The 57,671-nt window shown below is 45.3% G+C and carries 57 protein-coding genes and 1 other annotated feature (1 of these 58 only partly in view); of the genes, 42 read left to right on the forward strand and 15 right to left on the reverse strand.

Going from position 1 to position 57,671, the window contains the following annotated elements; all coding sequences use genetic code 11:
- Nucleotides 1-1,087 carry the 5' portion of a S8 family peptidase gene (locus tag HNR77_RS20560; protein ID WP_184188466.1) on the reverse strand. 74 nt of this gene lie to the left of the window's left edge, so only the first 1,087 of its 1,161 coding nucleotides appear in the window; the start codon lies at nucleotides 1,085-1,087; the stop codon falls past the left edge of the window.
- Between the two features lie 199 nt (nucleotides 1,088-1,286).
- Between HNR77_RS20560 and HNR77_RS20565 the strand changes: the two genes are divergently transcribed.
- The 5 genes from HNR77_RS20565 (at nucleotide 1,287) to HNR77_RS20585 (ending at nucleotide 3,909) form a co-directional block, all read left to right on the forward strand.
- Nucleotides 1,287-1,811: a GNAT family N-acetyltransferase gene (locus HNR77_RS20565; RefSeq protein WP_260410732.1), complete on the forward strand. Its 525-nt coding sequence runs from the start codon at nucleotides 1,287-1,289 to the stop codon at nucleotides 1,809-1,811.
- A 142-nt stretch (nucleotides 1,812-1,953) separates the two neighbouring features.
- Nucleotides 1,954-2,808 carry a Cof-type HAD-IIB family hydrolase gene (locus tag HNR77_RS20570; protein WP_184188651.1) on the forward strand — a complete coding sequence of 285 codons (855 nt, stop codon included), beginning with the start codon at nucleotides 1,954-1,956 and terminating at the stop codon, nucleotides 2,806-2,808.
- 176 nt (nucleotides 2,809-2,984) lie between these two features.
- Entirely contained in the window at nucleotides 2,985-3,134 is a 150-nt protein-coding gene (locus HNR77_RS20575) for a hypothetical protein (RefSeq protein ID WP_184188472.1), read from the forward strand.
- Between the two features lie 189 nt (nucleotides 3,135-3,323).
- Complete coding sequence (locus HNR77_RS20580) at nucleotides 3,324-3,545, forward strand: condensation domain-containing protein (protein ID WP_184188654.1); 222 nt, start codon at nucleotides 3,324-3,326, stop codon at nucleotides 3,543-3,545.
- A 181-nt stretch (nucleotides 3,546-3,726) separates the two neighbouring features.
- Nucleotides 3,727-3,909 (forward strand): YjfB family protein, encoded by a 183-nt coding sequence (locus HNR77_RS20585; protein ID WP_145401356.1) that lies wholly within the window; start codon nucleotides 3,727-3,729, stop codon nucleotides 3,907-3,909.
- Between the two features lie 170 nt (nucleotides 3,910-4,079).
- Here the strand turns inward: HNR77_RS20585 and HNR77_RS20590 are convergent, their stop codons facing one another.
- The 4 genes from HNR77_RS20590 to HNR77_RS20605 form a co-directional block, all read right to left on the reverse strand.
- Entirely contained in the window at nucleotides 4,080-4,832 is a 753-nt protein-coding gene (locus HNR77_RS20590; protein WP_184188475.1) for an HAD family hydrolase, read from the reverse strand.
- 99 nt (nucleotides 4,833-4,931) lie between these two features.
- Entirely contained in the window at nucleotides 4,932-5,969 is a 1,038-nt protein-coding gene (locus HNR77_RS20595) for a zinc-dependent alcohol dehydrogenase (RefSeq protein WP_184188478.1), read from the reverse strand.
- Between the two features lie 65 nt (nucleotides 5,970-6,034).
- Nucleotides 6,035-7,273, reverse strand: coding sequence for an aspartate aminotransferase family protein (locus HNR77_RS20600; RefSeq protein WP_184188496.1), 1,239 nt, complete (start codon nucleotides 7,271-7,273; stop codon nucleotides 6,035-6,037).
- A 118-nt stretch (nucleotides 7,274-7,391) separates the two neighbouring features.
- Nucleotides 7,392-8,603: an MFS transporter gene (locus HNR77_RS20605; protein WP_184188499.1), complete on the reverse strand. Its 1,212-nt coding sequence runs from the start codon at nucleotides 8,601-8,603 to the stop codon at nucleotides 7,392-7,394.
- Between the two features lie 288 nt (nucleotides 8,604-8,891).
- Between HNR77_RS20605 and HNR77_RS20610 the strand changes: the two genes are divergently transcribed.
- Nucleotides 8,892-9,605, forward strand: coding sequence for a pseudouridine synthase (locus HNR77_RS20610; protein ID WP_184188502.1), 714 nt, complete (start codon nucleotides 8,892-8,894; stop codon nucleotides 9,603-9,605).
- A gap of 157 nt (nucleotides 9,606-9,762) precedes the next feature.
- Here the strand turns inward: HNR77_RS20610 and HNR77_RS20615 are convergent, their stop codons facing one another.
- Both HNR77_RS20615 and HNR77_RS20620 read right to left on the reverse strand, forming a co-directional pair.
- A complete protein-coding gene (locus HNR77_RS20615; RefSeq protein WP_184188504.1) occupies nucleotides 9,763-10,704 on the reverse strand; it encodes a DMT family transporter in 942 nt (313 codons plus the stop codon).
- Nucleotides 10,701-11,552: an AraC family ligand binding domain-containing protein gene (locus HNR77_RS20620; RefSeq protein WP_184188507.1), complete on the reverse strand. Its 852-nt coding sequence runs from the start codon at nucleotides 11,550-11,552 to the stop codon at nucleotides 10,701-10,703. Before HNR77_RS20620 ends, HNR77_RS20615 begins: the two co-directional genes overlap by 4 nt.
- A gap of 186 nt (nucleotides 11,553-11,738) precedes the next feature.
- Between HNR77_RS20620 and HNR77_RS20625 the strand changes: the two genes are divergently transcribed.
- The 5 genes from HNR77_RS20625 to tyrS all read left to right on the forward strand — a co-directional run bounded on the left by HNR77_RS20625 (nucleotide 11,739) and on the right by tyrS (nucleotide 16,669).
- Nucleotides 11,739-12,047 (forward strand): Dabb family protein, encoded by a 309-nt coding sequence (locus HNR77_RS20625; RefSeq protein WP_184188510.1) that lies wholly within the window; start codon nucleotides 11,739-11,741, stop codon nucleotides 12,045-12,047.
- Between the two features lie 155 nt (nucleotides 12,048-12,202).
- The gene (locus HNR77_RS20630; RefSeq protein WP_184188513.1) at nucleotides 12,203-13,672 is read left to right on the forward strand and encodes a protein adenylyltransferase SelO; all 1,470 of its coding nucleotides are present in this window, start codon (nucleotides 12,203-12,205) and stop codon (nucleotides 13,670-13,672) included.
- 144 nt (nucleotides 13,673-13,816) lie between these two features.
- Nucleotides 13,817-14,242: an Imm63 family immunity protein gene (locus HNR77_RS20635; RefSeq protein WP_184188516.1), complete on the forward strand. Its 426-nt coding sequence runs from the start codon at nucleotides 13,817-13,819 to the stop codon at nucleotides 14,240-14,242.
- Complete coding sequence (locus HNR77_RS20640) at nucleotides 14,235-14,681, forward strand: DMP19 family protein (RefSeq protein ID WP_184188519.1); 447 nt, start codon at nucleotides 14,235-14,237, stop codon at nucleotides 14,679-14,681. Before HNR77_RS20635 ends, HNR77_RS20640 begins: the two co-directional genes overlap by 8 nt.
- A 147-nt stretch (nucleotides 14,682-14,828) precedes the next feature.
- Nucleotides 14,829-15,070 (forward strand) — a binding site (T-box leader).
- A gap of 336 nt (nucleotides 15,071-15,406) precedes the next feature.
- Nucleotides 15,407-16,669 (forward strand): tyrosine--tRNA ligase, encoded by a 1,263-nt coding sequence (tyrS, locus tag HNR77_RS20645; RefSeq protein WP_184188521.1) that lies wholly within the window; start codon nucleotides 15,407-15,409, stop codon nucleotides 16,667-16,669.
- Between the two features lie 207 nt (nucleotides 16,670-16,876).
- Here the strand turns inward: tyrS and HNR77_RS20650 are convergent, their stop codons facing one another.
- From HNR77_RS20650 to HNR77_RS20665, 4 genes are all read right to left on the reverse strand, one after another.
- Nucleotides 16,877-17,161 (reverse strand): YxcD family protein, encoded by a 285-nt coding sequence (locus HNR77_RS20650; protein WP_111273688.1) that lies wholly within the window; start codon nucleotides 17,159-17,161, stop codon nucleotides 16,877-16,879.
- Nucleotides 17,162-17,166: 5 nt separating this feature from the next.
- The gene (locus tag HNR77_RS20655) at nucleotides 17,167-17,667 is read right to left on the reverse strand and encodes a hypothetical protein (protein ID WP_184188524.1); all 501 of its coding nucleotides are present in this window, start codon (nucleotides 17,665-17,667) and stop codon (nucleotides 17,167-17,169) included.
- A 102-nt stretch (nucleotides 17,668-17,769) separates the two neighbouring features.
- Nucleotides 17,770-18,336, reverse strand: a complete 567-nt coding sequence (locus tag HNR77_RS20660; RefSeq protein ID WP_184188526.1) for a PadR family transcriptional regulator — start codon at nucleotides 18,334-18,336, stop codon at nucleotides 17,770-17,772.
- A 175-nt stretch (nucleotides 18,337-18,511) separates the two neighbouring features.
- Entirely contained in the window at nucleotides 18,512-19,087 is a 576-nt protein-coding gene (locus HNR77_RS20665) for a beta-class carbonic anhydrase (RefSeq protein WP_184188529.1), read from the reverse strand.
- A gap of 223 nt (nucleotides 19,088-19,310) precedes the next feature.
- Between HNR77_RS20665 and HNR77_RS20670 the strand changes: the two genes are divergently transcribed.
- From HNR77_RS20670 to glnA, 19 genes are all read left to right on the forward strand, one after another.
- Nucleotides 19,311-20,825: a carboxypeptidase M32 gene (locus HNR77_RS20670; protein ID WP_184188532.1), complete on the forward strand. Its 1,515-nt coding sequence runs from the start codon at nucleotides 19,311-19,313 to the stop codon at nucleotides 20,823-20,825.
- 135 nt (nucleotides 20,826-20,960) lie between these two features.
- Nucleotides 20,961-21,968, forward strand: coding sequence for an ABC transporter substrate-binding protein (locus HNR77_RS20675; RefSeq protein ID WP_184188534.1), 1,008 nt, complete (start codon nucleotides 20,961-20,963; stop codon nucleotides 21,966-21,968).
- Between the two features lie 118 nt (nucleotides 21,969-22,086).
- Nucleotides 22,087-22,881 (forward strand): ABC transporter ATP-binding protein, encoded by a 795-nt coding sequence (locus HNR77_RS20680; protein WP_184188536.1) that lies wholly within the window; start codon nucleotides 22,087-22,089, stop codon nucleotides 22,879-22,881.
- Between the two features lie 71 nt (nucleotides 22,882-22,952).
- Entirely contained in the window at nucleotides 22,953-23,720 is a 768-nt protein-coding gene (locus tag HNR77_RS20685; RefSeq protein WP_260410740.1) for an ABC transporter permease, read from the forward strand.
- A gap of 423 nt (nucleotides 23,721-24,143) precedes the next feature.
- A complete protein-coding gene (locus HNR77_RS20690; protein WP_184188542.1) occupies nucleotides 24,144-25,124 on the forward strand; it encodes an aromatic acid exporter family protein in 981 nt (326 codons plus the stop codon).
- A gap of 72 nt (nucleotides 25,125-25,196) precedes the next feature.
- Nucleotides 25,197-25,757, forward strand: a complete 561-nt coding sequence (locus HNR77_RS20695; RefSeq protein ID WP_111273679.1) for an outer spore coat protein CotE — start codon at nucleotides 25,197-25,199, stop codon at nucleotides 25,755-25,757.
- A 232-nt stretch (nucleotides 25,758-25,989) separates the two neighbouring features.
- Nucleotides 25,990-27,240: a putative amidoligase domain-containing protein gene (locus tag HNR77_RS20700; RefSeq protein WP_260410733.1), complete on the forward strand. Its 1,251-nt coding sequence runs from the start codon at nucleotides 25,990-25,992 to the stop codon at nucleotides 27,238-27,240.
- A 403-nt stretch (nucleotides 27,241-27,643) separates the two neighbouring features.
- Entirely contained in the window at nucleotides 27,644-30,520 is a 2,877-nt protein-coding gene (gene mutS / locus HNR77_RS20705) for a DNA mismatch repair protein MutS (RefSeq protein ID WP_184188545.1), read from the forward strand.
- 22 nt (nucleotides 30,521-30,542) lie between these two features.
- A complete protein-coding gene (gene mutL, locus HNR77_RS20710; protein WP_184188548.1) occupies nucleotides 30,543-32,756 on the forward strand; it encodes a DNA mismatch repair endonuclease MutL in 2,214 nt (737 codons plus the stop codon).
- 17 nt (nucleotides 32,757-32,773) lie between these two features.
- Complete coding sequence (locus HNR77_RS20715) at nucleotides 32,774-33,559, forward strand: class I SAM-dependent methyltransferase (protein WP_184188551.1); 786 nt, start codon at nucleotides 32,774-32,776, stop codon at nucleotides 33,557-33,559.
- On the forward strand, nucleotides 33,540-34,496 hold the full coding sequence (gene miaA / locus HNR77_RS20720; RefSeq protein ID WP_184188553.1) for a tRNA (adenosine(37)-N6)-dimethylallyltransferase MiaA: 957 nt from the start codon (nucleotides 33,540-33,542) through the stop codon (nucleotides 34,494-34,496). Before HNR77_RS20715 ends, miaA begins: the two co-directional genes overlap by 20 nt.
- A gap of 416 nt (nucleotides 34,497-34,912) precedes the next feature.
- Complete coding sequence (hfq, locus tag HNR77_RS20725; protein ID WP_090916826.1) at nucleotides 34,913-35,155, forward strand: RNA chaperone Hfq; 243 nt, start codon at nucleotides 34,913-34,915, stop codon at nucleotides 35,153-35,155.
- Nucleotides 35,156-35,320: 165 nt separating this feature from the next.
- The gene (locus HNR77_RS20730) at nucleotides 35,321-37,984 is read left to right on the forward strand and encodes a transglycosylase domain-containing protein (RefSeq protein ID WP_184188556.1); all 2,664 of its coding nucleotides are present in this window, start codon (nucleotides 35,321-35,323) and stop codon (nucleotides 37,982-37,984) included.
- A 297-nt stretch (nucleotides 37,985-38,281) separates the two neighbouring features.
- Nucleotides 38,282-38,845, forward strand: coding sequence for a ribonuclease FAU-1 family protein (locus HNR77_RS20735; RefSeq protein ID WP_111273673.1), 564 nt, complete (start codon nucleotides 38,282-38,284; stop codon nucleotides 38,843-38,845).
- A 114-nt stretch (nucleotides 38,846-38,959) separates the two neighbouring features.
- Nucleotides 38,960-39,931 (forward strand): AAA family ATPase, encoded by a 972-nt coding sequence (locus HNR77_RS20740; RefSeq protein ID WP_184188559.1) that lies wholly within the window; start codon nucleotides 38,960-38,962, stop codon nucleotides 39,929-39,931.
- 114 nt (nucleotides 39,932-40,045) lie between these two features.
- Nucleotides 40,046-41,332 carry a GTPase HflX gene (gene hflX, locus HNR77_RS20745; protein WP_184188562.1) on the forward strand — a complete coding sequence of 429 codons (1,287 nt, stop codon included), beginning with the start codon at nucleotides 40,046-40,048 and terminating at the stop codon, nucleotides 41,330-41,332.
- An 86-nt stretch (nucleotides 41,333-41,418) separates the two neighbouring features.
- Complete coding sequence (locus tag HNR77_RS20750) at nucleotides 41,419-42,672, forward strand: methionine gamma-lyase family protein (protein WP_184188565.1); 1,254 nt, start codon at nucleotides 41,419-41,421, stop codon at nucleotides 42,670-42,672.
- A gap of 82 nt (nucleotides 42,673-42,754) precedes the next feature.
- Nucleotides 42,755-43,165: a MerR family transcriptional regulator gene (locus HNR77_RS20755; RefSeq protein WP_111273725.1), complete on the forward strand. Its 411-nt coding sequence runs from the start codon at nucleotides 42,755-42,757 to the stop codon at nucleotides 43,163-43,165.
- A 127-nt stretch (nucleotides 43,166-43,292) separates the two neighbouring features.
- On the forward strand, nucleotides 43,293-44,621 hold the full coding sequence (glnA, locus tag HNR77_RS20760) for a type I glutamate--ammonia ligase (protein WP_111273758.1): 1,329 nt from the start codon (nucleotides 43,293-43,295) through the stop codon (nucleotides 44,619-44,621).
- A gap of 106 nt (nucleotides 44,622-44,727) precedes the next feature.
- Here glnA and HNR77_RS20765 read toward each other — a convergent pair whose 3' ends face one another.
- Nucleotides 44,728-45,864 carry a site-specific integrase gene (locus tag HNR77_RS20765; RefSeq protein ID WP_184188568.1) on the reverse strand — a complete coding sequence of 379 codons (1,137 nt, stop codon included), beginning with the start codon at nucleotides 45,862-45,864 and terminating at the stop codon, nucleotides 44,728-44,730.
- A gap of 792 nt (nucleotides 45,865-46,656) precedes the next feature.
- Here HNR77_RS20765 and HNR77_RS20770 point away from each other — a divergent pair.
- The 7 genes from HNR77_RS20770 to HNR77_RS20800 all read left to right on the forward strand — a co-directional run bounded on the left by HNR77_RS20770 (nucleotide 46,657) and on the right by HNR77_RS20800 (nucleotide 52,239).
- Entirely contained in the window at nucleotides 46,657-47,289 is a 633-nt protein-coding gene (locus tag HNR77_RS20770) for a DUF6338 family protein (protein ID WP_184188570.1), read from the forward strand.
- The gene (locus HNR77_RS20775; protein WP_184188573.1) at nucleotides 47,270-47,416 is read left to right on the forward strand and encodes a hypothetical protein; all 147 of its coding nucleotides are present in this window, start codon (nucleotides 47,270-47,272) and stop codon (nucleotides 47,414-47,416) included. Before HNR77_RS20770 ends, HNR77_RS20775 begins: the two co-directional genes overlap by 20 nt.
- A 721-nt stretch (nucleotides 47,417-48,137) precedes the next feature.
- The gene (locus HNR77_RS20780; RefSeq protein WP_184188576.1) at nucleotides 48,138-48,914 is read left to right on the forward strand and encodes a hypothetical protein; all 777 of its coding nucleotides are present in this window, start codon (nucleotides 48,138-48,140) and stop codon (nucleotides 48,912-48,914) included.
- A gap of 23 nt (nucleotides 48,915-48,937) precedes the next feature.
- Complete coding sequence (locus HNR77_RS20785; RefSeq protein ID WP_184188579.1) at nucleotides 48,938-49,315, forward strand: TIR domain-containing protein; 378 nt, start codon at nucleotides 48,938-48,940, stop codon at nucleotides 49,313-49,315.
- A gap of 10 nt (nucleotides 49,316-49,325) precedes the next feature.
- Nucleotides 49,326-50,291: a caspase family protein gene (locus tag HNR77_RS20790; protein WP_184188582.1), complete on the forward strand. Its 966-nt coding sequence runs from the start codon at nucleotides 49,326-49,328 to the stop codon at nucleotides 50,289-50,291.
- Nucleotides 50,292-50,309: 18 nt separating this feature from the next.
- Nucleotides 50,310-50,852, forward strand: coding sequence for a hypothetical protein (locus HNR77_RS20795; RefSeq protein ID WP_184188585.1), 543 nt, complete (start codon nucleotides 50,310-50,312; stop codon nucleotides 50,850-50,852).
- 835 nt (nucleotides 50,853-51,687) lie between these two features.
- A complete protein-coding gene (locus HNR77_RS20800; protein WP_184188588.1) occupies nucleotides 51,688-52,239 on the forward strand; it encodes a hypothetical protein in 552 nt (183 codons plus the stop codon).
- A gap of 685 nt (nucleotides 52,240-52,924) precedes the next feature.
- Here the strand turns inward: HNR77_RS20800 and HNR77_RS20805 are convergent.
- On the reverse strand, nucleotides 52,925-53,527 hold the full coding sequence (locus HNR77_RS20805; protein WP_184188591.1) for a hypothetical protein: 603 nt from the start codon (nucleotides 53,525-53,527) through the stop codon (nucleotides 52,925-52,927).
- A 196-nt stretch (nucleotides 53,528-53,723) separates the two neighbouring features.
- Here HNR77_RS20805 and HNR77_RS20810 point away from each other — a divergent pair, with 196 nt between their 5' ends.
- The 3 genes from HNR77_RS20810 (at nucleotide 53,724) to HNR77_RS20815 (ending at nucleotide 55,118) form a co-directional block, all read left to right on the forward strand.
- The gene (locus HNR77_RS20810) at nucleotides 53,724-54,032 is read left to right on the forward strand and encodes a hypothetical protein (protein ID WP_184188594.1); all 309 of its coding nucleotides are present in this window, start codon (nucleotides 53,724-53,726) and stop codon (nucleotides 54,030-54,032) included.
- Entirely contained in the window at nucleotides 54,025-54,156 is a 132-nt protein-coding gene (locus HNR77_RS30390) for a hypothetical protein (protein WP_260410737.1), read from the forward strand. The genes HNR77_RS20810 and HNR77_RS30390 overlap by 8 nt, the downstream gene beginning before the upstream one ends.
- A 329-nt stretch (nucleotides 54,157-54,485) precedes the next feature.
- Nucleotides 54,486-55,118 carry a copper amine oxidase N-terminal domain-containing protein gene (locus tag HNR77_RS20815; protein ID WP_184188596.1) on the forward strand — a complete coding sequence of 211 codons (633 nt, stop codon included), beginning with the start codon at nucleotides 54,486-54,488 and terminating at the stop codon, nucleotides 55,116-55,118.
- A 440-nt stretch (nucleotides 55,119-55,558) separates the two neighbouring features.
- On the opposite strand, the gene HNR77_RS30395 is transcribed toward HNR77_RS20815, so the two are convergent.
- A complete protein-coding gene (locus tag HNR77_RS30395; RefSeq protein ID WP_260410738.1) occupies nucleotides 55,559-55,723 on the reverse strand; it encodes a hypothetical protein in 165 nt (54 codons plus the stop codon).
- Between the two features lie 29 nt (nucleotides 55,724-55,752).
- On the opposite strand from HNR77_RS30395, the gene HNR77_RS30400 reads away from it, so the two are divergent.
- Nucleotides 55,753-56,163, forward strand: coding sequence for a syntaxin family protein (locus tag HNR77_RS30400; RefSeq protein WP_260410739.1), 411 nt, complete (start codon nucleotides 55,753-55,755; stop codon nucleotides 56,161-56,163).
- A 111-nt stretch (nucleotides 56,164-56,274) separates the two neighbouring features.
- Nucleotides 56,275-56,658 (forward strand): tyrosine-type recombinase/integrase, encoded by a 384-nt coding sequence (locus HNR77_RS30820; RefSeq protein ID WP_397367250.1) that lies wholly within the window; start codon nucleotides 56,275-56,277, stop codon nucleotides 56,656-56,658.
- 158 nt (nucleotides 56,659-56,816) lie between these two features.
- Here the strand turns inward: HNR77_RS30820 and HNR77_RS20830 are convergent, their stop codons facing one another.
- The gene (locus HNR77_RS20830; RefSeq protein WP_184188602.1) at nucleotides 56,817-57,575 is read right to left on the reverse strand and encodes a hypothetical protein; all 759 of its coding nucleotides are present in this window, start codon (nucleotides 57,573-57,575) and stop codon (nucleotides 56,817-56,819) included.
- Nucleotides 57,576-57,671: the final 96 nt, after the last annotated feature.

The raw sequence follows: 57,671 nt of genomic DNA on the forward strand, positions 1-57,671 counted from the left end.
CTGAGGCGAAGCATAATGCATCTCGAATCTGGGCATTGTTTTTCCCCCTTGCAGCGAGCAGTGCTGCTGCACCCGCAACTTGCGGAGCTGCCATGGACGTTCCGCTAAGATAGGCATATGAGTTGCCCAGATACGTGGAGAGGATCGCATCCCCCGGTGCAGCCATATCGACCCAGGAGCCATAATTGGAAAAGTTGGATTTCAGGTCATACGAATTGGTGGAAGCAACCGCAATGACGTTAGGATATGAAGCAGGAACGATGGGGTATGATGTGTTATCATTGCCTGCCGCCGCAATAATCACGGCTCCGCGATCCCATGCATACTGAACAGCAGCTTGAAGGAACGCATCTCCCGCTGGTCCGCCCAGGCTGAGATTCACGACTTGAACTCCGTTGTTGGCTGCAAACACTAGCCCGTTGCCCACGTTGCCAATGGTACCTTGGCCGTTGTTATCCAGCACTCGAATCGGCACGATGGAAGCAAGCGGTGCTGTACCCGCGATGCCAACGCCATTGTTGGTTATGGAAGCAGCGATGCCAGCAACATGTGTACCATGACCGTTTCCGTCCTCAGGGATGTTATCGTAATCGACATAATCGTAGCCGGGCAGGAGCTTGCTGGCCAGCTCAGGATGATTTAATTGCACGCCTGTATCAATGATGGCGATTTTAATCGAGCTGCTGCTTTGAGTGATATCCCATGCGGCTGGAGCGTTGATCTTGTTCAGATTGTACTGGTAAGGAAAGAATGGATCATTCGGTATAAATGAGGCTTCAACGAGATAGTTGGGATGCGCATGTTCAATGAGAGCATGCTCCTTGTATTGTTTGAGCATACGATGCATTTTTTTGCGAGATTCGATCCGGTACCACCCCAGATCTTCATAGGTTTCGGCCACTTTGCATTTGTTCTTCCGATGAAGGGTGTGCATCTGATCGGCGGTTGTACCTTCCTTGAACTTGAGCAGCAGCTGGTGAGGAGCATGAGGATGGAACTTACTTGCAGCTTTCTGATCTGCATATCGAAGGGTGAACCAGATGGAGATCAAAAGGATAACTGCTGTGATGCCAAACGATAACCACATGGTTGGTTTACCCCTTTCAGATTTGGATGATGATACGCCTTATCGTATGCGGAGTCTATCAAAGTGCGCGGGCTTTCTTCCAAATTGGTCGGGAGTACAGGTAGATTCATAGGGTTGCCTGGTGTCAGTTCATTGATAGGTTTGCTAGAATTCGTTAAAATGAGGAGAAGCATCTCATAACAAAAATAAGGAATGTGATATGTTGACAGAACAACAGCTAAAACCGGAAGTAAAACCTGTTCAATCCCATGAGATACAGGAAGCAATTGATTTTGCTATGCGTGTGCGTAGTGAGGTTTTTTCCATGATAGATCCGAGCGTATTACCTAAAGATTTTCAACAGTTTACAGAACATTATCTGGATCGTAACGATGCCATTTTTCTTGTTGCCCGGTTGGGCGAAGCAGGCATTGTCGGTTCCATCGGCATTATGCCATATGACGGACGTATTCAGGCTATTGAAGGCCGTTACTCGGCTTCTACCGCAGCTGAGATTGTAAAATGTTACGTTGATCCTGCCTACCGCAGGCATGGCATCGGTTCACTGCTAGTACAAGAATTGGAGCAAATTGTAACCCGAATGCGATATACAACGTTATATCTGCATACCCATCGTTTTCTGCCTGGAGCAGTGGATTTCTGGGAACGTCAAGGATTTGCGTTTATTGCGGAAGAAGAAAATGAATGGCAAATCGTGCATATGGATAAACCCATCCATTTTTAGATCGGAGAGATGTATGAATGTATACAAGTCTGATTGAAAAACTGGCTCACACAAAGGCGGTAAAATGGTTTCCGAATCTTCAAGATCAGGAGGAAAATGGTTGATCAACGAACATAGAGAATGCAATTGGGGGAAAACACAGATGAACAGCATAACACGAAAAATTGTATTTATTGATATTGATGGAACTTTGGTCGATGATGACGGCAGCATTCCTGTGTCTGCACAAGAAGCGTGTAAACAAGCGCGCAAGAACGGACATCTGCTGTATTTGTGCACGGGGCGCTCCAAGGCCGAAATTTATGATTCAATCTGGGAGATTGGTTTTGATGGATTAATTGGTGCAGGCGGAGGGTATGTAGAATACGGCTCTGACATTTTATATCACAAAAAAGTAACAGCTGAAGATGTGCGGCATATGGTCGATTTCTTCAATGAACACGGCATTGATTTCTATCTTGAATCCAACTCGGCCCTGTATGCCAGCAGTAATCTTCAAGCTCATCTGGAGCGCCGAATCTATGGTGATGTCGAGAATGATCCGGCTGCACGGGAGAAAAAAGAAACGAAGCCACATCCGTTCATTGCCGGGTTAACATATGGTGAAGCCGATCTGTATAAGGATGACGTCAACAAGGTATGTTTTCTGGAAAGTCCTATCATTCCGTTTGAGCGGATCAAGCAGGAGTTTGAGGGCAAGTTTGAAGTCATTCAGTGTACGGTACCTGTCTTTGGCGAGGGCAGCGGGGAGCTGATGATCCCGGGTATTCACAAAGCCATTGCGATTGCCGACCTGCTGGAGCATCTGGGCATGTCCTGGGAAGATACACTGGCGATTGGTGATGGCATGAATGATGCCGAGATGCTGGAATTCTGTGCGGTAGGTATTGCAATGGGCAACGCCAAACCGGGTCTGAAAGCCATCGCTGACGACATCACAGCCTCTGTGGAAGAAGACGGATTGTATCATAGCTTTGTAAAGTATGGCTTGATCTGACTTGTCCAGAATCAAGAAGAAACAGGCATCTCCGCTTTGGAGATGTCTATTTTTTTTATGTCTATGTGTATTGCATATCTTACCATGAAAGTTTAATATAAATTTTGAAAACAAGGTATTTATTGGTATTTATTTGACTTGAAGAAAAATTAAATTGAATACATGGAGGATGCCGCATGAGTAATGTTGCTCTTTTGTTTCCTGGACAGGGCTCTCAGATCATCGGGATGGGAAGAGACTTTTCAAACCTTCCGATCCATACGCTTCAAAAAATATGCGAAGAAGTCTCTACAAAAGTGAACATCCTGTCTGTGTTGCTTGTATAAACACGGATCAGCAGTTTGTTATTTCCGGCCATCGCCAAGCCATACAGAAGGTGTTAAAAAGAGCCGAATTTATGGGAATAAAACATGCTTACCTGCAGGTATCCGGTCCATATCATTCTCCCATGATGCAAAGTGCCGCGGAACAATTCAAAATACAATTGAGGCCGAAAAGGTGAAAATCCGCTTGAAATTACGAATGTCGGGGGAACGGAACACAATAGTTTTGATTTTACTTTGATTGTTAAACCCCAGGAGCAAATGAAAATCATATTAAAGTACAATGCCAAGGTGTATGATATCACCACGGTTGAACAGATTCAAAAACACTTTATTGCTATGATTCAACAAGTGGTAATGAACCCGGAAGTGCACATCAACGAACTTGATTTGATAACATCGAAAAGTTATTAATGTATGTAACAACCCAAACCAGCACTGTTTTCAGTGCAACAGCTGTTTGGGTTGTTCTTTTGTTGAAATTTTCAATCCTGGAAGGGAGGATATTTTGATCGGGCTTTAAACAAAGGCTTCCTTCTAACCGATATATATTAAGTACGACTGTATGCGATAAGAAGGAAAGGAGAGGATTACATTGGATATTGCAGCACTGTCAATGGGAATGAGCCAGGCTTCGGTGGCACAGACGGCGAGTCTTCAAGTCATGTCAATGGCCAAAGATATGGCCCAGCAGCAAGGTGAGCAGATGGCGGAGATGTTAAAATCAGTGCCCGCTCCTCACCCCAATCTGGGTGGAAGCTTGGATATTTCCGTATAACCAGGCTCAGATTGCAGTACCATGCAAGCGTTTCGGTTGTTATTAAATATGCAGCAAGCAAAAACCCCGTCCAGCTTCAATTCACAAGAATTGGGGCTGTTCAGGGTTTGTTTTGTCACCGATGAGGTTGGTTTAATTGGTTAAATACATGTTCCGATCTGGTCCGGCAATTAAAGTGAGCTGGATAAGTTCGGCGCAGGGCTCTCAAAAGGCAGCGTATCCTTCATAGTCCACAACTCATCATAACTGGAAACTTGCAGATCGGCGCGGGACAGATTCTGATTTCCTGAGCCTGGATTAAGATAGCCGATACAGCGCATGCCCGCACTTTTTGCAGCCTGAACGCCGTTACGTGAATCTTCTATAACAATACACCGCGCCGGCGATATACCGATCTGTTCGGCTGCCGCAAGAAAAATATCCGGAGCCGGTTTGCCATGCTCAACCTCTTCACCCGTCATGCGTATTTCAAAGTACGGCGCCAATCCTGTTTTGTCCATAATCAGATCAATCAGCGCGCGCGGGGATGAGGAAGCTACAGCAATGGGAATGCGCTGCTCATGCAGCCATTTTACCCATCGTTCCACGCCAGGCATGGCAACAAGTTCAGCGTGAGCAAGCATCTTCTCCATCACATTGTGCTGATGATATGCAACAATTTCTTCCAGCGGTGCCTTGACCTGATATTTGTCAATGACTTGCTCCCACATGGATTCAAGCGTTACCCCGACAAATGAATGATGCTCCTGAACGGTAACGTCTGCACCGAAATAATCAAATGAACTCCGCTCAATCTCGAAATAGATCGGTTCACTGTCAATCAATACGCCATCCATATCAAAAATGACCGCCTGAATGGGCTCATGTCCATCCTCATTGATCAAGTTATCCCGCTGACGTCCACTCTCATGGTTTGCTGTCATGCTGCTTCCTCCTTCTGAATGATGTTCACCTGTATCCTATAATTCTAGTGTATCTGCTTTTAATTCAGCATTCCAGCCTTAAGTCAGAGGATGGGGAGGTTAATTCGATTGCAGCACAACCTTGATGGCGCTGGAAGAAGCCTGCAGCGTGCGCCCTTGTATATCACATCCAAGTGTGCGGAACGCTTCTTCATAATCTTCCAGAGGGAATGAATGTGTAATAATTTTTTTGGCAGGTATAATCTGCTGTTCGATCATGTAATGTGCTGTTGCAAATGTTCCAAGTGAATCGATGGAGCCGATGATTTTCAGACTGCGGTCCACCACTTCCTTCGGATTAAAGGAGGTCGTTCCATCTCGCAAACCAACCAGCATCAAATAGCCGCCGCTCGCGAGCTGGGATAACACCTGGGTGCCTACAACGCCAGTTGTATCCACAATCATATCCACTTGCCCGGTTGAGGGAGCGATGTCTGCAATCGCCTGTTCGAAGGAGGAATGAACCTGCCAGCGGTCTGGTGCTATGGAGCCTGCAATGGCAAGACGTTCTTCCGAGATATCGACAAGACTACCGGTTACCCCTTTGGAAGCAAGCGCATAGCTGTACAAAATGCCAATCGGCCCGGCCCCGAGAATAATGGTTCGGAAATTCGGTAACAGATGAATCTGGTTGATGCCTGTCAGCATACAGCTCAGCGGCTCGGTTAACGTAGCTTCTTCATAACTTACATGGTCTTTTAATTTGTATAAAAAACGATCTTCCGTCACGTAATAATCCGTAAACGTCCCATCTGCACTTACGCCCGTTTCTGTAACGGATTTATGCGTGCAGTGGTTCTGTCTGCCTGTTCTGCACATCTCGCATTGACCACAATAATACGTAGGATCAATGACGACGCGATCTCCTGGCTGCAGGTTGGTAACGGCAGAACCGACAGTGATTACTTCACCTGCGGATTCATGGCCCAGAATGACGGAAGGGGCTGCATGATATTTTCCGCTCACAATGCCCAGATCAGTACCACATACACCGGTTGCTTTGATGCGAACAAGCACCTGGTTATCTCTGGTGATTTCGGGAACAGGCCGTTCCTCCAGCGCAACTTCCCATGCAGATTTATATACTAATGCAAGCATGATCAGACCTCCTAATAATTAATAATTGCTCGGTTCTACTGATGTGTTCAATATGATAAAAATGTTTAATGCACGCTTGCCAGAACCTTGTCCAACCGGTCAACAATCTCTACCAGCTCGTCTTCCGTTGTGGTCAGGGACGGCCGGACTTTAACAACGTTACCAAAGCCATAGCGTGAACTGCGCAGGATCAGGTGCTGGTCTGTAAAAGCGCGGTCAATAATGGCATTGGTCTTTGGCGTATCCGGTTCGTTCTGATCACCGACAATTTCCAGCCCCCACATCAGCCCGACACCGCGGGCTTCACCAATGCTCGGGTATTTCTGTGCAAGCTCTTGCAGCAATCCTCCGAGTAACATGCCTTTGCGTTTCACTGCATCCAGGAAACCGGGTTCAGATACAACTTCCAGCGTGGATTTGGCTGCAGTAACCGAAATGAGATTGCTTCCCGAGGTGAAGGAGTGCTCGTGCTTCTCCAGCACGTTCAACCGGGATTGCATCAGCACAGCAGCCACGGGTACTCCGATGCCGCCCAAACCTTTGGCAAGGGTAATCATGTCGGGACGAATATCAAACAGCTCGCTGGCAAACATGGTGCCTGTCCGACCGATCCCGGTCTGGACTTCATCGGCAATCAGCAGCATGTTGTTCTCATCACATAACTTGCGAAGACGTTGGAAATATCCGAGCGGAGGCATGATGTTGCCGCCATTTCCGAGGATCGGTTCAATGATCATGCAGGCAACGGAGCCTGAACTTGCGTAATCTATCGCATCTGATATCGCTTCAACACATTGATAGCCACATTCTCTGCTCTCGCTTTTGAACGGACAACGGTAACAATACGGGGCGGGTACATGAACCGCATTGGCGGCAGAAGAGTTGGGGAAACGTTTACGTCTGAAGGCATTACCTGAGATGCCTGTTGCAAATTGGGTCTGTCCGTGGTGAGAGAGATACAGGCTGATAATATCCGTTGAGCCAGTATACTTTTGAGCTATTTTCGTTGCGCATTCATTGGCTGTGGACCCGGTAATATCCCGCATCCATCCGGTATTGATATCGTTAGGAGCGTATTCGATCAAGTGATCCAGCACCTCATTGACATAAGGTTCGGTGAAGGAGGAGGACATATGCGTAAGATTGCCGACCTGTTCCTGAATTTTACGGACTACATGCGGGTGATTATAACCCAGTGACAGATTAAACGTGCCCGAGACGCCGTCAAGGTATTCCACACCTGAATCGTCAATCAACTTAATCCCGTTTCCGACGATAAAGCGGTTATTGGTTAAAGTCTGCATGCAATTTCCTCCAATATTTTGGTGTACAAGCTGGGTTAAACTATACGAATTTTTTCCGGATGGGCTGCATCACCCCTTTCAAGGCTTCAAGTGAATGTATTTTGTGATGCGCTGGAATTTATATTTCCTTGGTTTGCTGTGTGAAGGTTGAGCCGAGCATATCCTGTCGAGTGTTCCAGAGATGGGAAAGCAGGAGGGTCAGTAATAAAAGAACGCAGAATCCTGTCAAAATCCAGATGGTGCCAACGACAGGCCATGCACTCATGCTCCACCCGGTTAGATATTGCAAGACTGCACCACCGATGCCGCCGGAAGCGATTAGAATGCTGGTCGTTCTTTCCGTCATACCAGGGATCAGTACGTTGGCATAGACCAGCGCAATACAGAATAGCCCGGACATAAACAGACCTGTACCAAAAATCAGCACGTATGTGACCCATTGACCAGATACAAAAACCATGGACATGGTAAACAGTAAGGTTCCGACCGTGCTCCAGATCAGGAACGGCATATATTGCACGGCTTCAGCAATTTTACCGGAGAAGAGACGGCCCACAATCATCGCGATCCACAGAATAGAAACACTTAGCGAAGCGATGGATTCCGACAGATCCAGACGCTCCACAAGAATGGAGGGCAGGAAATTCATCAGCCCAAGCTCAAGCCCCATATACACAAAGAAAAACACAACAAAGATGGTGAGCAGCCCCAGCTGTTTTTTGGAATAACGGGATTTCTTTTCTGTTCGTTGGTCAGACGTATTCTCTCCGGCTTGTTCCAGATATTGTGCGGCAGAACGCGGCATGCTTACCCACAGCAGCATGAGCATCAAAGCCAGAATCGCAACGGTAAAGAAGGTGAGGTGCCACTGTTCCAGCCAAATAAACAAGGCCGCAGCGGCGGGAATAAGAAGTGCACCCAGTGCGAAGAACACATCGAGCTTGGACATGGCGACGGCTTTCTGGTTCTCTGTAAATTCAATCGTGAAGGCTCCTACGGAAGGTTCGATAATCCCTGAGCCAAAGCCTACGATAACGGTTAACAGCAGCACGATCTCCCATGATGGCAACCAGCCAAGCAGAAGATAAGCTGCCACGATGCAGATCAATGCCAGCGTGAGCATCCATTTGCGACCCATTTTGGCAGTCATGGAGGGAGACAGCAGAACACCGACAAGAAAGCCGAGAAACTGCAAAAACAGCAAAAATCCTCCGTCACTGTAGCCGCGCTCGTAATGTGGCAGTAAAACAGGCAGAAGTGCACCCAGAACTACGCTGGTTATGCCGATTAACAGATAGAAACCGCAGCTTAAAGCGAAGATCGTTCTCAAATGTGTACCTCCTAAATGGATATAAAATTTATAAATTGAAATATATGTTTATTTTCACATCTAATTTATACCATAAATTTGAAAATGTACAAGCTCTTTTTTGTAAAATTATGTTAAAGCTTGGCGAGGTAACGTTTCTCGTTCGCAAAATCTGACATGGATTTTATACTGCACAAGCACGCATTTGCTTCACGAGCCAATCCATGAGAAGATGGAGTTTGGTTTCTGGACGATGACGATGATGAATGATGAAATATCATGGAGTTAAACGAAGAAATGCGGTGAACGATGTTAATCAACAAATACATAAGTGAGACGGGATACTGCTCTCGGAGGGAGACCACAAGGAGAATTGCAGCTGGCAGGATTACGATTAACGGCAAGGTATGTGTAAAGGGAGATACGGTGCAGCCTGGAGACGTTGTGCTTATGGATGGTGAGAGCATCCCACAGCGAAATCCGGAAGCCGTGTATATCCTGTTGAACAAACCCGTTGGCATCGTCTGCACTGCTGCTGAACATGTTGAAGGCAATATCATTCAATACGTCAACTACCCTGCACGCATATTTGCGGTTGGCCGTCTGGATAAAGCGTCGGAGGGGTTGATTCTGCTGACCAATGATGGAGATATTGTGAACAAGATGATGCGCTCAGAGCATAATCATGAAAAAGAGTATATCGTCACTGTAGACAAGCCCATCTCGGATTCATTTGTACAGCAGATGTCAGCGGGTGTGGAGATTTTAAACGTGGTGACCAAGCCTTGTGAAGTACAGAGGCAGAGCGAGCAGGTTTTTCGCATCATTTTGACACAGGGATTGAATTTGCAAATTCGCCGAATGTGTAAGGCACTTGGATACAGGGTGCTGAAGCTGGAGCGGGTTCGCATTATGAACATTACGTTGGATGAGCAGTTAAAACGGGGAGAATGGAGACACTTGCAGAAGCAGGAGCTCGAGCTGTTAATGTCTCGTTTAAATGATCCCGGGTATGAGGAATAATCGAATAAGCGTTTATTCAACGCGGTAGAGATGTCAGAATCGTTCGCACAAGGCTGCGGGGGCTGACAATAAGACAATAAGACACGAACCCATTGAAAGGGGCGTGTCTTTCATTTTTTTAACACACGTTTTTACGTATGTTTACGACAGGAGTGAATCAAGCGTTGCGGTGTAATTTGGATAAAATAAAATTCTTTTTGTTTTTTCCCGAAGTGCTCTCTGAAACATAAGAACCGTAGAGCGTAAGGGATGCGCCCAGAATACTCACCCATGTCAATCGTTCATGAAGAATAAGAGCGGAGGACACCACCGTAACTACTGGCACAACATAGATATACACGCTGGTGTGGATCGCTCCAAGCAGCTTCACAGCTTGATTCCAGGTCACAAAGCACAGAGCAGAAGCGCCTGCGCCAAGGAAGAGCAGATTGGAAATGTTTGAGATGTGATAGAACCGGGCAAGGTTCAGTTCAAAATCAAACAGAAACAGCGCTGGCAGCATGAAGAGCAGGCCGTAGAAAAAAACTTTGCGTGTTGCTCCAATCATATGAACCTTGCGTGAACTGATTTTACGCATCAGCACAGAGTAAATGGCCCATACCACAGGAGCAATGAAGGCAAGCAAATCTCCCACAGGGTTTAGCTGTAACATATAACTGCCGCTGAATGTAACAAGTATGATGCCACATATCGCTATGGCGAATCCGGCCAGGAAGCGGCGGGTTATCTTTTCTCCATCCAGGAAGAAATGGGCAAATACAGCGGTGAAGAACGGAGCGACAGATACGATGATGCCTGCATTGGAAGCTGTTGTATACACCAGGGCAAGATTTTCAATAAGAAAGTATAAGGTTACGCCACATAAGCCTGCACAGATGTATAACGCTTCGTCCCGAATAGATACGATCCACTGAAATCGCGGATAGATAATGCATAAGATGACATACCCGATCAGGAAACGAAACAGCAAAATTTCGATCGGTGTGAAATCCACCAATAACACTTTAGTCGAAACGAAGGTTGTTCCCCAGATCAGGATGGTAAACAAAGCAAGAAGATGTCCGGTAGACCTATGGCTCTGATGACGTATTGAAGTCATTGGATACTCTCCTGCAAGCGAACTGATTCTGAACCGTGATTGAAAATGCGACAGTACTGTTTGGGGGTTAAACCGATCAGTTTTTTGAAAAAGTTAGTGAAATGGCTCTGATCGCTGAAACCTGTCTGTACAGCAACATCAATAGGCTGCAAACCCTGCTCCAGCAGGCGTTTGGCTTGATTAATGCGAATGGTCTCCAGATAGCGGTAGGGGGATATCCCTTTTTGACGAGTGAACAGGCGCAGCAGATGGTATTTACTGATGCCTGAAATCTCGGATAGTTCGTTCAAGGTGATGTTTTCAGCGTAACGGGATTCAATATAACTGCACAGTTGTCTGATCTCAAAAGTAACATGCTGGGCAGGTTCGGGCGGCCCGGGATTACAGCATTCCTTGAGCATCTGATCCAGAAGCAGGAGCAGCAGCTCCTCTTTACAGAAATCAGACTGCTCGTCAAGAATAATCTGATGCAGTTCATGCAGCGAAGGCACAAGCTCACTTTGGTAGAGAACAGGGGCGGTGAAGTGTGGTAAATACGCTTGTCCTGTAATTTCACACACATACTCCTGCATTACCTCAGGCTGAATATTAATACATCGGTAATCCAGCTTGCGCCCATCTACCTGCTCGCAGGCATGCGGGTCATGTGGATTAAAAACGATCATATCCCCGCTGTTTAGTATATATTCTTCATTGTTGCAGACCAGATGCCGTTTGCCCTCTTCAATAAATCCGATCACATAATAGTCGTGAAAATGATTCGGGAACTTCTGCATGATGCCCTCAAATTGATAAGCCTCCAGCTTCAAATCTGTATCATAGACGACAGTTCGAACTTCGCGATTCATGATGCACCTTCTTTCTGGTAAGTTGTCGTTAGTATAACGTGCATGCAAGTCCGCTTTCTTGAACGATATTGCTTATTATACCGAAATGGCGGGATGAGGGAATTCATTTGAGTTCGAAACAGGTTTAATTTAAAATGATGGAGACAGGTCTAGATGTGAAATTGTCTTCTAAGGAGCTGGAACTGGATGTTTGAACACTTGGTCGTTTTCAAGTTTAATGACAAGATTACCCCTGCCAAGCAGCAGGAGTTTGTATCGCAATTGCTTGCGCTTCAGGATCAGATTCCTGGAATTATTGATCTGACTGCCGGAGTGAACATCACCGAAGAGACGGATAAGATTCAAGGTTTTACATTGGGGTTAAGAGTGACATTTGAAGATCAGGAAGCGTTACGCGCATATGGTCCGCATCCTGCACACCAGGCGTTTGTTGCTTCCCTGAACGATTGGGTCGATAATGTGATCGTTATGGATTATCCGATTCCTTCAAGGTAAACGAAAGAGAAGACGAAGGCCAGCAAGAGTCTGCTTGTCAGATATGAAATCAAAACCTTGAAATGTCCATGCGACTACATAAATGAGCATGGGTTCACAAAGGCTACACGAAGATAAACAAAGGAACCCTTTGTTATGAAGGAGGAGTGTGACCCATGAAAAAGAAAGCTGTAGAAGCAGGCTGGAATCTGGAGCACAGCTATGCTGAGCTGCCGCAAGCCTTCTATACAAGCCAAAATGCAGTACCTGTCCAGTCGCCTGAATTGATCATATTGAATAAAACACTGGCCGCCAGCCTTGGATTACAGGCAGATGCACTGGAAAATGCTGAAGGTGCAGCGATTTTCTCAGGCAATACATTGCCCAATGGTGCAAGGCCTCTGGCACAGGCTTACGCAGGCCATCAATTTGGCAATTTTAATATGCTTGGAGATGGACGTGCGCTCCTGCTGGGTGAGCAGATTACCCCGCAAGGAGACAAGTTGGATATTCAGCTAAAAGGATCGGGACGAACACCTTACTCTCGCGGAGGAGACGGACGTGCCGCTGTTGGCCCCATGCTTCGTGAATATATTATCAGTGAAGCAATGCACGGACTGGGAATCCCGACAACACGGAGTCTGGCTGTGGTGTCTACGGGAGAAAGCATTTATCGTGAAACCGAGCGGCCAGGCGCTATTCTCACCCGGGTTGCGGCGAGTCACATCCGTGTAGCTACATTCCAGTATGCTGCAAGGTGGGGGGAGGTAGCGGATTTGCGTGCGTTGGCAAACTATACGCTGCAGCGACATTTTCCACAGATTGAACATAACGAGCAGCGTTACCTGAGGTTGCTTCAGGAAGTGATCCGGCTTCAGGCGCAGCTTGTTTCGAAATGGCAGTGTGTAGGCTTCATTCATGGTGTCATGAACACGGATAACATGGCCATCAGCGGAGAGACGATTGACTACGGACCCTGCGCTTTTATGGATACGTATAATCCTGCAACGGTTTTTAGCTCCATTGATACACAGGGGCGTTATGCTTATGGGAATCAGCCATATATTGCAGGCTGGAATCTGGCGCGTTTTGCAGAAACTCTGCTGCCGCTGCTGCATGATGATGAAGATGAGGCTGTACAGATCGCCCAGGATGCTATTGCACAGTTCTCGGAGTTGTATCATCAATATTGGTTAACGGGAATGCGTGGCAAGCTGGGACTGTTTTCCGAAGAAACAGAAGATGAAGTGCTGGTGAAAGACCTGCTGGAGTTGATGGAAAAGCATGCTGCGGATTACACGAATACTTTTGTAGCGTTGACACTGAACGGATGGGAAAGCTCGGCACTGAGCACGCATTCGGATTCGAATGTCTGGTACGAGCGTTGGCAAGCCAGGTTAGGCAGACAATCAGAATCTGCTGATGCGGTGATGCAGCTAATGAAACGGAGCAATCCTGCCGTTATTCCACGGAATGATCGAGTAGAAGAGGTGCTGGAACGAGCGGAGCAGGATGGAGACTACACGATGCTTCAGCCTTTGCTGGATATTCTCCAGCAGCCGTATGCATATACGCCAGAACAGGAGCAATTTGCTGCCAAGCCTGTGTCATGTGATCCTGCGTATAAGACGTTCTGCGGGACCTGACAGGTACGATGTAAACTACAAAAGGGAGAAAGCTGCCGCAGGGCAGCTTTTTCATTAGAATGTGTCAGAAGAAAGCAGAGAAGGTAGGTGGCCCTCATATCCAAAATTCTAAGTATACAGGAACTCGTAGAAGATCTCCTTTCTTTGTTATCGCGGACGGTGTATCCAAGGGAACAGATGGAGAGTTATGTGAACCGCTTGGGTGAATCATTTAAATGGGAAGGTGTTCCTTACGTCGAGATTGAAGATGACAATTATATCGTTACGATCTATGAACGAGGCGTACCTTCGTTGACTAGAAAGTTGAAGCAGACAGAAGAGGTGTTATACTGGCTGCTGGAGGATATGATTTTCACAGCTGCACATGTCAATCTGCTCAAGGAATATGGCGTCGATAATGTGCATACACATCTTGACTACACAAGTGAAGTGTGGCAGGAAATCGAAAACAACGTTCGAGCGGCTTTTGAAAACATCGGTGATCCGTATCTCTCATGGCATCTTGGCGGCAAACGGCACGAACTGGAAAGTTATCAGCCCAGGAAGAAGGGAGAGCAACGGCATGAGTGAGCAGGATATTCAAGATGTATGGTATGACTATGCAATGTCTTTTGTGGAGAAAAAGAACAGCTCTGAAGGCGGCTGGGCCTCTCTTTCTGTGCATGAACAGGATATTGCGGCCTTGTGGCTGCTTGAGGCTGATGTCTATAATGGCGGGTTCATGCAGTTTTTCTGCAACTGGGGAGAAGAGGCATATCAGTTCGCTTGCCGGGCACTGCATACGATTGGTGCTCATCAGGTGCTAAGCAATATTCAAGAGCAATATGCTTGTTTTGAGACTTTGGCCGATGATGACAGGCTGACTGCACTATGGGACATTCCGCGATATCTTGGAGCTGAACAAGAGCAGCTTCTGGATGAGCTGGATCAGCAGCTGTGGGATAACGAGGACCACGCGGCAGAGAAGGCTTATGCTTATTATCATGACCAGCTTCGGATCGGGTTATAATTCATTGGACTGGCTGAATATTGTCTATTATGACAACGTCTTTTTATATGGAATAGAACTTTTTATTTTTATTGTGCATTGGGTAATCGGAATACTTACGCTTGCATTGCCCATAATGTTCCGCTATACTGGCTATAATTAAATACATGAATTACGTTGATAGAGCGCAGTAGCGGCTTTGTCCCTGTTACAGAAAGTCAGGGGTTGATGGAACCTGATACATACAAGGGCTGCGAATTACACTCTGGAGTACTTGGGTAATGCCAAGCGGATGAGCAAACGATACATTGCTGAAAGTGGTATGGATTACAGTATTTGAGCGTATGAACGTTCAGAGAGGTGATCCATGCAATTTGGGTGGTACCACGGTTATTCTAATCGTCCCTGTGTCTATGAAGACAAGGCGACGATTTTTTTGTGTTCAAAAATGCCGTTGCAATGTCAGTTTCTGCACTATATAAATTGAACTATTTACACTTTAACGGAGAGGACAGAAAAAACCTGAAAAAGCGAAGCGTTCGCCTGAAAGCTCTCTGAAAGAAAGCTGCATCGGAAGCATACGCTTATCACCGGATTTCCCCCTTTGGAAAAGGGATCAAAAAATCTGGGGATAACAGCGATTGGAAGGTTATTCTGTCATCGAAGTGGACGGTGTAAAATCTTCAGTTCAATTTATGTAGAACGTAGGTCATGGTTACATTTTAAGATGAAAAGGGGTTATTTGAATGAACATTATTGACGAACTACAGTGGCGCGATGCCATTAACCAGCAAACGGACGCAGAAGGGCTGCGCGAACTGACAGAGACGAAATCGATCTCCCTGTACTGCGGTGTAGACCCGACAGGTGACAGTATGCATATCGGACACTTGATTCCGTTTATGATGCTGAAACGCTTCCAGCTGGCGGGTCACCGTCCGGTGATTCTGATCGGTGGTGCAACAGGTACGATTGGTGATCCAAGTGGTCGTCAGTCCGAGCGTTCCTTGCAGACGCTGGAACAGGTGCAGGCCAATGTGGACGCGCTGACTGCACAGATGAAAAAGCTGTTTATGACCGAAGGTGACAATCAGGTTCGCATGGTGAACAACTATGACTGGACTCACAAAATTAACATCATTGAGTTCCTGCGTGATTACGGTAAAAACTTTAACCTGAATACAATGCTTGCCAAAGATGTGGTGGCGAGTCGTCTCGAAGGTGGAATCTCGTTTACGGAATTCTCCTACCAGATCCTGCAGTCCCTGGATTATCTGCACCTGTTCCAGACGGAGGATGTACAGCTGCAGATCGGTGGGTCGGATCAGTGGGGCAACATCACCAGCGGTCTGGATCTGATTCGCAAAAAAGAAGGGCCAGAGGCTAAAGCTTTCGGATTAACCATCCCGCTGATGCTGAAGTCAGACGGTACGAAGTTTGGTAAAACAGCTGGCGGCGCGATCTGGCTTGATCCGAACAAAACAACACCGTTTGAGTTCTATCAGTTCTGGGCAAATACGGATGACCGGGATGTCATCAAATACTTGAAATACTTCACCTTCCTGAGTAAAGAAGAGATTGAGGCTTTGGCTGAGAAGGTGGAGACAGAACCGCATAAACGTGAAGCACAGAAGGCACTGGCCGAGGAAATGACCAGGTTTGTTCATGGTGAAGAGATGCTGGAGCAGGCGAAACGTATTACAGCTGCTCTGTTCAGCGGTGATATTCGTTCCCTGACAGCGGATGAGATCGAGCAGGGCTTCAAGGAGATGCCAACCTATGAAACGGACGGCGAGCCTAAAAATATCGTCGATTGGCTGGTGGAGCTGGGTCTGGAGCCGTCCAAACGCCAAGCCCGTGAGGATGTGACCAAAGGCGCAATCTCCATGAACGGTGAGAAAATTACCGAGCTTGATTTTACAGTGTCTGCAGAGCATGCGATCGGTGGCAAGTTCATTATTATCCGCAAAGGTAAAAAGAACTACAGCCTGGTTAAACTTCAAGCCTAGATAAATTGAACTATTCATTTACACGTAAACGGAGAGGACAGAAAAAACCTGAAAAAGCGATGGGAAGGTTGTTCTGTCCTTGGAGTGGACTGTGTAAAATCTTTAGTTCAACTTGTATAGATATCATAACAAAAATACCGTCTCCATCTCTGTCAGATGACAGAGGAGAGACGGTATTTCGTATATCAGGCCAAATGTTTGACCTTTTTAATATTGTTGATTCACAATCGCTGTGATCTCTTCATCGAGATCCAGAGTGACATCTTCACGGTACGCTCGAATGTTGTATTCGCTGTGCAGGTATCGCAGGATCGCTTCAATCATGTTGGACTCGACCAGAAACTGACTGCGGCCTTGAATCCAGACTTCTGCGGAATATCCCGTATCTTCTTCCCAGCTCAACTCCACATTTACATCTGTAGGACGTACGCCTTTACGCTCTGCCATGTGAATGCAGATCGCATTCACAATCTCATCCATACTTAGAACCATAGAGCTTAGTACCGTCCGTTTCTGTTACGGTCATCGTCACGATCATCGCGACGGTCGTAGCGACCATCTGCTGCAGGCTTGCGACGATTTGTGATTGCTCTGAAGAGTGCCATAGCCAGCATAACGATCAGCATAATTGCCGCTACGTTTACGAGCAAGCCGAGAATGTTGCCAAGTGCGCCCATGCCGCCAAACAATCCGCCGAACAGCATACCCGCCAGACCACCCAGCATCATGCCTTTCATAAAACCGCCACCACCGCCAAAGAATCCGCCACGGCTATTTGCCGCTGCACCCGTATTGGACTTGTTACTGGAATTAGACTGACTTACGTTATTGTCTGCTTTCTTAGGGGTATTGGTGTAACTTTTTGTTCCGGATTTGAAACCGCCACCGCCCCGTCTTGCATCAGCACTATCTGGATTGGCAACACCAACGGTTGCGAACAAAAGTGTAAACGCCATGAAAACCATCATCAGATGTTTAATTCCAAATTTTTTCTTCATTGTATAGATCGTAACCCCCTGATTAAATTTGTTTGCTTCACCCAAATATGGGCCTTACTCAAGTAATACGATTAACTTGCTGGAACGTTTCAAAATTTAAAATCAAGTTTCTGAAATACTTGGACTGGGGTCCTGAATGGCCGCCTGACCATCGAGAAGCTGGGTCACCCAATTACACCATTCCAGACCGGTTTGGGCGTTCATCAGCCCTTTCTGTACCAGAATGTAACTGCCGAATTCACGGCTGCCTATGCGAAGGTTGTCCTGAGGTATACGTGATTTCAAATCTTCAAAATACCGTATCCGTTCCATAAACCAGCTTTTGCGCTCATTCAGAATACGTCTCATGCTTCCATCTTCGGCGATACCAACACAGAGAATACGAAGATTGAATTCATCACGTGTCACGGGTGCAGTGACTGGAGTGATCATCCACTCCAACAACTTTTGAATGCCTTTGTCCGTAACTGCATACATTTTTTTGTCCGGTTTGTCAGACTGTTGTACCCAGCGGGAGGCGAGTAACTCATCGTTTTCCATCTTGGACAGGAGCGGGTAGATCTGGCTGTGTTTGGCCTGCCAATGCGGCTGAATCTTCAGCATCAGATCATAACCGGAAGACTCCTCGCGGGTAAGCAGCCCGAGCAATCCGTAGGAAAGTATGTTCATGCACATGTCTCCTTAATATTAGGGCTGGGTCAAGGAAAACCATCTTATTCGCTTTCGTTGACCGCTTTCATAAAAGTGTACACTGAAACTGTATGGTTTGACAACCTGACAGCTTAACTGCCTTAATTTAGACAAAAAAAGAGCGGACCCGAGGGCCCGCAAATGCAAAATATTATTAGAGAGATGCCTGTTGTTCGTACCCGTCAGCAACAAGATCGAGCTTACCTGTGTAAGAATCGATAACCATGCCGTGAACAGGCACATTCGGTGGAAGCAGGGGGTGTTTCTTGATGACCTGCACAGTACCTTTTACCCCTTCTTCGACGCTGTCAAACCCGCGCAGCCATTTTTGCAGACGGATGCCGGAGTTTTCCAGTGTAGACATGACTTCCTTGGAAACACCACGTTCCTCCATATGACCAATCATTGTTTCCGCATGCAGTGACGCCATGCCACATTCCGTATGTCCGACAACGAGAACCTCATCTGCGCCCAGTTCATAGATGGCAACCAGAACGGAACGCATAACACTGCCGAAAGGCTGAGAGATAATCGCACCGGCGTTTTTAATAATTTTCACATCGCCATTCTTCAGATTCATGGCTTTGGGCAGCAACTCGACCAGACGGGTATCCATACAAGTGATGATGACCATCTTTTTGGTTGGAAACTTGCTAGCCGTATACTTCTCGTATTCTTTAGTCTCGACAAATGTTTGGTTGTGCTGCAAAATCTCTTGAATGTTGTTCATGTCCATTGCCTCCTGTTATCCAATACGACGAGCACGGCTACTTGCATGAGCAGCTTGTCCTACACGCCCTTGATTAGTGTTGGGATATCGCAATCCGCAGACCACGACCCCGTTTTTTAGAAGAATAATGCAATATGCTTCTGTCAAAAGTTGATTATACGCAATGCAAAAAGTATCATCAATAGGGTGTACACATTTTTTTTTGAAGAGGTGAGCTTTAACGATGGATAAACAAACACAGCAGCAGCTGCAATCCTTCCTTATTTTGGCCCGTAAAATTAAAAGTTATCATGAAGCCATCGGTTTGCTTCACTGGGATCTGCGCACAGGTGCGCCGAAAAAAGGCGTGCCAACACGTTCGGAAACGTTAGGCATGCTCTCTACAGAAGCTTTCAAACTGCAAACCTCGGAAGAAATGAAGGCATATCTGGAACTGTTGACCCAGCCGGAAGTGCTGGAGCAGCTTGAAGATCACGATCGTCGTCTCGTACAAGAGTGCAAAAAGGAATATGACCGCAGTCAGTCGGTTCCGCCGGAAAAAGTACAGGCGTATACGGTGCTTACAGCCAAATCGGAGACAGCCTGGGAAGATGCCAAGCACCAAAGTGATTATGCGGGCTTCTCGCCATACCTCACGGAAATCGTCAAGCTCAAACAGGAGTTTATCGACTACTGGGGTGTGAAAAATACAAGATATGATACACTGCTGGATATGTACGAACCAGACCTGACGGTAGAAAAGGTGGATGAGGCGTTTGCTCGGCTCAAGGCTCGTCTCGTTCCACTTCAGGAGAAGATTAATGCTTCCGGGAACAAGCCGGAAACGGGGTTCCTGCAGCAGATTTTCGATCCGAAGCAGCAGGAGAAATTCAGTCTGTTCATTCTGGAGCAGATGGGGTATGACTTTGAAGCAGGTCGCCTTGACGAGAGCGTACATCCGTTTGCAACAGGGCTTAATCCGGGTGATGTCCGCATTACAACGAACTATCTGCAGGACGATGTTACCAGTGCGATTTTCAGTTCATTACATGAAGGTGGACATGCTCTTTACGAGCAAAATATTGATGAGAGCCTGGCGGGAACACTGCTGGCGGAAGGAACATCAATGGGCATTCATGAGTCCCAGTCCAGATTATGGGAAAATATGATTGGTCGCAGTCTGCCGTTCTGGACGCGCTATTATCAAGACCTGCAGCAGCATTTCCCGCAGCTGAGTGAGGTAAAGCTGGAGGATTTCTATCGTGCAATTAACCGGGTGGAAAGCTCGCTGATTCGAATTGAAGCCGATGAGCTGACCTACAATCTGCATATTATTATTCGTTATGAGATTGAAAAGATGCTGTTTAATGAAGGGCTTGAGGTGAAGGAGCTACCTGAAACGTGGAATGCCAAATATAACGAATATCTCGGCATTATGCCAACCAACGACGGTGAGGGTGTACTGCAGGATGTTCACTGGTCAGGCGGAGATTTCGGGTATTTTGCATCCTATTCTCTCGGTAACATGTATGCAGCACAAATTATGCATACACTGCGCAAGGAAATGCCTGAGCTGGACAGCTTGATTGCTGCGGGTAACCTGATTCCAATCAAAGACTGGCTGACGGATAAAATCTATCGATACGGAAAGAGCCGCACCCCTTCCGAATTGATTCTGGCTGTCACTGGTGAAGAGTTGAACCCCGATTACCTGGCTGATTATCTGGAAGCCAAATATACTGAAATTTATAATCTGTAATGTGCTAAAAGCAGGTCCGCCGGAAACGTTCTGGTTGGCCTGCTTTTTTTTGCGTGCAAGTTCTTAACCTTTTACTGGGCCTCGGCATATCCATAGTAGAGAGAAATGGCTAAACCAGTAAAGGAGGGACATGTGATGAAATATACGCCATGGTTTATCCGGGGTATTGTGATCCTGCTGATTATCATTGTTGCGCTGACGAGCTGCAATAAGGAAGAGAACGAAGCCAAGATTACGATTGGTGAAGTAACACGCTCTGTATTTTACGCACCGGAATATGTTGCCGCGGCTCAAGGTTTTTTTGCAGAAGAAGGGCTTGAGGTGGACATACAAACTACGGCTGGCGGAGATAAAACGATGGCGGCCCTGCTCGCGGGTTCGGTAGATATTGCGCTCGTTGGTGCAGAGACATCCATCTATGTGTATCAGCAGGGCGCAGAAGACCCTGTCATTAATTTTGCACAGCTGACCCAGACGGACGGAACGTTTCTGTTTGCACGGAATGCTCAAGAAAACTTTGATTGGGAGCAACTAAAGCAAAGTGTGTTTCTTGGACAACGCAAGGGTGGAATGCCCCAGATGGCGGGAGAGTTTGTATTGAATAAACATGGCATTGACCCGTCGCGTGATCTGGAGCTGATTCAGAATGTGGATTTTGCCAATATCGCGTCAGCCTTTGCTTCAGGCACAGGGGATTACGTACAGCTGTTTGAACCTCAGGCATCAATCTTTGAACAGGAAGGCCGGGGCAAGGTGGTGGCTTCGTTCGGCACGGAAAGCGGACATCTGCCTTATACTGTTTTTATGACAAAACAGAGCTATTTGAACGAGAACAAGAATCTTGTGCAGAAGTTTACAAATGCCCTTCACAAGGCCCAATTATGGGTAGATTCCCATACGGCAGAAGAGATTGCGGAAGTGATCAAGCCATTTTTCAAAGATATCGACCCGGCAATTCTGACCAGCAGCGTGAGTCGTTACAAGGAACAGGGCACGTATGCAACAGACCCCATTATTGATGAGCAGGAATGGAACAATCTGCTGGATGTCATGAGTGCCGCGGGTGAATTAAAGCAAAAGGTGGAGCCGGATACCATTGTCGATTCGACCTTTGCAGAACAGGCGAAATCCCTGACTCCCTGAGTAATGCTGGTGAAGCAAGAAGTCAGGAGAAGCAAAGAAGTAAAGAAGAAAAGCAGGGTGGATCGATAGCAGATCAAGCCAGAGTGAATTCAGGATTCAGGGAAGGAAGTGAGCAGTGATGCCTGATTCCGGCAATGTGATCCGACTGGAAAATATATCACAAGTCTATGTCAGTGAGCGCGAAGCATCTTTGGTTATTGAAGATGTAAGTCTGGGGATCGGTCAGGGGGAGTTTGTCAGTCTGGTCGGCCCCAGCGGCTGTGGCAAAACAACGTTATTGTCCATCATCGCCGGACTGCTTCTTCCTACGCAAGGAAAGGTTGAAGTGGAAGGCAACCCGGTTCAAGGGCCCTCACCCCGGATCGGTTACATGTTACAGCAGGATTATCTGTTCCCATGGCGCACCATTCTGGATAATGCGCTGATCGGACTTGAGTTGACGGGAAATCTGAATGCAGAGAGCAGGGAACGGACGCGGGAGCTTCTCGCAAGCATGGGGCTAGGCGGGACGGAAGAGCAGTATCCGTCGGAATTGTCCGGGGGCATGCGGCAGCGGGTGGCGCTAGTACGGACCCTTGCTACAGACCCTGCCATTCTGCTGCTGGATGAGCCATTCTCGGCGCTGGATTATCAAACGAAGCTGCAGCTGGAGGATCTTGTATCGGAAACGTTAAGAGAGTACGGCAAAACGTCTGTGCTGGTTACGCACGATCTGTCTGAAGCCATTGCGGTCAGTGACCGGGTTATTGTGCTGGACCGTAATCCTGGCCGTATCCGGCGCGAGTTCGTTGTGCCGGAGAACATTCGTATGGCGCAGCCCTTTTATGCAAGGGAGCAGGCTGGCTTCAATGAGCTGTTTCAATCGCTCTGGGATGAACTCGTTCAGTCTGGAGGAGGTGAGAAAAATACGTGAGACAGAACGAATCGAATCAACAGCAGCAGGAATCACGTGAGGGCTGGCTGGAAGAGCTTCATCATAACCATATGCGCAGACTGGCAAAGTGGCGGCACCATATCCTTGCGGTTCAACTGTCGATGTTAGTCTGCATGTTTTTGCTGTGGGAGCTGGCTGGCAGATTGCGCTGGATTGATGTGCTGCTCTTTAGTTATCCAAGCAAAATTTTCGGTCAAATTGGCAAGGATGTTGCCAGCGGCGAAATATGGGCACATGTCGGGGTGACCGTTGGTGAAACGGTCGTCGGGTTTTTACTGGGGACTCTTGTCGGAACGCTGCTTGCTGTTCTGATCTGGTGGTCTCCTTTTTTGTCCAAAGTGCTTGATCCGTATATGGTTGTATTCAACAGTATGCCCAAGGTGGCGCTGGGTCCGATCTTTATTGTGATGTTCGGGGCGGGTTTTACAGCGATTGTGATGACCACGTTATCGATTACGGTCATTATTACAACGCTGGTCGTGTATAACAGCTTTAATGAGGTTGATCCGAATTATGTCAAGGTGATTCGCACCTTTGGCGGGCAGCGCTCCGAGATTTTTGCCAAAGTGGTGTTCCCGGCTTCATTTCCTACGATTGTATCTACGTTGAAGGTTAACGTAGGCATGGCCTGGGTCGGGGTCATTGTGGGAGAATTTCTGGTAGCCAAAGAGGGACTGGGATACTTGATCATATACGGATTCCAGGTGTTCAACTTCACACTAGTGTTATCAAGTCTGCTGATTATTGCAGCCGTTGCAACGGCCATGTATCAGCTGGTTGTATATGCAGAGCGGAAGCTGCTGGCCGGGCGGAGATAGAGAGGTTCAATGAGAACCGAGATAGAGAAGACCAGTTTAATTGCAGCAGCATATGTATACAATTTCACAAGGGGTGTCACGTTGCCCGCGAACGCAAAATAAAGTACGATATTTGGTAGCATTCATGTGCGTTGTGTCAAACAGGCACAAGGTATGAATTGACAGACCGTTTGCAGATTCTGGTGCTGACACCGTGAAAGCCATGTCAGTGTTTCTTCTCTGGGCACATTATGTGACCGGCATGTTGTGTGCATGCCGGTTGGCGTCGTCTAGTTTGTTACTGGTTGAGTCATACTACGGATGTGGCTGTCGTTACAACTAGATTAAACAGGGTAAGTATTCTCTGGACAAACATAACGGATAGAGAACGGGTTACACACGGATCGCAAACTTTTTTACAGCTTAGAGGAGATGGAATGAGAAATGGGCTTTAGAGTAATTAAAACTGCAATCGCAGCGTTCATGGCTGTTCTGATTGCTGACTGGTGCCGCTTGCCAGGACCAACGTCAGCGGGCTTGCTCGCCATTCTGGGCGTAGATGTAACCAGGAAAAGAAGTATTCGCACCATATCCGCACGTTTCTTTGCATCCGTGGTCGGACTTTTGTTTGCAAGTGTACTTTTTCACTTTCTCGGCTTCCATTATTGGGTGCTCGGTGTATACATATTAACAGCGTTTCCGGTCATCGTCCGGGCAGGCTTTAAAGAAGGTATAGTGACTGGATCGGTCGTAGTGTTCCGTGTGTTTAGCGGCGGGGAGATGGATTTGCATGTGATTCTCGTTCAGATTGCGCTGCTGTTAATTGGTCTCGGTTCGGCTATGGTGGTCAATCTGGCATATATGCCAGCCGCCGATCCGCAGATGCTGCGCATACGTAAACGAATTGACGAGCTGTTCTCGAAGATTTTCCAGGAATTCGCAGCAACCTTGCGTAATCCTGATGAAGTGTGGGCAGGCAAAGAGTTAATTGAGGCAGATAAAGCGGTGCTCGGCGGAATTGAAGCGGCCAAGCGTTCGCTTGAAAACCAGGTGATTCATCCAAATGAAGGCTGGAGTGTATACTTCTATATGCGCAAAACGCAGCTGGATTCCATCCAGCATATGATGCATCTGGTATCCCAGGTGTATCAGAAGATGCCGCATGCCGAGATGGTGTCAGAGCTATTTGATCAGCTCAGCCGGGATGTATTAACCGAATCGTACACTGGACGGACGGAGAAATTGCTGGCAGATGTGCAGGAGGAATTCAAGCGAATGGATCTGCCGGATACGAGGGAAGAATTCGAAATGCGATCGGCTATACTCCAGTTGTGCCGCGAGCTTGAGATGTATCTGAAAATCGCCAAGAAGGACAAAGCGCCTTCTCCAATATCAGACCGGCCTCAATCTACAAACGAATCATAGAAAATAGTTGTCACCCTAGACGGATGTCCTGCATACACTTGTAGTGAATGATTGTATGGAGGAGGTTTAAAGATGTCATTGAGTCATAAACATCAATGTAGAGAGATTATCACGAAGGCGATCTGCGGCAAAGGTCGTAAGTTCTCTACCGTAACACATACCGTGACTCCGCCTAATGGTCCGACCAGTATTTTGGGGGCTTGGATTATCAACCACCAGTATGAAGCCGTATCAGCGGGGGACGGAATTGAAGTTATTGGTACTTACGATATCAACATTTGGTATTCCTATGACAAAAATTCACAGACGGATGTAGCCAAAGAAACGGTATCGTATGTAGAACATGTGCCTTTGTCCTATCTGGACCCGAAACACCGGACTTCCACGGTCGAGGTCTCTGCGGATGCAACGCAGGAGCCGAGCTGTGTGGAAGCCACAGTGTCTGCGGGCGGCGGCAGCGTAATTATCCGGGTTGAGCGGGAATTCGCTGTAGAGCTCGTGGCTGAAACGAAAGTCTGTGTGAAGGTGTGCACGGATGGCTGCGGTGATTACGAAGACAAGGATTACGACTATGGCAGTGGCGATGGAGACTACGATGATCTCGATCCGGACCTGCTGGATGATGAGCTGTAAATCACTCATCCCGCGATTGCTTGAAGGTGTGTATCTTAACCTGAGGTATTATATGCACCATAAGGTGCGATGAAGAGGGCGGAAGCCCTCTTTCTTTCATAAAGTATGAAAAATGGGTTGTGGCAAGCCTGAACTGGCCTGAAGAAGAACCTTGACGGGAAGGCTCCACAGCTGTGGGGTCTTTTTTGATGAAAGAAAGGTCAAATAGGAGAAGTGAGGAAGGAGGGACGAGATGAACGTCATGCAACAAGCTGAAGAAGCAGTCCAGGCATACGCACAGCTAAGCTCCGGTGAACGGATGGCACGGTTGAAGCAGGCGGGAATCGAGGTGCTGTCCACCAGTGAGCAGCGAAGGCGGGGGCCTGGGCTTCGTGTGCGATACGATGTGCATGTCAGCTGTCTTGAGGCGATTCGCATCCGACGCAAGGATACAAGTGGTATGGGCGCCAAGCAGGAGCAAGAGCTGGATCGTGAAACGTCTTCATCGGTCTATAAACGGGTGGAACGCCTTGCGATCAAGTCATTATATACGCTAGGGCTGGAACATGGGGCTGTTCGCCTGGAGGCTTCAGGTAATGGCGGCTGCGCTGTAACTGGAGTTGATCCAGATCCGTGGAAAGGTGACGGGGAGCTTGGTGCAATGTACAGGAATAGCTGGCAACTGCATCAAGCGGCATTAAACGAGGAGAAGCAATCTAGCCGAGCGCCTGTAATGGGCATGGACCCCGAGTTTTTACTTGTGCAGATGCCTGAATCCAAAATTGTGCCTGCTTCGCGTTTTCTTGAGCGTACGGGTGTGGCAGGCTGTGATTCGGTGACGATCGGCGGCAGACGTGTATATCCCGTCGCAGAGCTGAGGCCAGCACCTAGTGCGGAGCCGCGTGAGCTGTTAACACATCTGATGCGTGCCTTCGCGGCAGCTTCGCGCAGCATCAGTGATTCATCCTTGGTCTGGCAGGCGGGCGGCATGCCGCAGCGGGGGCTACCGCTGGGAGGACATATTCATTTTAGCGGCGTGCAGCTGACGGGTGGATTACTTCGTGCTCTGGATAATTATTTGGCGCTGCCGCTGGCGGTGCTGCAGGACCCGCGTGGATCGGGCAGACGTCCAAGGTATGGGGCATTGGGTGATTTTCGCCTGAAATCCTATGGCGGCTTCGAGTATCGAACTCTTCCCAGTTTTCTTATCTCTCCGGTTGTAGCCAAAGGAGTTGTTGCTATAGCAGGGCTGATTGCTTGCAGCTACGATCAGTTGAAGCAGCGTCCTCTGGCGGAGGCGAAGGTTCATTCGGCGTTCTATGAAGGGCGGCGTGAAATCATGATGCCTTATGTGCCCTCGCTGATGGATGAGCTCAGGCAGTTGAGCGAATATGCGCGTTACGAGCGGTATGCAGCGCCGTTGATGCGGCTGTGTAAACGGGGCCAGACCTGGGACGAGAGCCGGGATATCCGTAAACTATGGAATATTCGGGCAGGCTCATGAAGAAGCAGCTTTTTTTTGTTATAATGAAAAACAGGACTTTTCTAACGTCAACATATGACTGATAGGAAGCAAAGAGGCAAGAAGTTGTAAAGTCGGGGAGCAGAACGCGCTTAATGAAGATTTGAGTCAGAACGCGCTTAATGAAGATTTGAGTCAGAACGCGCTTAATGAAGATTTGAATCAGAATGTCCTTAATGAAGATTTGAATCAGAATGTCCTTAATGAAGAAGATTTGAGTCAGAACGCCCTATAAGAAGATTTAAATCAGGTAAGAGGTAAGCCCTTGAAGAAAACAGTGTATAGCCTACACATAAGGCGGAGGTGCATCCAGGTGCCTGACGCCTTATTGGCTTCCAGGGGGCTTGCTTTCTGACATCACAGGAACGGATGGTGGAACAATATCATGGCTCAGTACACGCCAATGATTCAACAATATTTGAAGGTAAAGGCCGAAGCACAGGATGCTTTTCTTTTTTTCAGATTAGGTGATTTCTATGAAATGTTTTTCGATGATGCGATCAATGCGGCTCGAGAACTGGAGATTACCTTAACAGCACGTAACGGTGGAACAGATGACAAGATTCCCATGTGCGGCGTGCCATATCATTCGGCTGAAAATTACATACAGCGTCTGATCGAGAAGGGATATAAAGTTGCAATCTGTGAGCAGATGGAGGACCCGAATGTAACGAAGGGCATGGTACGCCGGGAGATCGTTCGTGTAGTTACACCGGGTACGGTGATGGAAGGCAAAACGCTCGGAGACAAGTCCAACAACTATATGGTATGTCTGACCGGTAATCAGAACACACTTGCGCTGGCGGCTTGCGACCTGTCTACAGGGGAGCTTTACGTCACATCTGTCCCGTATTCCAAGGAATGGCTGAAGGATGAGATTGGCATCTATGAGCCATCCGAGCTTGTGGGGGATGCCGCTCTGCTGGAGCTTGTAGAATCGGAGTCATCTCCGATTGGACGCCCGGTAGTCTACACCGCCTGGACCAAGAGCAAGGAGGACCTTGTGCGTCAGCAGTTTGGCGAATCCGTGTGGGCAAGATTGGAGCCTGAACGTCAGGCATGTGTTGCCCGGCTGTTTTCTTATCTGAGTGAAACACAGAAGCGCTCGCTGGGGCAATTGACACAAATATCTACGTATGAACCTGACCATTATATGATACTGGACCCGTTTACACGCCGTAATCTGGAGCTGGTGGAGACGGTACGCGAACGTTCGAAGAAGGGCTCGCTGCTGTGGCTGCTGGACCGTACGGAGACGTCTATGGGAGCGCGCATGATGCGGCGCTGGGTGGATAAACCTCTTTTGCAGAAAGGAAAAATTAACGAGCGGCTGGAAGCGGTAGATACGTTGTACAACCAGTTTATTTTGCGTGAGGATCTGCGGGCCGAGCTCAAAGATATCTATGATCTGGAACGGCTGGTGGGCCGCATTGCTTTTGGTAATGCCAATGGACGTGATCTGAATGCGCTCAGATCATCGCTGGACAAAATTCCGAGTCTGCGCCAGCACTGTGCGAATTCGTCTTCTTCGACGCTTCGGCATATTGCCGAAATGATGGACGATTGTGCTGATCTGCGTGATGCGATCGGACAGGCGATTGTGGATGAGCCGCCAGTGTCGGTCAGAGACGGCGGACTTATTCGCGAAGGGTATCACGATCGTCTGGATGAGCTGCGGGAGGCTTCGGTGAACGGCAAACAATGGATTGCTGAGCTCGAAGCCAGAGAACGTGAAGCGACAGGCATTCGCTCGCTGAAGATCGGGTACAACAAAGTGTTCGGATATTATATCGAAATTACGAAGTCTAATCTGGCTTCATTGCCTGAAGGACGATATGAACGCAAACAAACACTTGCTAACGCTGAACGTTACATTACACCTGAACTGAAAGAGAAGGAGACCCTGATTCTTGAGGCACAGGATAAAATGGTGGACATTGAGTACAGCCTATTTGCAGAGCTGCGTGATCGTCTCAATCAGGAGATTGCAAGGCTGCAGAAGCTTGCCGAGCAGGTGGCCGAGATTGATGTCTATCAATCGTTTGCAGTAATTAGTGCGGAGCGTAATTTTGTGAAGCCTGTGTTAACGGATGGCTATAATCTTATTGTTGAGCAGGGGCGTCATCCGGTCGTCGAGGCAGTGATGCGGGATGGAGCTTTTATAGCCAACCATACGGCGATGACTGAGGAAGAAGCACGTATTCTGCTGATTACCGGACCGAATATGGCGGGAAAAAGCACGTATATGAGACAGGTGGCGCTGATTTCGATACTGGCACAGATCGGATGTTTTGTACCGGCGGGACAGGCGGAAGTGCCTATTATGGACCGAATCTTTACGCGGATCGGTGCGGCGGATGATCTGATCGGCGGACAAAGTACGTTTATGGTAGAGATGGCTGATATTCAGGTGATGACGGAAAAAGCAACCCCGCGCAGCTTGATCATCATCGATGAGCTGGGCCGCGGAACCTCGACCAGTGAGGGGATGGCAATTGCCCAGTCGGTTATTGAATATGTGCATGATGTGATCGGTTGTAAGGCGCTCGTATCCACACACTTCCATGAGCTGGCTCATCTGGAGGAAAGTCTGGACAAGCTGGCTAACTATTCGATGGCGGTACAGGAGAGCGGGGATAAGGTGAACTTTCTGCGCAAGCTGATTGCGGGAGCGGCGAGCAGCAGCTACGGTATTTACTGTGCCCGGCTTGCAGGTCTGCCTGACAGCATCATCGAGCGTGCTAACGGACTGCTGCACGGGTTCGAACAAGCGGCTTCACAAGTGGCGGTTGGCAGTGAGTTCATAAGTGAGAATAAACAGCAGACTGCACAGCAAACATCAACACCGGGCTCCGGGGCAGCTGCATCTACTGATGGCGATGGCAAGGAGTCATGGATTCGGGAACGGAATGTAGATGGAGCGGCTTCAGGCGTTGAAACGGAGCTGGCATCGACGAGTGCTGCAGAACTGCAGGAGCTGACAAGAGAGCTGGAGCATGAAGTCTCTTATGCCAATGATAACCATGAGAATTCTGGTTTGAAAACTCCTTTCGGTCAGGGATCACAGCAGGTCGTGCAGTTGTCCATCTTTGATGAAGAGGAGCCGGAAGCTATACAGTCTCCACAGGCTGTGGTGGTGGAGGATAAACCTGCGCGTGAGTTGATCCGTCATATGAAAGACATTGATGTTATGAATATGACACCTTTACAGGCGATGCAGGTATTAAACGAGCTTAAAATGAAGGCACAGCAATTATCCTGAGTCACCGGGAGGAGGAGAATCTGTGGCAAAAATCCATGTGCTTGATGAACATATTGCCAACCAGATTGCGGCAGGTGAAGTTGTAGAGCGGCCTGCTTCGGTCGTGAAGGAGCTGCTCGAAAATGCAGTCGATGCGGGAGCCACAAAGATTGAGGTTGCAGTCGAGGAAGGCGGGCTGCTTCGCATCCGGGTGAAGGATAACGGCTCGGGCATTGAGCCGGATGATCTGGAGACGGCCTTTTATCGTCATGCGACCAGTAAAATAACGCATGGCCGTGACCTGTTTCAGATCACCAGTCTTGGTTTCCGCGGAGAGGCGCTGCCCAGTATTGCAGCAGTCTCCAAGGTGGAGGTGCTGACTGCCAGCGGAGACGACGGGCGAGGGCGGCGAATTGTGATCGAAGGCGGCAAGCTGTGCGAGCACGAAGATGCTGCTTCACCGCAGGGCACGGAGTTTGTGGTGAAGGAGCTATTTTATAATACACCCGCAAGGCTCAAGTATATGAAAACGATCCAGACCGAGCTGGGGCACATCTCGGATGTGTTATATCGGATGGCGATGTCCCATCCTCATATCTCTTTTACACTTCGACACAATGAAAATACGCTGCTTCAGACGCTGGGCAATGGGGATTTGTTACAAGTTGTCGCGGCGATCTATGGAACGAGCGCAGCGAAAGCAATGCTGCCTGCTCAAGGCGAAAATCTGGATTACAAGATCGGCGGTCTGATCAGCCTGCCGGAATGGACGCGCGCGAACCGTGCGGGGATGTCTACCATTGTGAATGGTCGATATATTCGCAACTACGGATTGAATCAGGCTATTCTGAAAGCTTATCATACGCTGCTGCCCATCAATCGTTTTCCACTGGTTGTATTGCAGCTGGAGATGCATCCCTCACTGGTAGACGTGAACGTACATCCGGCAAAGCTGGAGGTTCGCTTCAGTAAAGAGGCAGAGCTGTACGAATTTGTGGAAACGACATTGCGGGGCATTTTGCGGCAGGAGGTGCTTATTCCGCAGGTACGCAAGCAGCAGATCAGGCGCGGAGATGACAGCTCGTTTATTCAGGAGCAGTTTCTGTTTCCAAGAGGGCTGGTGAAAGAGCAGGAAACCAGTGAAGGTTATAGTCAAGAAGGGCCCCTTGGGCGAGTGGAACCAAATACAAAAATCGCAGAGGATGATCATTCGGACCTGGATGCACCTGCGGAGCCAGGAGCAGTGCTTGATCAGAAACAGGAAGAGAAATCGCAATTGAAATCGGATCAGAGGTTTTCTGACGATGCGGGTGTGATATCTCCTCCTTTACCTGAAGCGCCGCCAGAGACAACTCCTGCATATGGCTTGATGGACCAGCTAAATGGTGCTGAGCTGCATCAAGCCAATCCTTCCAGTAAGACGAAACAGTCTGATGGAAGTTCAAGCAAGGCGTTGATCGAACCAGATGGGGAATCGAAAGGTGTTGAAGGCGGAGAAGCCGGAAAAACGCGAGCAGAGGGCTATCGTGCGTCTTCTTACAGCAATCCTGTAAGAGAGAGCCGTATGTCGTATTCTTCGAGTGCTGCACAAAGAGGAGATCGGGGCTGGAAAAATACATCGATGCCTGATCCCGCCAAGCTGGCCGCTGCCATGCAAACCGACCCATCCATGCCTGCGTTTCCTGAGTTAAGTCTGATTGGACAGCATCACGGAACATATCTGATTGCCCAGAACGATGAAGGTTTGTATTTGATCGACCAGCATGCGGCCCACGAGCGGGTAAATTATGAATACTATTATGAGAAGTTTGGCAATCCGGCTCAAGCTTCTCAGGAGCTGCTGCTGCCGATTACACTTGAATTCACACCTTCGGAGACTGAAAAGCTGAAAGCGAGACTTTCCTGGTTTGAACAGGCGGGAGTGTATCTGGAGCATTTTGGCGGGCAGACGTTCCGTGTACGTTCTCATCCGTACTGGTTCCCGCAAGGGGACGAGAAGGACATTATTGAAGAGATGTCGGAATGGGTTCTCAGTGAGCGCAGCATTGATGTGGCGAAGATGCGTGAAGCAGCTTCGATTATGTGTTCCTGTAAAGCGTCTATTAAAGCGAATCAGAAGCTGACCGACCAGGAGGCAGAGGTGTTGATCCAACGCCTGGGGGCATGTCGTCAGCCATATACGTGTCCGCATGGACGGCCGATTGTGATTTCATTTTCAACGTATGATCTGGAGAAATTATTTAAACGAGTGATGTAGTTTTATAGGGGGATATTATGTATATAACGACGGGTGACAAAGAGGCGTCCTCGCTGGTGGAGCGTGCGCGTGCGCTGGCTGCTGCGACTGGAGGCACTTACGTCCCGCGCAGCAGAACTTCTCTGCCCAAATTGCTTGAGCGATATGGTATTCAGGAAATTCTGGTGGTGCTGAAAGGGAGAGCGCGCTTGTTCCGTAAGGATGCATCAGAGCTTGAATTTCACCCGAGTATGGGGTTTGTACGCGCCAAACGTGTATTAAGGGGAGAGCCTGACCCCATGCTGGAAGCTGGTGCTGTCATTGAAGGAGATACGGTTGTGGATTGCACGGCTGGTCTGGGTTCGGATTCCCTGGTATTCGCGGTCGCGACAGGTGTACAAGGACATGTCATTGCATGTGAAAGTTCCGAAGCGCTATATACCTTGCTGCTGGATGGCATGTCTCATTATGAGAGCAACGAGTCTGATATCGATCAAGCCTTTCGGCGGATTGAGCTTCGTAATCAGGATCATCTGGAATTGCTTCGGTCCTTGCCGGATCGGAGCTGTGACACCGTTTATTTTGATCCGATGTTCCGTGAGCCTATGATGGATTCGAGTGCAATCAAACCTTTGCGAAACTATGCGAATGCGCATGCATTAGCAGAAGAAAGTATTGTGGAGGCCAAAAGAGTCGCCCGCAAGCGGGTAGTGATGAAAGAAAAACGCGGCAGCGCAGAGTTTGACCGACTTGGATTCCAGGTGCTGGATCGGGCCAATGCAAAAACGTTGTACGGAGTGATTAATGTTGAGAGCGGAAGTTGAACAAAAACCCAAGCTGCTGGTGCTGGTCGGACCAACGGCAGTAGGTAAAACGAGATTAAGCATCGAGCTGGCACAGGCTTTTAACTGTGAGATCATCTCGGGAGATTCGATGCAAGTTTATCGGGAAATGGATATTGGTACCGCAAAAATTACACCCGAGGAAATGAAGGGCATTCCTCATCATCTGATTGACATTCATGAACCGGAATATCCGTATTCCGTTGCGGAGTTTCAGGAGAGCTGCACACGTCTGATTCCTGAGATTCATGGACGAGGTAAGTTGCCCTTTATCGTTGGCGGCACGGGATTGTATGTGGAATCGGTCTGTTATGGGTTTCAGTTTTCGGATAGCGGTTCGGACGAGGCGTTCAGGGAGGAACAGTTCAGTTATGCACAGCAGCATGGAGCTCAGGCGCTTCATGATCGGTTAAGTGAAGTTGATCCAGCCAGTGCGGAACGTCTTCATCCGAATGATCAGCGGCGGATTGTCCGTGCACTTGAAATCTTTCATCTGACGGGTGAAAAATGGTCGGAACAGCTTGCGGTGCAGAAAAAAGAGTCACCTTACGATCTGCTTATTGTAGGTCTTACGATGGATCGTCAGAAGTTGTATGCCCGTGTTGAGGAACGAATCGATCTGATGATTGAGCAGGGACTTGTGGATGAAGTGAAGGCGCTGCTGGAGCGCGGAGTAGCGAGAGGGCATATTTCGATGCAGGGCCTGGGATACAAAGAGATTGCCGCGTACCTGCAAGGTGAAGTGAGCTGGGAGGCTGCGGTGGAGTGGTTGAAACGGGATACACGCCGCTTTGCCAAGCGGCAGCTGTCATGGTTCCGTCATATGAAAGATATTCAGTGGGTAGATGTGACGGATACTGGTAATTTTGAAGGGAATTACAGACAAGTCAGTGAAATGATTACACGTCAATTTACTTGATTTTGATTAGAAGATACCTCTTGCTTTTCCAAGAAAAGGAGGAGGTTTTTTTAGGTTATTCTCTTGCTATGAATATAAAAAAAATAATCCACATGATTCAAACCGGATCATAGAGGATAAGATTTAAGTGTCATTGCTGCTCTAGATATGATGAATGACATGGATATTATTTGTCGATAAATCATTGTTAAGTGATTTTTGTTTCGAAATTGTCCCTCTTTTGCAAATCTGTAAGGCGGTGTATAATGGATAAGTCTTCTAATTTAAAACTGCTACGAATGGAGTGGTAGAACGGGGGACAAGGGGTTTTTGTGGATTATATGAAACTGTTCATGATATAATAGCACGAAAGCTACTCAGCGATATTGAATATTACTTACACTATGAATTCAAATGAACCAATGGGGGTACGGCTAATGAACAAGTCCATCAACATCCAAGATACGTTCTTGAACCAACTGCGGAAAGAAAATATTCCGGCTACGGTCTATTTGACCAATGGCTTCCAGATCCGCGGGACGATCAAAGCATTTGACAATTTTACGATCGTCATTGACAGCGACGGACGCCAGCAAATGGTCTACAAGCATGCCATCTCCACGTTCACGCCGCAACGCAGCGTATCGCTGATGCAGCAGGACAACGGCGGCGAAGCTTAAAAATTCCGAAACCTTTTATCAAACCATTTCGTCTAGATGTATAGGAAGTGAACAGAGCAACCTAATATGGGTTGTTCTTTTCATTCCGGGCAAAATAGGCTTAATATAAGCTTGTGCTGCCAGAAAAATAGAAAACATGCAAGTGAAAGGGAGTCAGGAGGTAACATGCCAAACGATCCGTTATCGAGGTCTAATAATCGCAACACCAACAACAAGTCAAACCAAAAAGCGAAGCCAAAGACCTCTAAAAAGAAAAAAATTACGGGTAAACGCGTTGGATGGACGTTGTTTTTCACCATGGCCATTGCTATATTTTGTGCGCTAGGCGGATATTTGTTTATTTTGATCAGCGGTGAGCGTCTGCTTACAGCCAACATGGACAAAACAACAATTAATGAAACTTCGAAAGTATATGACCGTAACGGTAATATCATGGGTGAGCTCTCAATCAAAAAACTGGAGCCTGTGGAATCTGATGATATTCCTAAACTGGTCAAGGAAGCCTTTGTCGCAACGGAGGATCGGCGCTTCTATGAGCATCAGGGTGTAGATATCTGGTCCATTGGCCGGGCAGCTGTGAAAGATATCATGGCACGTTCCATGGTAGAGGGCGGCAGTACGCTGACCCAGCAGCTGGCTAAAAATATGTTCCTGTCACGTGACAAGACCTTCTTCCGAAAAGCGACGGAAGTGTCGATTGCAATGGCGCTGGAACGTAAATTTTCCAAAGATGAGATTTTGACAATGTACCTGAACCGAATTTTCTTTGGTCATCAGCGTTACGGGATTAAGGCAGCATCGGAATTTTATTTTGGAAAAAGCGATTTGAAAGATTTGGACCTGTGGGAGATCGCTACATTGGCTGCAATGCCTAAAGGGCCATCTGCATATAACCCGCTGAGCAATCCAAATGATTCTAAAGCACGCCGCGGTGTAGTGCTGCAATTAATGTATGAGCAAGGTTATATCACCGAGGCAGAGATGAACAAAGCCAAGGCAGTGGATTACAAATATACTCCGCCTGAGAAGGATAGAAAATATCAAGCTTTCATTGACTATGTTCTGCGTGAAGCGGAACGTGTTACAGGCATGACAGAAGATGATCTGAATATCGGCGGATTTAAAATCTTTACTACGATGGATGCACAGGCTCAAACCGCAATGGAGAATGCGTTCTCTGATGACAGTTTGTTTGAGGCAAGCAAGGACGACCAGCAGGTTCAAGGCTCGATGGTTATTATGAACCATGAGAACGGTAGTCTCGTTGCACTGCTGGGTGGTCGTGATTATCAGACAAAAGGTTACAGCCGGGTAACGCAAAGCCGTAGACAGCCGGGGTCTGCCTTTAAACCGATCGTATCCTATGCACCGGCGCTGGAGACAGGGAAATACAGTGCCAATTCACCGCTTAGCAATGAAAAGCAATGTTTCGGCAACTACTGTCCGGGCAACCTGCATGGTTACTCCTCTACGATCAGTATGACGGATGCTATTACGAAGTCCGAAAATATCCCGGCCGTCTGGCTGCTGGATAAGATCGGGGTGAATACCGGGGTTAATTTTGCGAAAAGTGTAGGTATTCAGCTGACGGATCAGGATAAAAACCTGGCTATCGCTCTTGGGGGTCTGAGCAAAGGGACGAATACACTGGAGATGGCTCAGGCATACAGCGCATTTGCTAATCTGGGCGAGTACCAGCAGGCGTATTCAATTAAAGAAATCCAGGATAGTTCTGGTAAAACAACGTATAAACATGATAAATCAGAGACAAAACGTGTGATGAGTGAGCAAAATGCTTACCAGCTCACACAGATGCTGCAAAATGTAGTTAATGACGGTACGGGACGTTCTGCACGACTGGATCGACCGGTTGCCGGTAAAACGGGTACGGTGCAGAGCGGTATCGCTGGTAACAGCTCTAACCGTGACGTCTGGTTCGTAGGTTATACGCCAGAATGGACCGCTGCGGTCTGGATGGGCTATGACAATCCTGATGCCAATCATATGCTTAAGAACAGCAGTAAGCTGTCTGCTGCATTTTTTGCCAAGGTAATGGGAGATGCTTTGAAAGGTGTTCCTGTGAAGGAATTTAAAACACCTGAGGGAGGTCAAGCACCTCCACCACCTGTAGAGGAACCACAGCAACCTGAACTTTCGGTAAGTGGACTGAGCGCATCGTACAATCCTTCGACTCAGACGGTTTCGCTGAACTGGACTGGAACAGGCGATGCGAATACACAGTATCGTATCTACCGGAAGGAGACGTCAGAAGCTCAGTTTACGCATCTGATAGACTCTATTGGATCAACGAGTGCGCAGGATTTGAGTGCATTACCAGGTCTGACCTATGAGTACTATGTAACGGCTTATGATCTGGCATCCGGTCAGGAAACAAGTCCGTCCAATACCGTCTCCCTTATGATCGAAGCTCAGGAGATTGAGCCTCAGCAGCCTGATCCGGGAACTGAACCTGGAACGGGTACAGAGCCAGAGGGGCCGGGAACGGATAATCCGGACAACGGGGGAACGGATAACGGAAATCCGAACGGCAACAATGGAAATGGCAGTGACAATGGTAATAACGGTAATGGTAATAATGGAAACGGAAATGAAAACAACGGAAACAACAATGGCGCTAACGGCTCTGGCAACGGTCAGCCAGGCGGGGGTACACCTCCGGGGCAGGGAACAACAGACTCTGGAAGTGAAGGCCCGAGTGAAGGAGCCATAACAACCCCGGGTGAAGTGGTCACGCCTGATAGTGGAACCAATGGGGATAACGGAGGGACCGAAGCTCCTTCTACGCCTCAAACAGATTCAGGAGGTTAAGTAGCCGCTGCTTCACAAATCAATATTTTGTTTTTATGAGACTGCTTCCCGGTTCGCCGGTGGAGCAGTTTTTTATTGCCGGCAAGGCAGGCTGATAGACGATATCAAAAATCGCGCGCCACATGATAAACTGTACAGAAGACTTCGTTTTGAGTGTATACGTTAAATATGGTAAGCTGTAACTATTCGAATACGTTGTGTTGAGCAGGCTGGTCGTCCTGACTTCAAAGCAGACGTATCATTGTTCACCAATCTAAAAGCAGATCGCGGATCTGCAGTCGGCAAAGAGGGGTTCGTATGAAACGGAAATTCGGGGATCGCGCAAACTGGCGCCGGATTACGAACCGACAATTTACATGCCGGTTCGTTCAGTCCAAAATTTTTACAGGTTACATTACGCTGTATACCATACAGGATTTGAAAGAACCCTTGTGGAAGACGTATGGAGGCACGACCTTCTGTATTGCGGATAAGGGATATTCCTGGCTGCAATACTATCCGAAGGGAGAACATTTTGTTGTGACGGCGATGTTTGATGATCAGCAGCGGATTATCGAGTGGTATATTGATACTTGCCGCAGCCAGGGAATCACGGATCAGGGTGTTCCGTGGTTTGACGATCTATACCTGGATGTTGTTGTACTGAAGGACGGAGAGATTTTTTTGCTGGATGAGGATGAGCTGGAGGATGCCTTGTCTCGTAAACATATTACAACGGGCGATTATGATCTCGCGAACAAAACGGCCAAGGAGCTGCTGCACGCTATTGATGCGCATGTTTTTCCATACTTTCAGTTATCACTGAAGCATAGACAGACGTTATTCGAGAACGGTGAGTTCCGCAAAAACATTCAGGTCTAGGGTGTGATGCTTCTCACCAGAATTTTTGTTGTACATCCTTCTAATATCTGGGCAACTGATAGAATACATTAATAATCAGGAGAGATCAGCCCGATAAAATAGAGGTGATGGCGAATGAACGGACGGGTCATGGCTGCAGGAGGGCAACCGGGAGGCAGACCATCCAGACAAATTAATGTGGTGTTACGTAACCAGGAGCCTCAAATTCTTGCAAAAGATGAAGCACTTTCAGTACAGGCGGCCAAGAGTGTAACAAAACACACTCACTTTCAGGAGATTCAAGGTGAACTGGAGCAGCTGGTTGGACTCGAAAATATCAAGGAACTGGTGTTTGAAATCTATGCTTTCCTTCAGATTGCACAGATGCGCTCAGAGGCAGGTCTGCTTAGCGGGGCACATGTGTATCATATGGTTTTCAAAGGAAATCCCGGCACGGGGAAAACAACGGTCGCCAGAATTGTAGCCAAAATGTTCCAGAAGATGGGTGTGCTCAGTAAAGGGCATCTGATTGAAGTGGAGCGCGCCGATCTGGTCGGCGAGTACATTGGTCATACGGCGCAGAAGACCAGAGATTTGGTCAAAAAGGCCCTTGGCGGTATTTTATTCATCGACGAGGCATACAGTCTTGCACGGGGCGGTGAGAAGGATTTTGGCAAGGAAGCAATCGATACGTTGGTCAAGTCCATGGAGGATCACAAAAACCAGTTTATTCTGATCCTGGCCGGGTACTCGGAGGAGATTGATTTTTTTCTGCAGACGAATCCCGGGTTGCCTTCCCGTTTTCCAATTCAGGTTGAATTTCCAGACTACACGATTGATCAGTTGATTCAAATCTCTGAAATGATGGCAAAAGAACGTGACTATATTTTGATGCCACAGACCATACTCAAGTTAAAGCAGCATCTTCTTCAGGAGAAAAATGATTCGCTGCATGCGTTTAGTAACGCCAGATATGTGAGGAATGCGATTGAGAGGTCGATCAGACATCAAGCAGTTCGGTTGCTGGAGCAATACTCGGATGGAAGTCCGGGCAAGCTGGAGTTAATGACTATTCGTACAGAGGATTTGAAGTTTGAACGAAAGTAAGCGATAATAGCCTTTTAACAGAGCCGGCCGGGCTAACCGGTTCGGCTTTAGCATTGCCAAGGGATCATTTGGATTCGGAGGCATCAGAGACGGAACAGAGGAGTGAAGCTATAGATGACAACAGGTACACATAATACGGATACGACCAAAAAGGATCGTGCAATCCTGGTCAGTCTGGTTACGGATGAGGTCAAGCGTTCAGGTATTAATCATGAATACTCCCTGCAGGAGCTTGTAAAGCTTGCCGAAACGGCAGGTGTCGAAGTGCTTAGCGTTTTAACCCAAAATCGTGAAACACGGGATACGAAGTGGTTTATCGGTAAGGGGAAGGTTGAAGAGCTGCGTCTCGTTGCTGATGAGCTTGGTGCAACTACAGCTATTTTTGATCAGGAGTTGTCGGGAGCTCAGGTTCGAAACCTGGAAGAGACGCTGGATTTGAAAATTATCGACCGTACCCAGCTGATTCTGGATATTTTCGCTCAACGTGCCAGCACGCGAGAAGGTATTATTCAGGTAGAGCTGGCTCAGCACAGCTATCTGCTGCCGAGGTTGTCCGGGCACGGTAAAAATCTGTCTCGGCTGGGCGGCGGAATCGGGACAAGAGGGCCGGGGGAAAGCAAACTGGAGACCGATCGCCGTCATATTCGTGGACGCATTGATGACTTGAAGCGGCATTTGGAAGAGGTTACACGTCATCGTAAACTGCACCGGGAGCGTCGTAAAAAAACGGGCATTATTCAAGTGGCTCTGGTGGGTTACACGAATGCAGGTAAATCCACACTGCTCAAGCAGTTAACGGATGCAGATGTATATATTCAGGATCAGCTCTTTGCTACACTCGATCCAACGTCACGTACGATGGAACTGCCAAGTGGCAAGGAAATTGTGCTGACCGATACGGTTGGTTTTATTCAAAACCTGCCTCATGATCTGGTTGCGGCTTTTCGTGCTACCTTGGAAGAGGTAAATGAGGCTGATCTCATCCTGCATGTTGTCGATGCTTCATCCGAGATGCGTGAGGATCAGATCAACACAGTTAACGCGATACTTCAGCAGCTTGGTGCCGGGGACAAGCCTCAGCTGGTCCTGTACAACAAAAAGGATGCCTGCACGCCGGAGCAGCTTGAGATGCTGCCGCTGGATAAAAATCATATCAAAGTAAGTGCACTGGATGCAGCAGACCTGATCAGAATTCGTGAATTGATTCAGGCTGAGCTTACGGGAGATACGAAACGCTTCCGTATTCCGGCTGAGCGCGGTGATCTGACCTCCGTGTTATACAAGATCGGGGATGTCATTGACACTGAATATGATGAGAATGACGTCATTTATCAGGTTGAGCTGCAAAAAGGTGAATACGAGAAATACGGTTATTTACTTGAAGATTTCATTGAACTGTAACATTCATGACATACTAATGTGATAAGTTGACACGAGAATGGTTTAGTAACGTCAGTTTCGTGCGATAAAAGGGGAATGAAGGCAAGATGGCAAGGTTTGATTCAAATATTGTAGAGCTTCAGCATCAGGTGGAACGTCAGATTGAGGGTCAGCTCCAGCAGGTTGACCGTATCGTCGATCACAATCAATGGAAGGTTATTGATGCATTTCAACGTAGAAAAGTAAGTGATTATCATTTTGCTGGTTCTACGGGTTATGCGTATAATGACCGGGGGCGTGAGGTGCTGGATGAAGTGTATGCCGATGTGTTTGGTGCAGAGGCTGCACTGGTCCGTCCTCATTTTGCCTCGGGAACACATACAATTAGTACAGCGCTATTCGGCGTGCTGCGTCCTGGAGACGAGTTATTGTACATCACAGGTAAGCCTTATGACACGTTACATAAAGTAATAGGCAAGCCCGGAGATGGTACAGGTTCTCTTCGTGATTTTGGTATCGGATATGCTGAAACGGCACTGACATCTACGGGTTCGGTGGATTGGGATGCTGTGGAGAAGCAGATCACCTCTGCTACGAAGGTCATCGGCATTCAGCGTTCCCGTGGTTATGACTGGCGATCTTCCTTCACCGTTGCTGAAATTGAAGAGATGGTGACACGTGTCAAAGCGTTGAAACCGCACGTGATCGTGTTTGTGGATAATTGTTATGGCGAATTCACAGAGGAACGTGAGCCGACAGAAGTCGGGGTAGACCTGATGGCCGGTTCATTGATCAAAAACCCGGGCGGCGGGCTTGCAGAAACCGGGGGATACATATGCGGCAAAGAGAAGTATGTACAGCTCGCGGCTTATCGATTGACTGCACCTGGCATCGGAGGTGAGGTTGGTGCCATGCTTGGAACAACGCGAGGCATTTATCAAGGACTTTACATGGCTCCGACAGTAGTGGGGCAAGCGGTTAAAGGCAGCATCTTCGCTTCGGCTATGTTTGCTGCTACTGGATTTGTGACCAAACCTGCATGGGACGAGCCGCGTACCGATCTCATTCAGGCTGTACAATTCAGCTCAGCCGAGCATTTGATCGCTTTCGTGCAAGGCATTCAGCAGGCAGCCGCCGTGGATAGTCATGTCGTGCCGGAGCCTTGGGATATGCCAGGATATGAGCATCCTGTTATTATGGCGGCAGGTACATTTATTCAGGGAGGCAGCCTGGAGTTATCAGCTGACGCGCCGATCCGTGAGCCTTTCATCGGGTATATGCAGGGGGGCTTAACTTACTCTCATGTTAAATATGGCGTTTTGATGGCATTACAGGCGATGAAAGATCGTAAATTATTGTGAGTTTATCTAACATGTCATTGACACTTTGTAACAACTAAATGTACAATAGTGTCAAGAATAGACGACTGGAAGGTTGATGAACATGGGTGACGAAATTCGCAGAAATATGGCCTTATTCCCGATAGGCATTGTAATGAAGCTTACCGATCTGTCCGCGAGACAGATTCGTTATTATGAGCAGCACAGTCTGATCGTTCCTGCGAGAACATCAGGAAATCAGCGACTGTTTTCCTTTAACGACGTCGAGAGATTGCTAGAGATCAAAGCGTTGATTGAAAAAGGGGTTAACATTGCAGGTATCAAGCAGGTGATGAATCCTGTTTCGAAAGAATCGGAAGAGGCGACGGTGATTACACCGGATACGGAAGTGAAGCGCAGAGAGCTGTCGGATACTCAGCTGCACCGTTTGCTCAAGCAGCAGCTCGTTTCAGGCAAAAGACCTGGTCAAGTTTCTCTCATTCAAGGTGAACTTTCTCGTTTTTTTAATAAATAGATTCACCTAACGAGGCGGGTATAGTAAATTACAAATTTCTGATGTCAGACTCCTTGACCCGTGGAACATTCTAATGTACAAATATAACATGCAAGCCAAATACGCAGATAAGAAAGGGAGAGGAATCATGAGTTATACAAAAGAAGACATTCTCCGCATTGCACAAGAAGAAAATGTACGATTCATTCGATTGCAATTTACCGATTTGCTTGGATCGATCAAAAACGTTGAGATTCCAGTAAGCCAGTTAACGAAAGCGCTGGATAACAAGATGATGTTTGACGGCTCTTCCATTGAAGGTTATGTTCGTATCGAAGAATCCGACATGTACCTCTATCCAGATCTTGACTCTTGGCTTATTTTCCCATGGGTATCTGATAATCGCGTTGCTCGTTTGATCTGTGACGTATATCTTCCAGATGGCAACCCATTCCCAGGTGATCCCCGCGGCATCTTGAAACGAAACCTGAGGGAAGCGGAAGAAATGGGATTCACTTCCTTCAACGTTGGTCCTGAACCAGAATTCTTCTTGTTCAAGACGGATGAAAAAGGAAACCCAACGAACGAATTGAATGACCAAGGTGGATATTTCGACCTTGCACCAACGGATCTTGGCGAAAACTGTCGTCGCGACATCGTAATTACGCTTGAAGAGATGGGCTTTGAGATCGAAGCTTCTCACCATGAAGTAGCTCCAGGTCAACACGAGATCGACTTCAAATATGCGGATGCATTGAAAGCGGCAGACCAGATTCAAACGTTCAAGCTCGTTGTTAAAACGATTGCACGGCAACATGGATTGCATGCTACATTTATGCCAAAACCATTGTTTGGTATGAACGGCTCCGGTATGCACTGCAACCAATCCTTGTTCCGTGGCAATGAGAACGCATTTGTTGACGAGTCGGACGAGCTGGGCTTGAGCAAAACTGCACGTCACTTCATGGCCGGAACTCTGAAGCATGCACGTGCGTTTGCAGCAATCACTAACCCAACTGTGAACTCCTACAAACGTCTTGTACCAGGTTACGAAGCTCCATGTTACGTAGCATGGTCTGCAAGTAACCGCAGCCCAATGATCCGTATTCCAGCTTCACGTGGTCTGAGTACACGTGTTGAGGTTCGTAACCCGGATCCGGCTGCTAACCCTTACCTGGCTTTGGCCGTTTTATTGAAAGCAGGTCTGGACGGAATCAAACGTGAGCTTTCCTTACCAGCTCCGATTGACCGCAACATCTACATCATGTCAGAAGAAGAGCGTGTGGAAGAAGGCATTCCAAGCTTGCCAGCTGACCTGAAAGAAGCACTCAACGAATTGATCCGCAGCGAAGTCATCTGTGACGCTCTCGGCGACCACGCCCTCGCTCACTTCTACGAGCTGAAAGAAATTGAGTGGGATATGTATAGAACACAAGTCCACCAATGGGAACGCGATCAATATATCACGTTGTACTAATCTCCGAATCCCTTGCGCCACCTGGCGTGAGGGGTTTTTCTTTTTTGTGGGCAAAACATTATAAATTCAAATAATACAAGAGCGCCCACAAAATGCCCACAAAAATTTAATCTTGAAGAATACCTTTAGTAAATACTTCGAACTTATCCATGTTGTTTTTCTGGATTTTAGAAGAAATGTGGGCATAGACATCCGACGTAATTTGAATGCTGCCGTGACCCAATTGCTCTTGTACGAATTTCATATCTGCTCCAGCTTCAAGCAACAATACAGCACAGGTATGTCGGAGTGAGTGAATGGGTAGGGAGGGGAGGTCGCTTCGGTCTAGTATCCGAGAGAAAGCATTGAACAAGGATGATTTCGGCATATAGTTGCCGTCTTCTCTGCATAACACTAGATCAAGATCAAGATGATATCTTTCCCCTAAAACCCCTTTATTCTGCTTTTGCCACTCTTGGTGATACTTTAAATCATTAGCTAATGATTGGGATATTTTAATCGTTCTCTCTGATTTGATGGTCTTGGTGTCTCCGAATAATCCCTCCTTATCTTTAGCGGTAAAATCTAAAGTTTCGTCAATTGTTATAAACTGATTTTCTAGATCAATATCAGGCCATTTCAAGGCGGCAGCTTCACCTTTTCTCATTCCTGTTTCAATTAAGACTTTGAAAAAAATCCAATAAATGTAGCCGTATTCGTAAGCGTTTTGTAAGAACCTTGAGATGTCTGAAGAATCAATAAAGTGAACCTCTCTCTTTTTCCTTTTAATTTTTATTTCAACGCCTATACATGGATTTTTTTCAATCTTACCGATAATAACTGCTTTTTGTAGCGCATTGTGCATAGTAGCATGTATTAACTCAACTGTTCTGCGGCTGGGGCCTTTTTCTGAAATCGAGTTAATGAAATTCTGATACATAATTGGTTTAACATCTCGAAGTAGTATGTTTCTGAAATAAGGCAAGATGTGATTCTTGATGTTGTTTTGATGTAGAAGTAATGTGTTTTTTCGAACACTCCCTTTTTTGTATTGATCAATCCAAAAATTCAGATAATCTTTTAAACTCAAATCACTTTGCTCGTAGCCAGCGGAGAGACTCCTTTCGAACTCTGCAGCAGCTAATTGAGCTTCCTTTTTGGTTTCGAATCCCCGCTGAGACTTTTCACGAAAAGTTTGTGTGAATGGATCTTTGTATCTTAGACGATACTCCCAGCCAGTACCATGTTTCTTAAAGCTTGCCATAAAGTAATCACCTCTATCAGAACTTATGTTCTTTTTTTGTATATGTAAAACCGCCTTACGGCGATGTAAGCGTAAGTTAATCAATTTTTGAGTAGGGCAGTGAAATGTTATTGGAAAATTCAAAAACAGATAATTCTCAAATCAGAAAAGATATATTTTATAATTTCTGCATTAAAAAACGAGCCTTCAGTAACTAAAGGCTCGTTTAAAATGAAGAAATTATATTTACCTCCAAAAGTCTTGTTTGGATTAGTGCAGGGGTCTCTTACTTAAAAAGTAACTATAAGAATTGTACCCTATTTAAGAGGATTTTCCTATACCTACGATTGAAAATTTGAATGTTACACAGATATTCTTTTTTTACCTAATTACGCCAACAAAATGTAAAAAAAGAACATGTTCCAATTGGAGTTGCTATTATAGTAGCTTTTTTTTATGTTTTAAGGAAAGTTCGTGTCCTGGGTTAAGAGTAGTTATTTACAATTATATGTATATCTAAATAGAAGAGAGCATGTAGTTCAAACCATAACAAAGTATTCATTATTAGCTTTTTAGTGTTTAATTGAATATATAGAATATTTTAGTTTATGATTTCAATCAATGATATCATTTAGAGTTATAAGGATAGAACAATCCAACTGATCAGCATAAGTTGCTTTCAAAAAACGCAGATTTACTTCCGTTGAATGTTGCACTTTATCTTCGTTTTCGAGACCAGCCTAAGCTTTCATGCTTGATTTATCCAGAAATTAGTATTATATTAAAGTTTGCGAGTTAAGGAGGATGTCCGTTTTGATCTTTAATAATTTTGAAGCTGTTTATTATACCGTACTCATGATGGTACCTGGTTTTATTATGAACATGGGATATAATTATCTTCTTCCGACAAGAGAAGGACAAGCTACGATCTACCTTGTTAGATTTATAGTTTTCAGCTGTGTTAACTTTGCTTTCGCTTGGCCGATAATAAATAAACTAATTCAATCTCGGTACTGGGAGCTACATCCTTTTAGATGGTCTATTATACTTGGACTAATCATGTTATTACTGCCGTATTTCATTGGAATAGTTGCAGGAATAGCTACTGAAAGGGATTGGATACGGAAGTTCCTATTAAAGACAGGGATAAACCCAGTTCATCCATCCCCAACTGCATGGGACTACATCATGTCTAATGATTCAAGTTATGTTATTGTTACTTTGAAAAACGGGTTTGTAATATATGGACTTTTTGCATCTAAATCTCTAGCTTCTACCGTACCGACTGAGAAGGATCTATACTTAGAAGAAATATTTGAATTGGACGAGAATGAAGAATGGCTACCTAAAGCAAAAGGAATATGGATTAGTGGTCCTGAGATTTTACATATTGAATTTCTAATTTCAGAAAATAAGGGGGAGAAACATGAAGAATCAGAACGATGAGAATAGAGTTGTAGAAACAAGTGGATATCAGCCAAGGACGGGTATAGAGGAAAGAGGCATACAACCAAAGGCATCTGGAAAATCATTAAGCACTCCAAAAGGTGGGAGTAGTGTGAAAAAACCTTAGAAAGGGGAAGTTTGAATGAAACCAAACAAGCAGCCGTCTTCTTTGAAAAATATAGGAAATGGGCATCAGCCAAATAAATCACAAGAACAAATGCCTAAACCACCTAGTGGTGGATCAAGTGTGGAAAAGAAATGAGTAGGAGGGAGTGACTGGCCTCTTTCCTCTACACCTCCGTAAATGCGGGTAAGCATACAGCGGTTTAAGCTCCAAATAATGAAAAAGTAAAACCTTTTGCTCTTTCACTTCCCATTAGGAAGTAGGAAGGGCATTTTCTATTGTGAATATTTCTCACAACCTCGTGGGAAATGGTTTTCTTAAAAATCAAAAGTGCTGTTGGAGAGAGTGCTCCATGACAGTAGGGGCAACCGTTTGACAGGTGCAGAAGACCTGATTTCGCCTGTTCTCAGTGATTTTCCAGGTGAACTTGTTGATCTACTACTGTTACACCGTCCATATCGGGTGCTTCTCTCGCAGATATCCCCAGGTAAAACCTTCATCTGTCTGCCCGAGAATACTATAATATAAGGAGAAAAAGGGGGCAAGTAAATGCGTACCGGCTCCCATCGTAGAGTCTACCCATATAAATGATAATAGAAATAATAGGATTACTGATACTTTCGAATCATTTACAAATGATGGATGTTAGTATATTATTACTATAATTATTACTAAAGAACTATTTGTTTAGACATCAGATAATAGGTTGGAGGCGATCATAAAATTGTATATTGGTTATAATCTTAAATCAGACTCCAAATTTTTAGATTATTATGACAAGGGGAGTCAAATTTTTGGTAGAAACAAGAAAGTGATCCAAGATGAGTTAGATAAGTTTGTACTAGAGGATGGCAGCCTAGATGGCTCAAAGATGCAAGAGACATGGTTCCCGCAAATAAATGCTGACATTTTTCTCTCGCATTCGCATGCGGATGAAAAAAATGCTATTTCACTTGCTGGCTGGATAAAGGAAACATTTAATTTAGACACATTTATTGATTCTTGTGTTTGGGGATATGCTGATATGTTGCTAGAGAAAATAGATAATGAATTTTGTTGGCAACCCAAGTCCTCAACGTATAATTATAAAAAAAGAAATCAATCAACAAGTCATGTTCATATGATGCTTTCAACCGCTCTATCAAAATTAATGGACAGGACAGAGTGTGTAATTCTTCTCAACACTCCGAACTCAATTCAATCAATTGAAGTAGTAAACAAGACGAAATCTCCGTGGATTTATTATGAAATTGGACTTACAAAGTTGTTAGAGAAAAAGAAACCCTCTAGACAGCCAAGCATAATTAAAAAAGGGTTATTTGAGAACTCTCAGGATTTAAGTGTTAAGTACGAACTAGATATGAAACATCTTATTGCACTTACACAGTCTGATCTTGAGAATTGGGAGAGAAAACACCTGCTAGTTAAAAATACACAACATCCTATGGATACATTATACATGTTGACTGAAGCGGTTAAAGCATTAGAAATTATGAGATAACTATTTGAAAGGGGTATAATGTAATGGCGAAAAGAGTGTTTACTAGTTTTGCAATCGAGGATAAGACTTTACGTGACTTTCTAGTCGGTCAGGCAAAAAATGAAAATTCACCTTTTGAGTTCGTAGATATGTCCGTCAAACAGCCTTGGGATTCTGCGTGGAAAACTAAATGTAGAACAAAAATTAAGGGATGCGATGGTGTGCTTGTGATTGTTACAAATAATACGAAAAATGCAGATGGGCAACTTTGGGAAATTAAATGTGCAAAGGAGGAAGGTATTCCAGTTAGGGGTATTTGGGGAAATCAAGATCACCCAGCAACACTTCCATCTGAGCTAAGTGGTGTGAAGGTCGTTAACTGGACTTGGAGTAATATTTCAAATTGGATTTCTTCATTGTAGGAGGGCAGATATGAGAAAAGCATTAATAGTTGGAATAAATAACTACCCTACTTCACCACTTTATGGATGTATTAATGATGCATCTACTTTTAAAAACATAATCGAGGTGAATGGAAACGGTTCCCCTAACTTTGATACAAGACTTGTTACGGATGTGCGCACAAAGTCTGAACTTAAGAGATTAATAATTGAGTTATTCAAAGGAGAAAGTGAGACTGCGTTATTCTATTTTTCTGGGCATGGTTACATTGATGAAGTTAGTGGCTATTTAGTTACGCCAGACTATAGTGAATACGATTATGGAGTTTCAATGGACGAAATACTTACTATAGCCAATGAGTCCAGAGCCCAAAATAGAATTATTATTTTAGATTGTTGCCATTCAGGAGCTTTTGGTTCACCTAGAAGTGCAGGGAGTGCTACTCAAATAGTAGAAGGTGTCTCTATCCTTACGGCAAGTAGGGATTACGAATCTTCTCTAGAAATAAATGGTCATGGGGTTTTTACCAACTTACTTTTGAATGCCTTACAAGGAGGGGCATCAGACTTAAGAGGACATATCACTCCAGGGAGTGTCTATGCATATATTGATCAAGCGTTAGGCCCTTGGGACCAGCGCCCTGTGTTCAAAACTAATATTACTCGGTTTACTTCACTAAGAACTGTTGTTCCTCAAGTTCCGATTGAAATTCTAAGAAGTTTGGTTACATATTTTCCATCGGCAGAAGAGGAATTTCTGCTAGATCCATCGTTTGAAGTAACAAATACTACAGAGGTAGAGCATGAGGTAATTGAACCCTACGCTAAAGAGGAAAATGTTATAAAATTTAGAGATTTACAAAAATTACAAAGTGTTGGTTTGATAGTGCCTAACGGTGAAGATCATATGTATTTTGCTGCCATGAATTCTAAGTCGTGCAAATTGACTGCTTTAGGATATCATTACTGGCGATTAGTAAAGGATAAAAGAATATAATTGAGGTGAAATGGTGTATTGATTTCAATATTTCTTAGCTACCCGCAACCGCATAAACAGGAACAAAATGAATTTATTGGAGGTTTTATTGAATACCTTAAAAATAAGGATATAACCCCACGTACTCTAGGTGTCACTGACTATGACAACAATAATCCCTTGGCAGCAATTAGAAGATTGATGCTAGAGTCAGATGGTTTTATTACTGTTGCTTTCAGGAGGCTATATGTAAATAAAGGCGTTTCTAAGTTTGAGACCGACATTGAGTCAACTGAAGAAACAGAAGTATCGGATAAATGGTTCACAAGTCCATATTGTCAAATTGAAACGGCCATGGCATATCAGCTAGGCTTGCCAATTTTATCCTTATTAGAAAAAGGTGTCACAGCTGAAGGTGTTTTACAAAAAGGAGTTGTCGGATTATACTTGCCAGAATTTGTTTCATCCGTTTCTGTTCAACATTACCTTTCATTAAGTGATTGGAAACAGACTATGGCTCAATGGGAAGCGAATGTGGTGACAGTAAATAGGGCAAAAGGATTCCCACGACAATTATATTAACGTTTGTAATTTAAGAAGCTCAAGTGCACGCCAGACTTGAGCTTTTAATAGTATTCAGCAGGAGGATTAATTAGGAGTAATCCCCAAGTAAAAGTATATAAAAATACTTTTACTTGGATCATCTAATGCCTATCAAATGGGAACCAGTAATGATTACAGTCACAACTTTTGTATTGTTTTTGTGATATTATAGATTGATAAATTTCTCATCTAGCACTTTAATGCTGATAATACTCGATGTAAGCTCTGTTCATTAGTGGAATTTTTTAGAGAAACTAAGTTAAAATAACCCATCAGTGTCTACATAGAATGGAAATGAGGTAGAAAGACTGTGTGATTCAAATAAGAAATATGTATTTTTTGTTCCAGGCGTAACTGAGGCGATCTGTATATCTTCTGTTAATTCACTCTTACTAGTGACTGAATCGTCTAAACTTTTGTCCCTTAATCGCCATAAAAAATACACCCCATAGAATTTCATCGGCTAAACCCAGGGTTTTTTCCAATGTCTTTTCTAAGGGGGGCACTTCAGTGCACTTCACACCCTCTGTGGTGCTTTTTCTTTTGCTTCCATATGACGGAATGTGAGCCGTTTTAAACTTCACAGCATGAGAGCTTCTGTTTGCAGGTATCAGGCTCTTGAAGAGGAGAACAGCGCCTGAGTGTGCGTACGCACTAATATGAAGCTCACCCATACGTTGAAACCAACTCAACACAAATAAAAAAAATTGTAACTGCAAGAGGCGAAAAAAACGGTACAGCATTTTTTACATTAAAGGTGATTCCCTTCTGTTTGACGAAGTTTAACCTATCAGGGAGAAGGAGGCGTAAACCTATGAGTGACGCAAGGAAAGCAATTGATACTATTTTGGATTTTTTGAGTGATGACACAAAAAAACTTCTTTTAGTAAAAGGCTATGATGATATTGCCAAATTAAAGGTGGTATTGTCTTGTTTAAATAAAAAGTTCGATAGAGGGATTATAAGAACCTCTTCTATGCAAGACATATCAGAATTTGTTAACCGAGCATTTAATAAAAAGCTTCTACCAAATACAATAAAGTCAACAACTGTATATAAACTAGGGAAGATGACTGTAAATATAAACAGTTATGTAAGTGCTACAAAATTCAATCCCCGAGGAAATGAGAGTACATTTACTGTATTCTTCCCAGTCCAAACAGTGTTGAATGATTCTAAACGATTTGATGCACTTTTAACTGAGCTGGAGAGTACAAATTCAAGAAAAGTTATATTAATTACAACAAATGATCCTAGCATAGATAAATGGGATATAGAAAATAACGTAGACCAAGTGTACTTTTACAGTGTTGAAGAAGATAATCCACAAATCATGATTAATTTAAGAAGTAATGGAGCTATTTAATATTCAGACACCCTGCTGGGTGTTTTTTATTGGAGGAGAGAACATGGAATTACGAGTTATACCAATAGATCAGATTAATGCAGTAGCATATAACCCCCATGTTGACCTTCAGCCTGGGTATGTTGAATAAGAAAAGCTTCGCCGCAGCATAGAGGAATTCGGTTATGTGGAGCCTATCTTCTGGATTGAGAGTACAGGGAACATGGACGGGCAGTCATCAGTGCACTTACTTAAAACAAAGCCAACTCAGATAACCAAGGATTTTGACGCTGTTTTTTTATTTTTTGGGTGGTTGAATGTATCAGGAGAACTGAATACGTAGTACCATCACAGGAGTTGATGTTTTATTTATAGAAGTATGAAGAACTTCAGAAGGTAAGGAAGCATTACCTGTCTTCTCTTTCATGTCTGAGGTCATCTACATAGATTACATTTTATATCTCTTTTAGATTGGCTATTAGTAAACGGAAAGTCTATATTATTGATAACCTTCGTATGCGTATGATGAAGACGTAGAGGTGGAGACTAATTATACACCCATCAGCAGTAATAAAAATCTAATCAGCAGAAAAACTATGGAGAAGCTCTAACCTTGTATATAGTATTGGAGCTTCTCTATAGATATTTACTGACTTATCTAAATATAATAATAGGATAGTATTGTGTTATAGAAAAGAGACAAGAATTACTTTTTTTCTTTTTCTTTTTCTATCTCTTGAATTACTAAGGAGTGTCTATTAAATTCATCCTTTTTTAAATTAGTTAAAAGTAAAATGAACATGGATAAAATAAACAAAGCCCCACATACAGTAATAAAAGAGTTTGATGAATCTAACGTATAGATCAATCCTTTATGGCTATCCTTTATATCTTTTAACCATCCTAATTGATTTATTTCTTTTAAAAAAGAATTATTTTGAGCGAAACTAAGCACTGCAACTTGTATAGAAGCAGTAAGAGTGATTACAGCAATACCAACCGTAATAATAAGTTTACTTACTAACTCCATAGCACTATTTATAAATGAATCATCATATTTAATTTTTCCATTATCAATTTCCAACTTGGCGAAAACAAACGTCCTAGGTGGGAGGCTTTTATACTTTTCATACAAGTTCTCTATACTCATTAAAGGTGAGACAAGTTCTTTGTTTAAGAAGTTAAAGCTTTCTTTTAGTTTAATATCAGAAAAGGGGGAATTTATTTTTTTGATGAATAGGAGGTAGCTTAATATTACATAAGAAACTGTAAAAATAGCGAACAGAGCAATTACAATATAAGAATTCATCCTAATCAACCTTCCGTTTTTGCTGATATTAATACTATCGGAATGCAAGCGGAAATTTTTAATATGGTGATGAAGATGAATGATGGAAACAAAATTAAATCCGTAGTAACATCGCACAAAACGAATGATATTATAAATCCATAGAAGTATGAAGAACTTTAGAAGGTTAAGGAAACTTTTCCTGCCTTCTATTTTTATGTCTGGAGATGAAACATTGAAATGGTATCATAAAGCCATTTTTTCATTTGCTAATTCGGTTTTTCCGACTGCGGTAAAGCGGCAGATGATGAGTAGTGGTAGGATGACCTCGCCAAGATCATTAAACGGATGTTTGCAATCTCGCATTAATAAGTTCAGATCGCTTGTAAAACATGTTCACATTCCTGAGAAAAAAGAATTGATCACAATTCAAAACTGGTTGGAAGATGCAAAGAGCGCACAGGAGAAGGTCCGAGAATGCATGGCGGGGTTGGCTCCCAAGGAAGGAGCGGATAACCATGATTGAAGAGAAAAAAATGTATCGTGTCATTGTCTCTATGATCCGTTCGCTTACTCGGGTTGCTGAAAAGGAAATCAAACTGAGGAAAGCCGTAGAGAAAGTATTGAGAACTGCCAATATGGTGATTTAAGGCCGTTAGGCCATCGAGTCGAACGAATAAAACCAGTGAATACGGGGGCCGTATCAATATATTTTGGTCGGTCTCCCCAAATAGGAGGATATACATGGAACTCAAAATTAAGGAATTGACGCAGATAGATGAATCCCGGCTTTACACTGGTTGAGTATTAATCAAGGTTATACAGCATTCACTGAAACTACTATCAGATAGTATGTTGATGAGTCTTCATATCAAATGGAATGAAAAGTTACTATAGGAATTGTCAACCTTATATTTAATTATCAGATATTGTATGATATGATACACAGGAAAATAGTACCAGTTGGAGGGTGTAAATCGTGAAAAAAAAGTTGCTGGTTAGTTCTCTAGTATCTGTTTTGCTGTTATCAAGTACATCAAGTGTGTTAGCTCATCCAGGCAGAACCGATGCAAATGGCGGTCATACGTGTTGGACCAATTGTGCCAAATGGGGACTGGAATACGGGGAATATCACTATCATAATGGAGGGAAATCATCATCTAGCTCCAGTTCTACTAAATCTTCTAAAAGCTCTTCGTCAAAAAGTTCTAAATCATCTAAATCAAAATCCACAAAACCTAAAGATTCTAAACCAAAGTATACACAATCTAATCTAAAGGTTCTTATCAATGATAAAAAAGTCGATTTTACGAATAAACCTCTACAGTATGAGGGGAATAATCTAGTTCCTCTACGTGATATTACTGAAGCATTGAAAGCAACGTTTGCTTACTATCCTGAAAGTGGGACAGTTAGCATAACAAAAGATAAAAACAAAGTTACATTGACCTTGGGAAGCAAAAAGGCATTCTACAATGGCAACAGCAGCACGCTAAGTGTAGCTCCAAAAGTTATAAATGGCATTACATACATTCCAGTACAGGCTATCAGAGGCCTAGGAGCATCTATGGAATTTGATTCAAGCAATAACACATTAAATGTAACAATTTAAACTACACTGTGGAGAGCATTTGCTCTCCATTCTCATTGAATCAAGATATTAAGTGGAATTTGAGCACCTGGATTACAAAGTTGTCATACCCTACGTCACAAACTCTGCCATGAATGCTTTGGAAATCAAAGATTCCCAAAAGGTGGCCATGTTAATGTGACATTTCAAACAAACTGGCTAGCCAAATCAAATGTCCATGATCTATAAAACGCTAGCTGAGAGGATCTGGAGGCTGCGTTGGAGTCGATCAGCTGGACTCAATAAATAATACATAGGAGCTGGATTGCTATGGTTTCAGTTACGCAAAGAGTAAGCAAAGTTAAACAGCCTAGAGGAGGCTACATACGGCCCAGAGACTTTGAGGAGATCGTGTTGAGTGATGGGATGGAGCTTCACCCAGAAGAAAACCTTCATGCAAGTTTAGTGGGTTTGGCTGTTGATTATTTGACCAGATACTTGTCCGGGTCTTCTGCAGAGGAAGCCTTCGAGATATCTTTGAGCGGTTCGTTTCTGGTAGGAGAAGATGCTTTGGTAAGATCTCTTGTACAAGAGGTTAAAGGTTTAGATGACCAGTCTATACGCAATGCCTGTAAACTCGTAGGCATACGATGTATGCGTTCGCGCTGGAACAGCCATGTATAAACCTGTGGAAGATATTTATGCTGACGACGAAACGGTAAGTAATATTCGTACAATGGTAAGTAGAAGTCTTGCTTTTTGGGAAGAGTTTGGACCAATTGTTAAAGATAGTTATACGTTTGAATTCGGATATACTGAAGTTGTGAGTACTGGTGATGGAGATTATCTGACAGAGGACACTTTGTGGGACTTCAAAGTATCTAAAAATGGACCAACCAATAAGCACACCTTACAGCTTTTGATGTACTATATTTTGGGCCTCCGCTCTATTCATAAGGAGTTTCATAAGGTACGTCGTTTAGGAATTTACAACCCTAGACTTAATATCGTTTACCTGCTAGATGTGGAAAAGATCCCTCCGGAAGTGGTGGAAGCAGTAACTAAGGATGTTTTGGTAGCAATTTAGATTTACAGAGAAAGATGGCGGTGTGGTTACATTGACTGAAGCGTATTTTGCGGGTGCGCTTGCTGGAGTGTAGCTACACTCCATGAGCGTCTTGGTTTTGCGTAGTGGATCTTGACTTGGTCGGCGGAAGTTCGCTTTCGAGGAGATGTAAGAGAGCATGCGATTGTGTTAACTTTTCTTCGGATGGGGTTGCGAGTTCATGAGATATGTGACTTACAGCTTAAAGATCTGACCATGAGTGACCGCAAAGGAATAGCTTATATTCTAGGTAAAGATGACAAAGATAGGGAGCTTTCGATAAGTTCCGAACTCCAGAGCTCGCTTCAGGCGTACCTAGACACTCGGAACGATGATAGCGCGTATGTGTTTGTCTCGAGACGATCGTCAAAATGTACGGAACACGGGATACAGTACATGAAGTACCGCAGATTTACAGGGATTAAACATTTGAACTGTCACAGCTTGGGGCATACCTTTGGCCACGATTTGCTCTAGGCGACAAAGGATCTGCAGAAGGTTGCCAACCTCATGGGGTACTACAAGGAAAATGGTGAACTTAATATCCAAATGACGATGATATATACGACACGAGCAAAATAGAGCCCCTAAGTGTTTTGCACCATAGGGGCTTTCAAGTCTCACAAACAAATTGGTTAATTAAAGCTTACTGATATCTGATCTGATGTTCCCCATTGATAAGGGGTCGATGTAAATGATGCACTTACCTCAAATGGATATTTTAAAGTAAGGTTTGTTAGTGTTGTTGGAAAAAAGTTAGTCCAGTTGTGAAGCCATTGAGATTTTACATAATATGATTTTCCACTGGTTGGTTTACTAATATAAAAATACGCATATCCATGCATTCCGAAGCCGTTAAGGTAGTCCTTGGAAAATGTAAAGGTTGCACCTGAATCCTGATAACTGTAAAGGGATCCTCCATTATTATACTTACGGTAATCCTTATCCTGTACGACTATTCCACCGTTTGTTCCTTGAGCATTAACAGCTCTTCCATATTCATCTGTAACAGCTAGAGCTACGATGTCATATGCATAGTCTACTCCTCTTTCCCATTTATCATGATCGTTAAAGTCCCATAGAGCTTGTACTAAGTAAGTTCCCGTTCTAGCGTCTTTAAATGAATAGTTTTTTATCTTCCCATCACCAGGGCTGCTTCGTAGAGAGAAGTTGTCATTTTGGGACAGGGATTCGATTTCCCATCCGAGCTTTTCCAGTTCTTTAATTCGCTCTTCTTGATTTAATCCTGCCGACTGCTCTAAGAGAAGGTTCGTTCTCTGCTGCAATTCCTCCGCTTCCTTACTCTTATTAAGAGAAGTAGCACTTACTTGTGAAGAGGAGACTAATGCAAAAACAATAGTGGCCAACATCATAGTTTTCAAAAACTTCCTCATAATTCAAATCAACCTCCCAAAATTTTTATTTAATTACAATATACTATTTTAATTTACAAAATAATCTAAATTATTACTGTGATATCTATCACAGTT

The organism is Paenibacillus sp. JGP012 (assembly GCF_014203995.1).
In the GTDB taxonomy this organism is placed as follows: domain Bacteria; phylum Bacillota; class Bacilli; order Paenibacillales; family Paenibacillaceae; genus Paenibacillus; species Paenibacillus silvae.

Excerpts from the sequence above, each read along its gene's own strand:
- HNR77_RS20640 (WP_184188519.1), top strand. The coding sequence starts at position 14,235 with ATGAGTGAGCAGGATATTCAAGATGTATGGTATGACTATGCAATGTCT.
- HNR77_RS20715 (WP_184188551.1), top strand. The coding sequence starts at position 32,774 with ATGTATATAACGACGGGTGACAAAGAGGCGTCCTCGCTGGTGGAGCGT.
- HNR77_RS20565 (WP_260410732.1), top strand. The coding sequence starts at position 1,287 with ATGTTGACAGAACAACAGCTAAAACCGGAAGTAAAACCTGTTCAATCC.
- HNR77_RS20650 (WP_111273688.1), bottom strand. The coding sequence starts at position 17,161 with ATGGTTCTAAGTATGGATGAGATTGTGAATGCGATCTGCATTCACATG.
- HNR77_RS20655 (WP_184188524.1), bottom strand. The coding sequence starts at position 17,667 with ATGAAGAAAAAATTTGGAATTAAACATCTGATGATGGTTTTCATGGCG.
- HNR77_RS20755 (WP_111273725.1), top strand. The coding sequence starts at position 42,755 with ATGGGTGACGAAATTCGCAGAAATATGGCCTTATTCCCGATAGGCATT.
- HNR77_RS20680 (WP_184188536.1), top strand. The coding sequence starts at position 22,087 with ATGCCTGATTCCGGCAATGTGATCCGACTGGAAAATATATCACAAGTC.
- hfq (WP_090916826.1), top strand. The coding sequence starts at position 34,913 with ATGAACAAGTCCATCAACATCCAAGATACGTTCTTGAACCAACTGCGG.
- glnA (WP_111273758.1), top strand. The coding sequence starts at position 43,293 with ATGAGTTATACAAAAGAAGACATTCTCCGCATTGCACAAGAAGAAAAT.
- mutS (WP_184188545.1), top strand. The coding sequence starts at position 27,644 with ATGGCTCAGTACACGCCAATGATTCAACAATATTTGAAGGTAAAGGCC.
- HNR77_RS20735 (WP_111273673.1), top strand. The coding sequence starts at position 38,282 with ATGAAACGGAAATTCGGGGATCGCGCAAACTGGCGCCGGATTACGAAC.
- HNR77_RS20615 (WP_184188504.1), bottom strand. The coding sequence starts at position 10,704 with ATGACTTCAATACGTCATCAGAGCCATAGGTCTACCGGACATCTTCTT.
- HNR77_RS20630 (WP_184188513.1), top strand. The coding sequence starts at position 12,203 with ATGAAAAAGAAAGCTGTAGAAGCAGGCTGGAATCTGGAGCACAGCTAT.
- HNR77_RS20800 (WP_184188588.1), top strand. The coding sequence starts at position 51,688 with ATGAGTGACGCAAGGAAAGCAATTGATACTATTTTGGATTTTTTGAGT.
- HNR77_RS30400 (WP_260410739.1), top strand. The coding sequence starts at position 55,753 with ATGTATAAACCTGTGGAAGATATTTATGCTGACGACGAAACGGTAAGT.
- HNR77_RS20660 (WP_184188526.1), bottom strand. The coding sequence starts at position 18,336 with ATGAACATACTTTCCTACGGATTGCTCGGGCTGCTTACCCGCGAGGAG.
- HNR77_RS20575 (WP_184188472.1), top strand. The coding sequence starts at position 2,985 with ATGAGTAATGTTGCTCTTTTGTTTCCTGGACAGGGCTCTCAGATCATC.
- HNR77_RS20805 (WP_184188591.1), bottom strand. The coding sequence starts at position 53,527 with ATGAATTCTTATATTGTAATTGCTCTGTTCGCTATTTTTACAGTTTCT.
- HNR77_RS20595 (WP_184188478.1), bottom strand. The coding sequence starts at position 5,969 with ATGCTTGCATTAGTATATAAATCTGCATGGGAAGTTGCGCTGGAGGAA.
- HNR77_RS20730 (WP_184188556.1), top strand. The coding sequence starts at position 35,321 with ATGCCAAACGATCCGTTATCGAGGTCTAATAATCGCAACACCAACAAC.
- HNR77_RS20665 (WP_184188529.1), bottom strand. The coding sequence starts at position 19,087 with ATGAACAACATTCAAGAGATTTTGCAGCACAACCAAACATTTGTCGAG.
- hflX (WP_184188562.1), top strand. The coding sequence starts at position 40,046 with ATGACAACAGGTACACATAATACGGATACGACCAAAAAGGATCGTGCA.
- HNR77_RS20740 (WP_184188559.1), top strand. The coding sequence starts at position 38,960 with ATGAACGGACGGGTCATGGCTGCAGGAGGGCAACCGGGAGGCAGACCA.
- HNR77_RS20610 (WP_184188502.1), top strand. The coding sequence starts at position 8,892 with ATGTTAATCAACAAATACATAAGTGAGACGGGATACTGCTCTCGGAGG.
- HNR77_RS20695 (WP_111273679.1), top strand. The coding sequence starts at position 25,197 with ATGTCATTGAGTCATAAACATCAATGTAGAGAGATTATCACGAAGGCG.
- HNR77_RS20685 (WP_260410740.1), top strand. The coding sequence starts at position 22,953 with ATGCGCAGACTGGCAAAGTGGCGGCACCATATCCTTGCGGTTCAACTG.
- HNR77_RS30390 (WP_260410737.1), top strand. The coding sequence starts at position 54,025 with ATGATTGAAGAGAAAAAAATGTATCGTGTCATTGTCTCTATGATCCGT.
- HNR77_RS20700 (WP_260410733.1), top strand. The coding sequence starts at position 25,990 with ATGAACGTCATGCAACAAGCTGAAGAAGCAGTCCAGGCATACGCACAG.
- HNR77_RS20570 (WP_184188651.1), top strand. The coding sequence starts at position 1,954 with ATGAACAGCATAACACGAAAAATTGTATTTATTGATATTGATGGAACT.
- HNR77_RS20790 (WP_184188582.1), top strand. The coding sequence starts at position 49,326 with ATGAGAAAAGCATTAATAGTTGGAATAAATAACTACCCTACTTCACCA.
- HNR77_RS20830 (WP_184188602.1), bottom strand. The coding sequence starts at position 57,575 with ATGAGGAAGTTTTTGAAAACTATGATGTTGGCCACTATTGTTTTTGCA.
- tyrS (WP_184188521.1), top strand. The coding sequence starts at position 15,407 with ATGAACATTATTGACGAACTACAGTGGCGCGATGCCATTAACCAGCAA.
- HNR77_RS20675 (WP_184188534.1), top strand. The coding sequence starts at position 20,961 with ATGAAATATACGCCATGGTTTATCCGGGGTATTGTGATCCTGCTGATT.
- HNR77_RS20750 (WP_184188565.1), top strand. The coding sequence starts at position 41,419 with ATGGCAAGGTTTGATTCAAATATTGTAGAGCTTCAGCATCAGGTGGAA.
- HNR77_RS20690 (WP_184188542.1), top strand. The coding sequence starts at position 24,144 with ATGGGCTTTAGAGTAATTAAAACTGCAATCGCAGCGTTCATGGCTGTT.
- HNR77_RS20670 (WP_184188532.1), top strand. The coding sequence starts at position 19,311 with ATGGATAAACAAACACAGCAGCAGCTGCAATCCTTCCTTATTTTGGCC.
- HNR77_RS20765 (WP_184188568.1), bottom strand. The coding sequence starts at position 45,864 with ATGGCAAGCTTTAAGAAACATGGTACTGGCTGGGAGTATCGTCTAAGA.
- HNR77_RS20620 (WP_184188507.1), bottom strand. The coding sequence starts at position 11,552 with ATGAATCGCGAAGTTCGAACTGTCGTCTATGATACAGATTTGAAGCTG.
- HNR77_RS20590 (WP_184188475.1), bottom strand. The coding sequence starts at position 4,832 with ATGACAGCAAACCATGAGAGTGGACGTCAGCGGGATAACTTGATCAAT.
- HNR77_RS20810 (WP_184188594.1), top strand. The coding sequence starts at position 53,724 with ATGTCTGGAGATGAAACATTGAAATGGTATCATAAAGCCATTTTTTCA.
- miaA (WP_184188553.1), top strand. The coding sequence starts at position 33,540 with ATGTTGAGAGCGGAAGTTGAACAAAAACCCAAGCTGCTGGTGCTGGTC.
- HNR77_RS20600 (WP_184188496.1), bottom strand. The coding sequence starts at position 7,273 with ATGCAGACTTTAACCAATAACCGCTTTATCGTCGGAAACGGGATTAAG.
- HNR77_RS20775 (WP_184188573.1), top strand. The coding sequence starts at position 47,270 with ATGAAGAATCAGAACGATGAGAATAGAGTTGTAGAAACAAGTGGATAT.
- HNR77_RS30395 (WP_260410738.1), bottom strand. The coding sequence starts at position 55,723 with ATGCCTACGAGTTTACAGGCATTGCGTATAGACTGGTCATCTAAACCT.
- HNR77_RS20785 (WP_184188579.1), top strand. The coding sequence starts at position 48,938 with ATGGCGAAAAGAGTGTTTACTAGTTTTGCAATCGAGGATAAGACTTTA.
- HNR77_RS20625 (WP_184188510.1), top strand. The coding sequence starts at position 11,739 with ATGTTTGAACACTTGGTCGTTTTCAAGTTTAATGACAAGATTACCCCT.